Source organism: Caballeronia sp. AZ7_KS35, assembly GCF_023631045.1.
GTDB classification, from domain to species: Bacteria; Pseudomonadota; Gammaproteobacteria; order Burkholderiales; family Burkholderiaceae; genus Caballeronia; species Caballeronia zhejiangensis.
This window is the reverse complement of the sequence record NZ_JALQDV010000038.1, coordinates 1-57,671: the sequence shown is the minus strand read 5'-3', so window position 1 is coordinate 57,671 and position 57,671 is coordinate 1. Positions and strand designations below refer to the sequence as shown.

Annotated in this window: 49 protein-coding genes (1 of these 49 running past the window's edge); 27 read left to right on the top strand and 22 right to left on the bottom strand. The window is 65.0% G+C overall.

The window, feature by feature from the left end; genetic code table 11:
• On the top strand, positions 1-1,399 hold the 3' portion of the coding sequence (locus NCT05_RS22960; protein WP_250503237.1) for an amidase. It extends 143 nt beyond the left edge of the window; only the last 1,399 of its 1,542 coding nucleotides appear in the window; the start codon falls outside the window, past its left edge; the stop codon is at positions 1,397-1,399.
• Between the two features lie 63 nt (positions 1,400-1,462).
• On the opposite strand, the gene NCT05_RS22955 is transcribed toward NCT05_RS22960, so the two are convergent.
• Positions 1,463-2,335, bottom strand: coding sequence for a DMT family transporter (locus NCT05_RS22955; RefSeq protein WP_250503236.1), 873 nt, complete (start codon positions 2,333-2,335; stop codon positions 1,463-1,465).
• Between the two features lie 134 nt (positions 2,336-2,469).
• On the opposite strand from NCT05_RS22955, the gene NCT05_RS22950 reads away from it, so the two are divergent.
• Positions 2,470-3,321: a LysR substrate-binding domain-containing protein gene (locus tag NCT05_RS22950; RefSeq protein ID WP_250503235.1), complete on the top strand. Its 852-nt coding sequence runs from the start codon at positions 2,470-2,472 to the stop codon at positions 3,319-3,321.
• A 21-nt stretch (positions 3,322-3,342) separates the two neighbouring features.
• Here NCT05_RS22950 and oxlT read toward each other — a convergent pair whose 3' ends face one another.
• From oxlT to NCT05_RS22910, 8 genes are all read right to left on the bottom strand, one after another.
• On the bottom strand, positions 3,343-4,623 hold the full coding sequence (oxlT, locus tag NCT05_RS22945) for an oxalate/formate MFS antiporter (protein WP_175980912.1): 1,281 nt from the start codon (positions 4,621-4,623) through the stop codon (positions 3,343-3,345).
• A gap of 101 nt (positions 4,624-4,724) precedes the next feature.
• A complete protein-coding gene (locus NCT05_RS22940; protein WP_250503234.1) occupies positions 4,725-6,344 on the bottom strand; it encodes a gamma-glutamyltransferase family protein in 1,620 nt (539 codons plus the stop codon).
• 134 nt (positions 6,345-6,478) lie between these two features.
• The gene (locus NCT05_RS22935; RefSeq protein ID WP_250503233.1) at positions 6,479-7,237 is read right to left on the bottom strand and encodes a GntR family transcriptional regulator; all 759 of its coding nucleotides are present in this window, start codon (positions 7,235-7,237) and stop codon (positions 6,479-6,481) included.
• 127 nt (positions 7,238-7,364) lie between these two features.
• Entirely contained in the window at positions 7,365-7,820 is a 456-nt protein-coding gene (locus tag NCT05_RS22930; protein ID WP_008348110.1) for a RidA family protein, read from the bottom strand.
• Positions 7,821-7,925: 105 nt separating this feature from the next.
• Complete coding sequence (locus NCT05_RS22925; protein ID WP_034470935.1) at positions 7,926-9,056, bottom strand: SMP-30/gluconolactonase/LRE family protein; 1,131 nt, start codon at positions 9,054-9,056, stop codon at positions 7,926-7,928.
• 43 nt (positions 9,057-9,099) lie between these two features.
• A complete protein-coding gene (locus NCT05_RS22920; protein WP_034470938.1) occupies positions 9,100-10,272 on the bottom strand; it encodes a zinc-dependent alcohol dehydrogenase in 1,173 nt (390 codons plus the stop codon).
• Positions 10,273-10,283: 11 nt separating this feature from the next.
• On the bottom strand, positions 10,284-11,045 hold the full coding sequence (locus NCT05_RS22915; protein WP_250503232.1) for an SRPBCC family protein: 762 nt from the start codon (positions 11,043-11,045) through the stop codon (positions 10,284-10,286).
• 167 nt (positions 11,046-11,212) lie between these two features.
• Entirely contained in the window at positions 11,213-12,361 is a 1,149-nt protein-coding gene (locus NCT05_RS22910; RefSeq protein WP_239294579.1) for a glutathione-independent formaldehyde dehydrogenase, read from the bottom strand.
• A 734-nt stretch (positions 12,362-13,095) separates the two neighbouring features.
• On the opposite strand from NCT05_RS22910, the gene NCT05_RS22905 reads away from it, so the two are divergent.
• On the top strand, positions 13,096-14,265 hold the full coding sequence (locus NCT05_RS22905; RefSeq protein ID WP_175980901.1) for a zinc-dependent alcohol dehydrogenase: 1,170 nt from the start codon (positions 13,096-13,098) through the stop codon (positions 14,263-14,265).
• 119 nt (positions 14,266-14,384) lie between these two features.
• On the opposite strand, the gene NCT05_RS22900 is transcribed toward NCT05_RS22905, so the two are convergent.
• The 3 genes from NCT05_RS22900 to NCT05_RS22890 form a co-directional block, all read right to left on the bottom strand.
• Positions 14,385-16,289, bottom strand: coding sequence for a hybrid sensor histidine kinase/response regulator (locus tag NCT05_RS22900; protein ID WP_008348106.1), 1,905 nt, complete (start codon positions 16,287-16,289; stop codon positions 14,385-14,387).
• 375 nt (positions 16,290-16,664) lie between these two features.
• The gene (locus tag NCT05_RS22895) at positions 16,665-18,104 is read right to left on the bottom strand and encodes an aldehyde dehydrogenase family protein (RefSeq protein WP_250503231.1); all 1,440 of its coding nucleotides are present in this window, start codon (positions 18,102-18,104) and stop codon (positions 16,665-16,667) included.
• Positions 18,101-19,042: a LysR family transcriptional regulator gene (locus tag NCT05_RS22890; RefSeq protein ID WP_008348104.1), complete on the bottom strand. Its 942-nt coding sequence runs from the start codon at positions 19,040-19,042 to the stop codon at positions 18,101-18,103. The genes NCT05_RS22895 and NCT05_RS22890 overlap by 4 nt, the downstream gene beginning before the upstream one ends.
• Before the next feature lie 276 nt (positions 19,043-19,318).
• On the opposite strand from NCT05_RS22890, the gene NCT05_RS22885 reads away from it, so the two are divergent.
• From NCT05_RS22885 to NCT05_RS22845, 9 genes are all read left to right on the top strand, one after another.
• Entirely contained in the window at positions 19,319-20,812 is a 1,494-nt protein-coding gene (locus NCT05_RS22885; RefSeq protein ID WP_250503230.1) for a UbiD family decarboxylase, read from the top strand.
• Entirely contained in the window at positions 20,805-21,419 is a 615-nt protein-coding gene (locus NCT05_RS22880) for a UbiX family flavin prenyltransferase (protein ID WP_250503229.1), read from the top strand. Before NCT05_RS22885 ends, NCT05_RS22880 begins: the two co-directional genes overlap by 8 nt.
• A gap of 4 nt (positions 21,420-21,423) precedes the next feature.
• Positions 21,424-24,456 carry a xanthine dehydrogenase family protein molybdopterin-binding subunit gene (locus tag NCT05_RS22875; RefSeq protein ID WP_250503228.1) on the top strand — a complete coding sequence of 1,011 codons (3,033 nt, stop codon included), beginning with the start codon at positions 21,424-21,426 and terminating at the stop codon, positions 24,454-24,456.
• Positions 24,453-25,274 (top strand): FAD binding domain-containing protein, encoded by an 822-nt coding sequence (locus NCT05_RS22870; protein WP_250503227.1) that lies wholly within the window; start codon positions 24,453-24,455, stop codon positions 25,272-25,274. Before NCT05_RS22875 ends, NCT05_RS22870 begins: the two co-directional genes overlap by 4 nt.
• Before the next feature lie 5 nt (positions 25,275-25,279).
• The gene (locus NCT05_RS22865; protein ID WP_250503330.1) at positions 25,280-25,807 is read left to right on the top strand and encodes a (2Fe-2S)-binding protein; all 528 of its coding nucleotides are present in this window, start codon (positions 25,280-25,282) and stop codon (positions 25,805-25,807) included.
• Positions 25,800-27,362 (top strand): AMP-binding protein, encoded by a 1,563-nt coding sequence (locus tag NCT05_RS22860; protein ID WP_008348097.1) that lies wholly within the window; start codon positions 25,800-25,802, stop codon positions 27,360-27,362. Before NCT05_RS22865 ends, NCT05_RS22860 begins: the two co-directional genes overlap by 8 nt.
• Before the next feature lie 6 nt (positions 27,363-27,368).
• Positions 27,369-28,175, top strand: a complete 807-nt coding sequence (locus tag NCT05_RS22855; protein ID WP_008348095.1) for an enoyl-CoA hydratase/isomerase family protein — start codon at positions 27,369-27,371, stop codon at positions 28,173-28,175.
• A 33-nt stretch (positions 28,176-28,208) separates the two neighbouring features.
• A complete protein-coding gene (locus NCT05_RS22850; RefSeq protein ID WP_250503226.1) occupies positions 28,209-29,930 on the top strand; it encodes a GMC family oxidoreductase in 1,722 nt (573 codons plus the stop codon).
• An 85-nt stretch (positions 29,931-30,015) separates the two neighbouring features.
• Complete coding sequence (locus NCT05_RS22845; RefSeq protein WP_250503225.1) at positions 30,016-31,392, top strand: MFS transporter; 1,377 nt, start codon at positions 30,016-30,018, stop codon at positions 31,390-31,392.
• Positions 31,393-31,407: 15 nt separating this feature from the next.
• Here NCT05_RS22845 and NCT05_RS22840 read toward each other — a convergent pair whose 3' ends face one another.
• The 10 genes from NCT05_RS22840 to NCT05_RS22795 all read right to left on the bottom strand — a co-directional run bounded on the left by NCT05_RS22840 (position 31,408) and on the right by NCT05_RS22795 (position 40,756).
• Positions 31,408-32,316 carry a LysR family transcriptional regulator gene (locus tag NCT05_RS22840; protein ID WP_250503224.1) on the bottom strand — a complete coding sequence of 303 codons (909 nt, stop codon included), beginning with the start codon at positions 32,314-32,316 and terminating at the stop codon, positions 31,408-31,410.
• A 124-nt stretch (positions 32,317-32,440) separates the two neighbouring features.
• Positions 32,441-32,794, bottom strand: a complete 354-nt coding sequence (locus tag NCT05_RS22835; protein WP_008348087.1) for a RidA family protein — start codon at positions 32,792-32,794, stop codon at positions 32,441-32,443.
• A 37-nt stretch (positions 32,795-32,831) separates the two neighbouring features.
• Positions 32,832-33,995 carry an NAD(P)/FAD-dependent oxidoreductase gene (locus NCT05_RS22830; RefSeq protein WP_008348086.1) on the bottom strand — a complete coding sequence of 388 codons (1,164 nt, stop codon included), beginning with the start codon at positions 33,993-33,995 and terminating at the stop codon, positions 32,832-32,834.
• Positions 33,988-35,403, bottom strand: coding sequence for an NAD(P)/FAD-dependent oxidoreductase (locus tag NCT05_RS22825; protein ID WP_008348083.1), 1,416 nt, complete (start codon positions 35,401-35,403; stop codon positions 33,988-33,990). The genes NCT05_RS22830 and NCT05_RS22825 overlap by 8 nt, the downstream gene beginning before the upstream one ends.
• Positions 35,393-35,761, bottom strand: a complete 369-nt coding sequence (locus tag NCT05_RS22820; RefSeq protein WP_033536269.1) for a (2Fe-2S)-binding protein — start codon at positions 35,759-35,761, stop codon at positions 35,393-35,395. Before NCT05_RS22820 ends, NCT05_RS22825 begins: the two co-directional genes overlap by 11 nt.
• Before the next feature lie 11 nt (positions 35,762-35,772).
• The gene (locus tag NCT05_RS22815; protein ID WP_175980880.1) at positions 35,773-36,900 is read right to left on the bottom strand and encodes an NAD(P)/FAD-dependent oxidoreductase; all 1,128 of its coding nucleotides are present in this window, start codon (positions 36,898-36,900) and stop codon (positions 35,773-35,775) included.
• Entirely contained in the window at positions 36,897-37,694 is a 798-nt protein-coding gene (locus NCT05_RS22810; protein WP_250436532.1) for an ABC transporter permease, read from the bottom strand. The genes NCT05_RS22815 and NCT05_RS22810 overlap by 4 nt, the downstream gene beginning before the upstream one ends.
• A gap of 16 nt (positions 37,695-37,710) precedes the next feature.
• Positions 37,711-38,583: an ABC transporter permease gene (locus tag NCT05_RS22805; RefSeq protein ID WP_250503223.1), complete on the bottom strand. Its 873-nt coding sequence runs from the start codon at positions 38,581-38,583 to the stop codon at positions 37,711-37,713.
• The gene (locus NCT05_RS22800) at positions 38,570-39,649 is read right to left on the bottom strand and encodes an ABC transporter ATP-binding protein (RefSeq protein ID WP_175980874.1); all 1,080 of its coding nucleotides are present in this window, start codon (positions 39,647-39,649) and stop codon (positions 38,570-38,572) included. Before NCT05_RS22800 ends, NCT05_RS22805 begins: the two co-directional genes overlap by 14 nt.
• Positions 39,650-39,685: 36 nt before the next feature.
• Entirely contained in the window at positions 39,686-40,756 is a 1,071-nt protein-coding gene (locus tag NCT05_RS22795; protein WP_008348073.1) for an ABC transporter substrate-binding protein, read from the bottom strand.
• 176 nt (positions 40,757-40,932) lie between these two features.
• Here NCT05_RS22795 and NCT05_RS22790 point away from each other — a divergent pair, with 176 nt between their 5' ends.
• The 15 genes from NCT05_RS22790 (at position 40,933) to NCT05_RS22720 (ending at position 57,443) form a co-directional block, all read left to right on the top strand.
• Positions 40,933-41,832 (top strand): LysR substrate-binding domain-containing protein, encoded by a 900-nt coding sequence (locus tag NCT05_RS22790; RefSeq protein WP_250503222.1) that lies wholly within the window; start codon positions 40,933-40,935, stop codon positions 41,830-41,832.
• A gap of 174 nt (positions 41,833-42,006) precedes the next feature.
• Positions 42,007-42,564: a (2Fe-2S)-binding protein gene (locus NCT05_RS22785; RefSeq protein ID WP_250503221.1), complete on the top strand. Its 558-nt coding sequence runs from the start codon at positions 42,007-42,009 to the stop codon at positions 42,562-42,564.
• The gene (locus NCT05_RS22780; protein ID WP_175980869.1) at positions 42,561-43,571 is read left to right on the top strand and encodes an FAD binding domain-containing protein; all 1,011 of its coding nucleotides are present in this window, start codon (positions 42,561-42,563) and stop codon (positions 43,569-43,571) included. The genes NCT05_RS22785 and NCT05_RS22780 overlap by 4 nt, the downstream gene beginning before the upstream one ends.
• Positions 43,568-45,832: a xanthine dehydrogenase family protein molybdopterin-binding subunit gene (locus NCT05_RS22775; RefSeq protein WP_250503220.1), complete on the top strand. Its 2,265-nt coding sequence runs from the start codon at positions 43,568-43,570 to the stop codon at positions 45,830-45,832. The genes NCT05_RS22780 and NCT05_RS22775 overlap by 4 nt, the downstream gene beginning before the upstream one ends.
• Positions 45,833-46,000: 168 nt before the next feature.
• Positions 46,001-46,909: a PilZ domain-containing protein gene (locus NCT05_RS22770; protein WP_250503219.1), complete on the top strand. Its 909-nt coding sequence runs from the start codon at positions 46,001-46,003 to the stop codon at positions 46,907-46,909.
• A 209-nt stretch (positions 46,910-47,118) separates the two neighbouring features.
• On the top strand, positions 47,119-48,189 hold the full coding sequence (locus NCT05_RS22765) for an SDR family oxidoreductase (protein ID WP_250503218.1): 1,071 nt from the start codon (positions 47,119-47,121) through the stop codon (positions 48,187-48,189).
• A gap of 182 nt (positions 48,190-48,371) precedes the next feature.
• Entirely contained in the window at positions 48,372-49,322 is a 951-nt protein-coding gene (locus NCT05_RS22760) for a ketopantoate reductase family protein (protein ID WP_008348060.1), read from the top strand.
• Entirely contained in the window at positions 49,319-49,711 is a 393-nt protein-coding gene (locus tag NCT05_RS22755; protein ID WP_250503217.1) for a VOC family protein, read from the top strand. The genes NCT05_RS22760 and NCT05_RS22755 overlap by 4 nt, the downstream gene beginning before the upstream one ends.
• Before the next feature lie 2 nt (positions 49,712-49,713).
• A complete protein-coding gene (locus NCT05_RS22750) occupies positions 49,714-50,181 on the top strand; it encodes a MaoC family dehydratase (protein ID WP_033536206.1) in 468 nt (155 codons plus the stop codon).
• On the top strand, positions 50,181-51,401 hold the full coding sequence (locus tag NCT05_RS22745) for a CaiB/BaiF CoA transferase family protein (RefSeq protein WP_250503216.1): 1,221 nt from the start codon (positions 50,181-50,183) through the stop codon (positions 51,399-51,401). Before NCT05_RS22750 ends, NCT05_RS22745 begins: the two co-directional genes overlap by 1 nt.
• Positions 51,401-52,246: a shikimate dehydrogenase gene (gene aroE, locus NCT05_RS22740; protein WP_250503329.1), complete on the top strand. Its 846-nt coding sequence runs from the start codon at positions 51,401-51,403 to the stop codon at positions 52,244-52,246. The genes NCT05_RS22745 and aroE overlap by 1 nt, the downstream gene beginning before the upstream one ends.
• Positions 52,247-52,327: 81 nt before the next feature.
• Entirely contained in the window at positions 52,328-52,765 is a 438-nt protein-coding gene (gene aroQ / locus NCT05_RS22735) for a type II 3-dehydroquinate dehydratase (protein ID WP_250503215.1), read from the top strand.
• Positions 52,766-52,842: 77 nt separating this feature from the next.
• Positions 52,843-53,748: a LysR family transcriptional regulator gene (locus tag NCT05_RS22730; RefSeq protein ID WP_008348049.1), complete on the top strand. Its 906-nt coding sequence runs from the start codon at positions 52,843-52,845 to the stop codon at positions 53,746-53,748.
• Between the two features lie 100 nt (positions 53,749-53,848).
• Positions 53,849-56,584, top strand: a complete 2,736-nt coding sequence (locus NCT05_RS22725; RefSeq protein WP_250503214.1) for an ATP-dependent Clp protease ATP-binding subunit — start codon at positions 53,849-53,851, stop codon at positions 56,582-56,584.
• 136 nt (positions 56,585-56,720) lie between these two features.
• On the top strand, positions 56,721-57,443 hold the full coding sequence (locus NCT05_RS22720) for a GntR family transcriptional regulator (RefSeq protein ID WP_250503213.1): 723 nt from the start codon (positions 56,721-56,723) through the stop codon (positions 57,441-57,443).
• Positions 57,444-57,671 lie beyond the last annotated feature (228 nt).

Here is a 57,671-nt window from a genome sequence, read left to right as displayed (position 1 = left end):
TAACGCGCTGATCTTTCTGAATCCGGCGGCGCTCGACGATGCCCGCAGCATCGACGAACGGCGCGCGGCCGGTGAAGCATTGGGGCCGCTCGCGGGCGTGCCGGTCGTCATCAAGGACCCGATGGACATGGTCGGCTTCCCGACCACCGCGGGATGGTCGAAGCTGTACAGCAAGACGGGCGGCGTCGATCTGATGCCCGAGCGCGATGCGCCGGTCGTCGCGCGCATGCGTCGTGCGGGCGCGATTCTGCTCGGCAAGACGAACGTGCCGATCCTGAGCCACACCGGCTCGCACGCCAACGATAGCTGGGCGGGCCCCACGATCAATGTCCTAATGCGCGACCGCGTACCGGGCGGCAGCAGCGCGGGCACGGCGTCGGCGGTGGCATCGGGCATGGCGGTGCTGGGGCTCGCCGAGGAAACCGGCGGATCGATCCAGAATCCCGCATCGGCGCAGGATCTCGTGGGCATCAAACCGACCATCGGTCTGGTGCCGAATGCGGGCGTGGTGCCGTTGTCGGGCAACCGCGATGTCGTCGGGCCGATCGCGCGCAACGTGAGAGACGCCGCGCTGTGTCTCGACGTGCTCGCCGGCTACACGAGCGAAGACCCGAAGACGCTCGCGAGCGTGGGCCGGCAACCGGAAGGCGGCTATGCGGCCGCGCTGGACGGCAACGCGCTGCGGGGCAAACGCATCGGGCTCTACGGTCCCGGGTGGCGCAATCAGCCGCTTTCCGACGAAGCCGCCGCGTTGTACGAGCGCGCGAAGGGCGAACTGGTATCGCTCGGCGCGACGCTGATCGACGATCCGTTTCAAGGCTCGGGCTTCGCCGATTTGCGCAAGACGACGGCGCCGCTGGCCAATTTCGATGCGCGCGGTCTCGAATCCATTCCCTACGATGTCGAGAAGTATCTCGAACGGCTCGGCAAGGGCGCGGCGCTGAACACCTTCGCGGAGTTCGCGCAGGCCACGCAGGACGAAGACGCATTCGGTCCGGACGGCGTGTTGAACTTCATGCATAACCTGGCGGATTTCAAGGCCGCGCTGGCGAATCCGTCGCTGCCGCCGGAGATGCCCGAATTCGTCGCACTGAAGGCGCGCTATCTGCGTATCTTCGACAAGGTGTTCGACGAGCAACGACTCGATGCCCTCGTCTTCCCGCAGATGCGTTGCGAGCTTCCGCCGCTACACGGCAAGGACACCATTCAGGAAACGACCGTGGGCGAGATCAATATCGCGGGTCTGCCGGGCGTCGCGGTGCCGGCGGGTTATTACGCGTCGGGCTCGCCGTTCGGCCTCATCTTCGTGGGGCGCCAGTGGGACGAAGGCGCCTTGCTCGCGTTGGCCTATGCGTATGAGCAAGGCGCGGGCAAGCGGAAGGCGCCTGTGCTCGCCTGACGCGGGTTGCACGCGCGTGCGTCGAATGGCTCGCCTTTGCGGGCGGGCCGCACGAATCCCGCGCTAGCCGCCATCGGCGCTGCTGCGATTGACGACAAGAAGTATTCCCGCGCCGGATATCACCGTGCCGAGAGCCATCAGCCACGATAGCGGCTCGCGAAACATCGCCCATGCCCAGATCAGCGTGACGGGCGGGCTGAGGAACAGAACGCTCGTCACGCGAGCAGACGATGTCCGCCGCAGACACGCCCAGTAAAGACCGCATCCGCCGAGCGTCGCGAAGATGACGCTCCACGCGACGCTCGCCGCGAAACCGGCGGACAGCATCGGTGCAATGCGGCCTTGAGATGCTTGCAACGCGAGAAAGATCGGGCACGACACCAAGCTCTGCAGCCAGAGCATGCCGAGCGGACTCAGGGTGCCGCAGTGCGAAGAACGTTGCTGCCAGACGGTGCCCGCCGCGAGCGATAGCATCCCCGCGACCGGCAGTCCATAGGCCCATGCGGGCGCGCTGCCGAGAGAAAGGGCATCGCGACAGACGATCAGCGTCCCGGCAAGACCGAGCCCTAATCCGGCCCACACGACAGCCGGGCTGCGCTGGCGAAAGAGACACGTGGTAATCAGCACCACGCCGACAGGCAACAAGTCCGCGATGAGGGCCGCGAGACCGGCGGGCACGCCAAGCTGCACGCCACCCGCGACGCCCGCAAGATAGCCGGCCATCGCCAATGCGCCGATGCATGATTGCCGGATCAGAACAGACTTGGGCGCATGCCGCATCTCCCGCGCCACAAACGGAAACAAGCCGATGGACAGCGCGATGAACCGCCACAACGTCACCAGGTAGACCGGCGCATAGTCCGCCGAGAACCGCATTCCGATGAAGCCCGAACTCCAGGTGAGCACCATTGCCGCTTCGAGAAAAGGCAGCGGCATGGGGCTCCGTCCCGGCACGGGCTGGTCTGTGTATGTTCTCGCCATGCACCCACACTAGCGCGCCGCCGTGGATTCGAAAATCAAAATATACTGATCCGGTCGTTCAACAACGCTAAACCACCCGGGATCACACGATGAGCACAGTGCTAGACATCGAACTGCTGCGGACCTTTCACGCGATAGCGCGGCTGGGGCGCTTCCGGGCGGCGGCCGAGCACGTCAAGCGAAGTCCGGCGGCGGTGAGCCTTCACATTCAGCGTCTGGAAGCCGCTGCGGGCGGCAGATTGCTGGAGCGGGACAATCAGTCGGTCACGCTGACCGTGTTGGGCAAACGGTTGCTGGCGAGCACGGGCGAGTTGCTGGCGGCTCACGACCGGATAATCGACGAGATCAAGGGCAAACGGCTGGCGGGCCGCGTCGTGCTCGGCATCCCCGACGAATACGCTGCTCATGTGATTCATGACATCCTGCCGGACTTCGCGACGAGTTGGCCCGACGTGGTGCTCGAAGTGAAGACCGCGCCGAGCTTCAAGCTGCGGGATCAGATCGCGCGCGGCAAGCTCGACTTGGCGATCTTCGTTCAGCCCGCGCACCGAAGCAGATCGGCGAACGTACTGACGCTGACGACGCCCGTCTGGGTCGGCAGTCCGACGTTCGCGCTCGACGAGTCACGTCCGGTTCCATTGGCGCTGTACGCCGAGCCGTGTCCCTATCGTTTGGCGATGACAGACGCACTGGAAGCCGCGGGGCGCAAGTGGCGAGTCGTCCTCGACAGCGCATCGACGCAGGTCATCAAGGCGTGCGTCGAATCAGGGCTCGCGGTGACGCTGCTCGACCGGGCAAGAGTCACCGCGGACATGCGCGTGATCGACGGTCTTGCGCATGTAGCCGATCACGAGGTGGTGTTGATGCGCGGTGACACCGGACGCGCAACCGAGGCCATCGATCTGCTCGCAACGGCGCTGCGGCAGCAGTTCCGGCTTTAGCGCCGCGCGCGATTCGAGCATTCAAGCGCCGGCTCTTTGGAGAAACTTCGCCCGCATCGGCTTCAGCACGAACATCGCGAGCACGGCCGTCACGATGTCGAGCGTGATCCCGACGCTGAACACCGGCACCCAGCTTCCCGCGTGCTGATGCAAGAGCGCCGCGAGCGGACCGCCGAAGATCGAACCGATGCCCTGCGAGATATACAGCCAGCCATAGTTTTCGGTGGCGTGGCGCGTGCCGAAGGTATCCGTCAAGGTGGACGGGAAGAGCGAGAAGATTTCGCCCCAACCGAAGAAGACGACGCCCGAGAGCAGCACGAACAAGACGGCGTTGTCACGCGTCAGGAGCCACAGCGCCATCGCCACGCCTTCGAGCGCGAAGGCGAAGAACATCGTGTTTTCACGGCCGAATTTGTCGGAGACCCAGCCGAACAGCGGGCGCGTGAGTCCGTTGGTGAAGCGGTCGATGGTCAGCGCGAGCGGCAGCGCGGCCATGCCGAACACGACGACCTTCGTGATGCCGAAGTCCGCCGCGAAGGTCGCCATCTGCGATGTGACCATGAGGCCCGAGGTGGACATCATCGTCATCATGGCGAACATGAGCCAGAAGAGCGGCGACTTCATCATTTGCGAAGGACGCAGATTCGGCACGTTCGATACCGCCACCGCCGATGCCTTCGCCGGCGCTTCGTCACGCGGCACGCGCAAGCCTTGCGATGCGACGAAGCCCACGACCGCGAACGCGATGCCGTAGATCCACAGCGTCGCATCGAGACCGCGCGCCGCCAGCGATGCCGAGATCGGGAACGTCGTCACGATTGCGCCCATGCCGTAGCCCGCGGCCACCGCGCCCGCCGCGAAGCCGCGCCGGTCGGGGAACCAGCGCACCATCAGCCCGACCACGCCGACATACACGATGCCCGTGCCGAGCCCGCCCACGAGACCGTAGGTGAGATACAGCATCGATGTGCTCGCGGCCATCGACGAGAGCACCCAGCTCAGGCCCGACATGACGGTGCCGAGCGAAATCAGCAGGCGCGGACCGAAGCGGTCGATCAGCTTGCCCTGAAACGGCGAGAAGAACGTCTGCAGGATGATGAGCAGCGAGAACGTGACCTGCAACTCGGGCAGCGGCACGCCGAGCTTCGCCGACAGCGGTTTGGTCAGCAGCGTCCACACGTATTGCGGGCTGGAAATCGACATCATGCAGAGCAGGCCGAGACCGAGTTGCAGCCAGCGGTTGTGAGCGGCGATCGCGGGCGCGGCCGCATCGTCGTGCAGTGTCTGGATGCGTGTGTTCATAGGCGTTCCCCGGTTGATGTGCGGATAAAAAAGGATGAGTCGTGCCCTCCGGTTCGACGAGCGCGGAACCGGATCACTTCGAAGCAAGAGCGTGTTGAGCGTTACCAGCCGGCGGCTGAACCGTCGCTGCGTGGATCGTGACCGGCTTCGAATAATCCATCGGGATACCGAACGATTGCGCCGGCGTGCCCCATCGCTTCGTCGTAGGCGGCGAGCACTTCGACGTCGTGACCGAGCGCGCGCAATGCGTCGATGGTCTCGTCGGGAAAGCGCGCTTCCAGCTTGAGCGAGTCGGTCGACTGGCCCCACGTGCGGCCAAGCAGCCAGCGCGGCGCATCGATCGCGGCCTGCGGATTCCAGCCGAATCGCGCGATGCGCGAGAACACCGCACTCTGCGATTGCGGCTGGCCGTCGCCGCCCATGTTGCCGTAGACCATCGTGCGGCCATCGGCGAAACGGGCGAGCGCGGGATTGAGCGTGTGGAACGGACGGCGGCCCGGCATCAGCGGATTGAGCGACGACGGATCGAGCGAAAAGCTGCAACCCCGGTTCTGCCAGTTGATGCCCGACTGCGGCAGGACGATGCCGCTGCCGAACTCGTGATAAATGCTCTGGATGAAGCTGACGGCAACGCCATCGCCATCGATGACGCCCATCCAGACCGTATCGCCGGGACCGCGGCCACGGCCCCAGAGCGCGGCGCGCGACATCGACACTTGCCGGGCCATCGCATCGAGCGCGGCGGGATCGAGTTGCGTGACGGCATCGATGCGCATGTGGTCCGGATCGGTCACGTGTTCGTCGCGCACCTTGAAGGCGAGCTTCGTCGCTTCGACGCATGCATGGACGAACTCGGGGCCGAGCGGGTCCATGTCGTCGGTCAGCACGCGGTCCAGCACGCCGAGAATCAGCAGCGACACGAGACCTTGCGTCGGCGGCGGCATGTTGTAGACGGTGCCCAGCGTATGCGTGAGCGCGAGCGGCGTACGTTCGCGAGCCGTGTGCCGTTCGAGATCGGCGAGGGCGATGAGCGTTTCCAGCGACGACAGGTCGTGCGCGATGCTGCGCGCCAGATCGCCGCGATAGAAGTCGTCGAGACCGGCATCGGCGAGCTGTTGCAGCGTTGCGGCGAGACGCGCGTTGACGAAGCGCTCGCCGGTGCGCGGCACGCGGGCATCGGGCATGAAGGTTTGCGCGAAGCCCGGCACGTTTCCGAGTTCGCCGCACTTGCCCGCCATGCAGTCGGACTGACTGCGCGTGACGGGAATGCCCGCCTTCGCATAATGAATCGCGTCTTCCAGCAGACGCGCAACGGGTAGGCGTCCGCCGAGCGTGTTCTTCGAGAAGCGCTGCGCGAAGTCCCAACCGGAGACGGTGCCCGCGACGGTGTTGGCCGCGAGCGGGCCGCGTGCAGGAATGGCGTCGAGGCCCAGCGCGCGATACGTGCCGATGTCGGCGCGCATCGCTGCCGCACCGCACGCCTCGATGCCGATCGGCGCGTGACCCGGACGCGAGATCAGCCAGAAGCCGTCTCCGCCGATGCTGTTCATGTGCGGATAAACCACCGCGACGGTGGCGGCGGCCGCGATCATCGCTTCGACGGCGTTGCCGCCTTCTCGAAGGACGGCGAGCGCACTTTGCGATGGAAGCGCATGCGGCGCCACGGCCATGCCGCGCGAGCCGCGTGTGGGATTGAGTGCAGCAGAGACTTCCAGAGACATCGACGTTTCCTTGTATACAACGAAATCGTCAATGCGAGTTCCGTGCCAGGCGTCCGTGAAAACCCTATGGAGCCTTGCTGGCTATTCCTTGCAGCGTGGTTTGCCGCATGTTTGAAGGAAGTGCGGCGATGCCGTCAGATGGTGCGCCGCGGTCGCGCCGGTGCGTGCGCGACGCTCGAACGCCCCGCTTCGGTGCGGGCGGCGAGCAGGCGCTGCATCGTGAGGCCGCTCACGCTTGCCTGGCTGCCGCTGATATGACGCGACACCAGTTCGACGCTCGATGCGCTGTCGCCGCGACGAATGGCATCGAGAATGGCGGCATGCTCTTCATACGTCTCCGCGATGAGATCGCCCTTCACGAGATCGAGCCGGCGCACCACGCGGATACGGTCGGTGACGCGCTGCATCGTCGCGGTGAGTTCATCGTTGCCCGCGGCCGCTACCAGCGCGTGATGCAGCGATTCGTCCAGTTCGACGAGCTTTCGTCCATCGACGACCCGGCGCGCACGGCCAACGCGCCAGATGCGATCGAGCGCATCGAGCAGCAAGTGAAGATCGGCTTGCGGCGTTTCGCCATTGCAGAGCTTGCGCACGGCGAAGACCTCGATCATCTGACGCATCTCGTAGAGGTCGTCGAAACGCTTGTTGTCGATGGGCACCACTTCCCAGCCGCCGCGCACATAGCCTTGCATCAGGCCATCGCTTTGCAGGCGTTGCAGCGCTTCGCGTGCAGGCGTACGCGATACGCCGAAGCGTTCCGCAATGGCGCCTTCCGTCAGCCGGTCGCCGGGCAGGATCCGCATGTCGAAGATTTCCTCGCGCAGCGTGTAATAAACATGATCCGCGCGGGACAGCGCGGCGTCGTGCGCGTTGACAAGGCTTGCGTCGGCCATAACGGTGAGCGGGGTAGCGTGCATGGACGGGAAGCTTATCAAAGGGCTGCGCGTCGCCAGAATTGCCGGACGGCAAAAATCGCTTTGTGGATAAATGGCGCGTTCGCCAGCGAAGCTGCCACGCGATTTATCGCTTCAATTCGAAGATGCTGTCGATCTCGACCGGGATGCCCATCGGCAACGTATGCACGCCGAGCGCGCTTCGAGCGGGAAGCCTGTCTTGTCCGAACAATGTCAGCAAGAGGTCGCTGGCGCCGTTGGCCACTTGCGGATGTTGCGTGAACGACTGTTCGGCGCGCACGTAGACCGTCAGCCGGCTGCATCGCTCGATGTTGTCCAGACCGCAGGCTTGATCGACGCAAGCCAGGATCATCAGCATCGTCAGATGCGCCGCGTGGCGCGCCGTTTCGACAGACATGTCGCCGCCGACCATTCCGACGATTGGCTTGCCGTTTTCGAAAGGCCCGAGACCGGAAACATAGACCTGACTGCCCGCAATCGACACCGTTCGATAGGAGCCGAGCGGCGCGATGGGCGCCGGCAGTTCGATCCCCGCTTGTGCAAGGCGTTCGGATACGTTCATGTTCGGCTCACCGTGATGTGATCAAAACACTAGCGTAACCCGGTCAATATCCTCGGCTATCGCGATCGCGATTTGTATTTCCAGAAGAGCGGCCCGTCCTGCGCGTCACTGCTTCGCTCCGATCCCCTCGATGCGCCACAACTGCGTCTCGAGGCGGGGGCCTGTCTCGGGCTTGAACCAGCTCATGTCCTGGATGTGGGAACTCGTAACGTAGAGGGTCCCGTCGGGGCCCTCGGAGAACGTATCGGGCCAGCGCAGCCGCTTGTCCTGCACGAGGGTCGTGATGCGATCCCCGTCACGGACTCTGACTGCGTCCTGCTCGATCGCGCTCAGATAAAGCCGCCCGCGCTCATCGATCCAAAGACCGTCGGTCGGCTCCGTCTCGGCGACACGCTCCACGCGCGCTTCGAGGTCCTTCTCCGACAGACGCGGGTTCTGCAATGCGTTTGTCGCGATGCGATAGAGCGTGCGACCGGTCAGTGCTTTCCAGTAGAGCGTGCGCCCATCGCGCGAAAGCGCGAGGCTGTCGGCGGCGAATTCGACTCCGCGTCCGTCGGGTCGGCGTAGCGGCTGCCCGTCGATCCTGACGACCACGTCCTTTTCCGGCTGCGTGCTCGGATGGCCGCCGAGCACGCGCCTGGCCTTGCCGGTCTGCAGATCCACGACCACGAGCGCTCCCTTGGCCCCGGCATCGGTCAGATAGGCATAGTGACCATCCGGCGAAAACCGCACATCGTTCAGATAGCTTCCCTGAGGCGCGACGCTCTCGTCGAAGCGGATCACCTGCGCGACCTGGTTCGCCTTGAGGTCGATCTTGACGAGCTTGGGTCCGCCCGGCACGAGCGATGCCGTGGCTGGCGCGGCCGGATCGACGACCCAAAGATTGCCGTGTGCATCGGTCACGACGCTCTGGACGCACACGAAATGATCTCCGGCGGACATCTGGTTCTTCTTCTCGTTGCGCCATGCATTCCACTCGTCGTCCGGGTAGGGTTTGATCTGGCCGTCGCGCGTCACTTCTGCAACCGAGACCGGCGCATCTTCTGTCCAGCGCGGAAAATTGACGAAGATGCGCCCATCCTTCGAAACGGTCACGCCCGTAACCTGGTGCTCGAATTTTGCGACCTGTTGCAGTTGTGGCGTATCGGATGTAGGCCCCGCGTGCTGCTGTGCGATGGATGCATTGGCGAGAAGCGTCATCGCCACGATGGCGGACGCGGCTGCGATTCGGATCATGGTCGTTTCCTTTGCATGGCGGCACTCGGGATGCGCGGCGAATTCAAGGCGCGAACACGGCGCGGACGCAGCCGTCGGTCTTGTGCTTGAACATGTCGTAGCCGCGTGGCCCGTCCTCCAGCGAGAAGCGGTGAGTGGCGAGGTAAGCAGGGTTCAGCTCGCCTTTCTGCGCGTGCGAGAGCAGCCGATCCATATAGGCTTGCCCGTGCTGCTGCGCGCTGCGCACCGTCATGCCCTTGTTCATGATGGCGCCCATCGGGAACTTGTCGATCAGCCCGTAGACGCCGAGCACCGACAGCGTGCCGCCTTTGCGGCAGGCCATCACGGCCTCGCGCAGCGCCTGGCCGCGGTCCGTCTCCAGGCGCAGCGCCTGTTTGACGCGGTCATACGCGTATTGCGGCCCGGTGCCGTGCGCTTCCATTCCTACCGCGTCGATGCACGCGTCGGGGCCGCGCCCGCCGGTCATCTCCATGAGCGTTTCGAGGACGCTGTCGACCGCCGTATAGTCGATCGTCTCGGAGCCGGCGTGCTCGCGCGCCATCTGCAAGCGCTCGGGAAAGCGGTCGATCGCGATGACGCGCTCCGCGCCCATCAGACGCGCGCTTTGCTGCGCCATCAGCCCTACGCCGCCGCAGCCCCAGACCGCGACCGTGTCGCCCGGCTGGATGTTGCAGAAGTCGGCGCCCATGTAGCCGGTCGGCGCCGCATCGGAGAGGAACAGCGCCGTATCGTCCGCGACGCCGTCAGGGACTTTGAAGCAGTCGTTGTCGGCAAACGGTACGCGCACGTATTGCGCGTGCGCGCCCGCATAGCCGCCGAACGCGTGCGTGTAGCCGTAGATGCCTGCGGTCGTATGTCCGCCCAGAAGCGGTGCCTGTAGCTCGGGCTTGGGATGCGTGTTGTCGCACAACGAGTAGAGGGAGTGCTGGCAATACCAGCATTGCCCGCAAACGATGAATGAAGGAACCACGACGCGGTCGCCCTTTGCGAGGCGCTTCACCTCGGGGCCGATCTCCTCGATCACGCCCATGAACTCGTGGCCGATGACATCGCCCGACTTCATCGTCGGGATGTAGCCGTCGATGAAGTGAAGATCCGAGCCGCAAGTCGTCGACAGACTGACGCGCAGGATCGCGTCGCGGGGATTGATGATCTCCGGGTCTTTCACAGTCCCGACGCGCAGGTCGTTTACCCCGTTCCAGTACAGTGCTCGCATGCTCACTCTCCTTAACGCGTGGTTGCGCGAGCAGCGGGCTGCCGCTCAGTGGTGGGAATCTCGCCGGTCTCGACGAGGCTCTTGAAGCGCCGCAGCGCGTTGTCCGCGACCAGATTCAGCGGCGTGGTCCCGAGAAGTTGCAGCAGGCCTTCACCGAGCGCGCCGCCGGGCGGGTCGAACCGGACGTGCAGCGTCGCCACGGTGCCGCGGTCGTTCGGGGCGGGGTCGAAGCGGACGGATCCCTCGTTCGGAATGGCGGCGCCAGGCAGCGAGCGCCAGCCGACGCCTCCGCCGGGGCCGTCGACGATCTCCGATTCCCATTGGTAGGCGCGACCGAGCGGCGTCCTTATTTCCCAGCGCATGCGGCCGTCGCCCGCCGGGTGCAACGTCGCGAAGCCTGCCATGAGTTGCGGGAGCGTCCCGGGCGCAAGCCAGAGCCGACGAAGCTCGTCCGCAGTCTTGCCGATGGTGATTGCGCGCTCCACCTCCGGCGTCGCGCCGGCGATCCCACTTCGCCCCTTGTTGTCTGTCCGTCCGCGATGGAGCGGGACACCGTACCCGGCACTCGCCGCTGCCATGCCCGCGCAGGCAGTGAGCGCGAGAGCCACGGCGCCTTTCTTTCGTCCGGCGAGTCCGGACACGATCAAGGCCGCGCTGAGCGCGACGGGGATCCAGCCAATGCCTCGCATGGCTTCTCCGGCCGACACGCCCGAAGAATGGCCGCCGCGCCTCAGTGATTCGCGCGGCCGGATAGCAAGAATGTTGCTTGCCATAACAAATGCTCCAAAGGTTACTGATCGCCGTGGTGCCCGCTACGCGGTTCGTACCGTGCAGCGGGATCGACGAGACATGTTGGCGACGCTCGAGCCCATTGCACGCGTGGCAATGATTGAGCGATGAGCCCGAGCGCTCATGCAACCACGATCGCTGCGTCGCTTCGCTAACCTCCCGGATGCAAGACCACCTTGGTCCAGCCGTGGTCGCGCACGTCGAAGTGCTGATAGGCGTCAGGCGCCTGGTCGAGTTTCAACTCATGCGACACGATGAACGATGGCTTCGCGCGGCCCGCGTGTATCAGATCACGCAACTGCCGGTTGTATGCCTTGACGTTGCACTGGCCCGTGGCGATGTGCTGCCCCTTGAACCAGCACTTGCCCCAGTCGAACGCGATCTGACCTTTCTTCGCCAGTTCGTCCTGCGCGCCCGGATCCTCGGGAATGAACACGCCCACCACGCCGATCCCGCCGGTGAACTTGACCGACGACACGAGGTTGTTCATCGTGAGATTGGGGTTCTCGTGGCGTTGCGGAGCCGGATCGTGGCACTGGTAGCCAACGCATTCGCATCCCACGTCCGCGCCCATGCCTTGGGTGAGATCCATGACCCGCTGCACCGGATCTTCCTTCGAATAATCGATCGCGATCGCGCCGATGGACTCCGCGAGCTTGAGCCGGTCGGGATGGCAATCGACCACCATGACGCTGCGGGCGCCCTTGATCATCGCCGAGTGCGCGGCCATCAGACCGACGGGGCCGGAGCCGTAGATCACCACGGCGTCGCCGGGCCTCATGCCGGCGAGTTCGGTCGCGTGCCAGCCGGTCGGGAAGATGTCGGCGCACATCACGTAGTCGGTCTGCTTCTGCTGGGCGTCAGGCGGCAGCTTCAAGGACATGAAGTCGGCCCAAGGCACCCGGAGATATTCGGCCTGTCCGCCCGGCCACGGACCCATGTCCGCAAAGCCGAATGCGCCGCCGGCGATTCCCGGCTGGTTCGCGCTCAGGCAAAACGCCGTGAGGCCGCGCTCGCAGTTCATGCAGTGGCCACAACTTACATTGAATGGCAGGCACACCCAGTCGCCGGGCTTGATCCGCTCCACGGCAGGCCCGACCTCCTGAACGACGCCCAGATTTTCATGACCGAAGATGCGGCCTTGCTCGAAGTCGGTTCGGCCCTCGTACATATGCAGATCGGAACCGCAGATGTTGGTACTGGTGATTCTGACGATGGCGTCGGTCGGACGCTCGATCTTGGGATCCGGAACATTCTCGACCGTAACTTCACGAGGACCGCGATACACAACGGCTTTCATATGTTTCTCCCGAGAGTTCAACTGCGAAGAGCCTGAGCCGCGAAACCTTCGGCGGCTGTCGGCGTCGACAAACCCGCAGACCCACCTGCGGTACGTCCCTCTCTCATGCAGACCGGCACTTTGCAGACAGCGTCTGCTATTGCTGGTTGAAGCCGGACAATCTATCGCCATCCTAAATAGTGAGTGCCATGCGCTTCCGGATTCTTGGTGACGGTGCGCGATGTAAGGGCAGCTATCGGCGTGCCCGATTCGGGTCGACAGAGGCGACTCGCGGATGAGCATCGAGATCCAGTGCGATTGATACGGCTATCTAATCGATGCGTGGGGGTGACGTGTAATCGCGTAGTCGCGGAGAACTTGCACCGGGCTGCAGATCTTGCAAGAGCGGCCTGGTTCGAGAGCCGGAAGGGTCGCTATTCGGTCAGTTGACTCGCGGGCTTAACCCGCATCGCCGGTCGATTATCGAAACAGTTGTCCATGACAAAAAAGCTCGGCGCGCCCGCAGATCGGACACGGCAGCGCATAAGGACACTCATTGACATGGACACCGATGCAGGACCAGCGACTCCCGATTCCCGGCCGGCGTCGATGGCCCGATGGACAACCAGCGATGCGGGCAAGACAGCATGCGTTGAACGGAACGTCGAATGCTGTTTGCGTGGCGGTTGCCGCGTTGCTGTGAAGCGAAGAGGATGCCGCGCGATACAACCGCTCACTCACAATGGAGGCTAGCGATGAGAGCGCTCATCTGGGAAGGCAAGAAGGACATCCGGTGCGAGTCGGTTCCGGACCCGGTCATAGAACATCCCCGCGATGCGATCATTAAGGTAACGACATGTGCCATCTGCGGCTCGGACTTGCATCTGTTCGATGGGTTCATGCCCGGCATGGAATCCGGCGACATCATGGGCCACGAATTCATGGGCGAGGTGGTGGAAGTCGGCAACGCGAATAGCACGCTGAAGATCGGCGATCGGGTCGTCGTTCCCTTCACGATCATCTGCGGCGAATGCGAACAGTGCAAGCGCGGCAACTTTTCCGTCTGTGAGCGGAGCAATCGGAACCAGGACGTCGCGAACAAGGTGTTCGGCCACACGACTGCGGGCTTGTTCGGCTATACGCATCTCACAGGCGGCTATCCGGGCGGTCAGGCCGAATACGTGCGCGTACCGTATGCGGACAGAACGCACGTGAAGATTCCCGACGGCCTCACCGACGAGCAGGTGCTCTTCCTCGGCGACATCTTTCCGACCGGCTGGCAGGCGGCGGCTCAGTGCGACATCGAGCCGACAGACACCGTTGCGATCTGGGGGGCAGGGCCCGTCGGCCAGATGACGATTCGCAGCGCCGTTCTGCTCGGCGCGAAGCAGGTGATTGCAATCGACCGGGTGCCCGAGCGTCTCGCCATGGCGCGTGCGGGCGGGGCCACGGTCATCAACTTCGAAGAAGAGAGCGTCCTCGAGCGCTTGGCCGATCTCACACAAGGCAAGGGCCCCGAGAAGTGCATCGACGCGGTCGGCATGGAGTCGCATGCGACGCGCTCATTCGATTCCCTGTACGACCGGGCGAAGCAGGCCGTGATGTTGGAAACGGACCGGCCGCACGTATTGCGGGAGATGATCTACGTCTGCCGTCCGGCGGGCACGCTGTCGGTTCCAGGCGTGTACGGCGGTCTCATCGACAAGATTCCGTTCGGCGCTTCCATGAACAAGGGGCTGACATGGCGCATGGGTCAAACACATGTGAACCGCTGGACGGACGACCTGTTGCGACGCATTCAGGAAGGGCAGATTGATCCGTCGTTCGTCATCACGCACACGGTGCCGCTCGATCAAGGACCCGAGATGTACAAGACATTCCGCGACAAGGAAGATGGCTGCATCAAGGTCGTGCTGAAGCCTTAGTCGGGAAGACGGCGGCTTGCCTGAATCCGCTGGTGCGGAGGTTCCGCCGTGACCGTTGAAACGGTCGCACGATCATGGACGGAAGCACCGCGAATGTCACTGCCGCGAGCCGCCTTCTTCTATGGCGCGGCGACCGCACTGTCGACGGCTTGAGTCAGTTGCGCGATATCGACCGGCTTCGTGAAGTGAAAATCGAATCCGGCGTCTGTTGTGCGCGCCCGGTCCTGTTGCTGACCCCAGCCGGTGACGGCAATGAGCGTCACGTCGTGCGTCGAGGGCGTTGCCCGTATGCGGCGCGCGACGTCGAGCCCGCTCATGCCCGGCAAGCCGAGGTCGAGCAAGATCACGTTCGGGTTGTATTCGCCGAGGAGTTCGATCGCCTCTTCGCCGGAATAGACTGTTCGTACATCGTGTCCCTGCATCTCCAGAAACGCCGTCATTGCGTCCGCTGCATCGACGTTGTCGTCGACGACCAGGATCCGGCGCTTCGGGGCCGACGCGTGAACGGCAAGCGCAGCGCGTGTTGGCGCCGGCATAGGCAACACGCGCGACGTCGCGGGCAGATGAATGGCAAAGCAGCTCCCCCGATCCTTTCCGCCACTCGACGCGGTGAGTCGGCCTCCATGCAGCTCGATGAGCGATTTGGACAGCGCGAGTCCGATGCCAAGACCGCCCTGCCGATGCTGATCTCGATTGACCTGCGAAAACATCGCGAAGATCGCCGACAGTTTGTCCGGCTCGATGCCGATACCGTTGTCCGTGACCGACAGGACGATCTCGGCGTCGTCAGCCGTCGCCGCGAGTTCGATGCGCCCGCCCGGTGGCGTGTACTTCGCCGCGTTCATCAGCAGGTTGGCCAGCACTTGCGCGAGCCGGAGCCGGTCCGCCTCGATATGCAATGGTCTGACGGGCGGCTTGATGACGAGCTCGTGCCCCTTGCCTGCGAGGATCGGTCTCGCGATTTCGACCGCTTCGTCGACGACTTCGCGCATCGCCACGGCCTCTTTGCGCAGCTTGAGCGCGCCGCGCGTGATGCGCGACACGTCCAGCAAGTCGTCGAGCAGAAGCGCCATCGCGGCCGACTGCCGGCGCAGCACGCTGATGCACCAGATCCTGCGCTCTTCCGTCAAGTTCGGCTGTTCGAGTATCTCCGCGACGTGTCGGATCGGCGCCAACGGATTACGCAATTCATGTGCGAGCGTCGCGAGAAACTCGTCCTTGCGGCGATCAGCCTCCGAAAGGGCCTGTTCGGCCCGCACGCGTGGCGTCACGTCTCCGAACCACGCCACGACCGAACCGTCCAGAGACGCCGCGACGACGTGAAACCACTGCTCGCCGTTTTCACCCGATACGCGTATGTCGAAGGCCTCTCTTCCCGGGCGCTGGGCGAGCGGTGTGAGCCGCTCGAGCAGCATGTTCGCCTCCCACCCGGCCGGACGCACATATGCCGTGGAACTGCCGATCACGACTGCGGCGTTCTGATTGAAAAGCTGGGCGGCCGCCTTGTTCAGATAGTCCCATCGAAACTCGGCGATGCGGCCCTCGCGAACGACCGGGGTCAGGATGACGAACGGGACGCCTGCGCTGTCCAGGGCCACGTCGAACCGGTGTCGCGCCTGGCGCTCGACCTGCAGAAGGCGATCCGTGGCCTCCTGCGTAGCGGCTTCGGCGCTTCCTGCACGCCGCGCCACCTTGGCGAGTTGCTGCCCGGCCGCCACCAGAAATGCCCCGACCAACGCGTATGCCACCAGCACGATGCGGTCGTCGTGTTGCAGAACGGCCAGACTGCCGACGGGCGGCATCCAGAGCGCGCCGAAGGCCATGCCGCTCACGAGAAGCAGCGATCCCGACCACGCGCCGAACAGCACCGTGATCAACGGAAGCGTCGCGCTGAAGAAGAGGAATGTCAGCCGTCCGTGGGCAACCATCGTCAGCGCCTGCTGAGCTGTCACGATAACGGCGGTAGCTGCAATACCGAAGACCAGACGCTGTTTCGGTGGATATTGGGCGATGCGTACGATCATGGTCGTGACTCGATTGGGCTGGTTGTTATCCTGTCCACTGTGCAGTCTTTGTTCCTATCTTCTCGCGACTTGCGGAGCGTTGGAATCCGCTGCCGGCGGAACTCGGTGCCCCTCGCTCGGTCAGCGAGTCGCGTCCGAGTCGCCAACAAAAAAGCGCCGACTCCATTCCGGGGGCGGCGCTTGAAAGTCCGTCAAAGAAGCGAGATTCCGACGAACCTGAGAGACCTGAATTCTAGGCAGAAAGGTCCACCGGTTCTAATAGCATCGCGTGATGGCTCGGATAAAACTTTCTTATATCGGTATTACACAGGATGACTCTTGCCTTTCTTTTTGGTGCCTTGGCTCGGCACGACGAAGCCGGCCCGCCACCCGCCATCACCGCAGCGGCGCGATCCCGTCCGCGACGCCGGCTGGCATGCAGATATGCTTGAGCTCGGTGAAATCCGCAAGGGCATCATAGCCATGAAGCCGTCCCAGCCCGCTTTGACGATAGCCGCCGGTTTCCGCCTCGGCGAATAGCTTGTTGTGATCGTTGATCCACACCGTCCCGTTGCGCAGCGCCCGCGCCATGCGAAACGCGCGCGGACCATCGTTCGTCCACACGCTCGCGGAGAGGCCGAAAACCGTATCGTTGGCTTTCAGAATCGCTTCCTGCTCGTTCTCGAACACCTCCAGCGTGACCAACGGACCGAATATCTCGTCCTGACAGAAGAACGCCTTGGGGTCGGCATGCTCGACGAGCGTCGGCGACAGAAACGCATGTCCCGATGGAGCACCGCGCAGCAGCACGCGATCGGCAGTCGCGCACGCACGTTCGATCGTGTGCTCGACGGAATCGCGCGTGGCGGCGTCGATGAGCGCGCCGATATCCGTCGCCGGATCGATGCCCGGCCCCACCTTCAGCGACGCGAGCGCCGACGCGAGCTTCTCGCGCATGTCCGCCGCCCGCGACGCATGAACCAGCACGCGGCGCGCCGCGGTGCATTGCTGACCCGAGATGATCGTCGCGGCCCGCGCGAGACGCGGCGCGATGGCGTCGATATCCGCATCGCCGAACACGACGCAGCACGACTTGCCGCCGAGTTCGAGCGACAGCTTCTTGATGCTGTCCGCCGCCGCGACCATGATCTTCTTGCCCGTCGCGGTCGATCCCGTAAAGCTGAGGACATCGACGCCGTGTGAATCCGCGAGCCACTCGCTCGCCGCATATCCGCGCTCGTTGACGAGATTCACGGCGCCCTTGGGCAACGCGGTGAGCTCGAAGCAGCGCATCATCGCGGCCGTCACGAGCGAAGTCTGGGCGGCGGGCTTGACGATCGCCGTGCAACCGGCCGCCAGCGCGGGCGCGAGCGAGCGCACGAGCAACACGGCGGGCGCGTTCCACGGCACGATGATCGCGACGACGCCGGCCGCTTCGCGCAGCATCGTCGATATCGTGCCGGGCTCAGGCTCCAGCACATGCCCGGCGATATGGCGCGCGAGGCCCGCGTAATAGCGCACCTCCGAGATGGCGCCCGCGATCTCGCCACGCGACTGCGCGATCGTCTTGCCGTTCTCGCGCGTGAGCAGCGTCGCGAGCGACTCGCGCTCGTGGTCCAGCGCCGCGGCCCACGCCAGCAGCACGTCCTGACGCAAACGCGCGTCCTGCGCCCACGTCGTGCGATCGAACACATGTCGCGCGGCGGCGATGGCTGCGTCGGCTTCGTGCGCGCCGCCGTCGGCATATTGGCCGATGGCTTCCCCCGTCGCGGGGTCGATGCTGTCGAGCGTCGGCGTGCCGGTCCATTCGCCGGCGATCCAGTGTCGTGCGTTCATGCGGAGCTTTCCTTGATTAAGGGGGAGGGTTCGTCACCCGAAAAGTTCGACGCCCGATGCAACTCGTCGCCGATGATCGCGATGAGCGCTTCGGCCGCCGCGCTCAACGGGCGGCGCGGATGGCTCACGCAGAGAATGTGTCGCACGATGCGCGGCGCAAGAATCGGACATGCGCGCAACGTGCCGTGCCGCGCGGCCCGCTCGACGACGATGCGCGGCAGGATCGTCGCGAAGCGCGTATTTTCGACGAGCTTGAGAATGGTCGACAGCACGTCGATCTCGAAGCGCGGCGCAAGCAGGATGTCTTCGTGCTGCGCGGCGCTGTCGAGCACGCCGCGCAGACCGTGGCGCTTGGTCGGCAGCACGAGTTCCAGTTCCGGCAGTTGCGCGAGTTCGATCGCGTGCGGCAGATCCGGTCCATGCGTCGCACTGGTGGCGAGCACCATCTCTTCGTCGAGCAGCGGGCGCGAGTCGAGCGAAAGACGCGCGCGCGGCTTGTTGATGATGGCGGCATCGAGCTGGCCGCCCGCGACCCAGTCGATGAAGGTGGCGCTGTAGCCATCGGCGACGGTGACTTCGACATCCGGGTAACGCGCGTGAAAGCGCGACAGCGAATCCGCGAGCACGCTCTCCGTCACCGATGCGATCAACCCTATGCCGACATGTCCCGTGACCACTTCGTCGCGCTGCACGAGTTGCTGCCGCGCGTGGGCCAGGTCCCGCATGATCGGCAAGAACAGGCGGTACATCAGCCGTCCCGCGGCGGTCGGCGCCATGCCGTGCGCGCCGCGCTCGAAAAGCTGCTGATGCAATTCGTCCTCGAGCTTCGCGATCTGCATGCTGAGCGCGGGCTGCACGATGTTGAGACGCTTGGCCGCGCGCGTGACCGAGCCGTCCTCGAACAGCGCGATGAAGTACTGGATTTGCTTGAGGTCCATGTTCCGTGGGGTATCAGCGATGCTAATAGGCGACCGCACCGTTATCAGACTGCTTCGATGGACCGCGCCGGGCGTTTGTTCAGGCTTGCTGCTCAAGCGCCCATTCGCGCGTGCTCCATTGATACGTGAGCGCAACAACCGTGTCATCCGGGCTAGCACCGATATAAGCACGAATGATTCGGCGCATCAATAAACAGTATTAGCCGTTATGGGGTGATCTCGCTACGCTTCATCCAATGCGCTGGCTTTGGCAGGCGCGCCCAGATGGAGACGCTGATGAACACACGCGATGCCGCAACGAACGGCAATCCCGCATTCTCGTGGGCCCCGGATCGCACCGATACCGGCTCCCTTTCGCTGCGCGACTGGCTCGCGCATCTTGCGCGGACCGGCCGCGTCGCGACGATCGACAAGCCCGTTGCGCTCGAACATGAACTCGCTGCCATCGCCAAGCGCCTCGACGGCACGCAGGCGGCGTTCTTCACGCAGCCGGGCGGTCACGCGGTGCCTGTCGTCAGCGGCTTCATGGCGAAGCGTGCATGGATCGCGGAAGCGATGGGCGTCGACGAAACCGAACTGCTCGCCCGCTTCTCGGCTGCTGCTGCTGCGCCGCTTCCATCGAAACGCGTCGAACGTGAAAACGCGCCGTGCCAGCAAGTCGTGCATACGAACGGCATCGACCTGCACGCGCTGTTGCCGATTCCGACGCATAGCGAACACGACAACGGCCCGTACATCACCGCGGGTCTCGTGATTGCACGCAATCCGCGGACCGGCGTGCAGAACGTTTCGATCAACCGCATTCAGGTGCATGGCCGCGACCGCATGGCGATCCTGCTGCTGCCGCGCCACCTCTATGCCTTTCAGCGCGCGGCGGAAGAAGCCGGCGATGCGCTGGATGTCGCCGTAGCCATCGGCGTCGATCCGCTCACGATGCTCGCTTCGCAAGCGATCACGCCGATCGATCACGACGAGCTGGAGATCGCGGGTGCGCTGCATGGCGCGCCGCTGCCCGTCGTCGCGTGCGTGACGAACGGCGTGCATGTGCCGGCGTTCGCGGAGATCGTCATCGAAGGGCGCATTCTGCCGGACGTGCGCGAGCCGGAAGGCCCGTTCGGCGAATTCCCGAAGTACTACAGTGCAAAGGAAGCGCGCGAAGTCATCGAAGTGACGGCGGTGACGCATCGGCTCGATCCGGTCTTTCATACGATCGTGCCCGCCGAGATGGAGCATCTGCTGCTCGGTGCGATTCCGCGCGAAGCGACGTTGCTCGCGCACCTTCAACGCAGCCATCCCAACGTGAAGGACGTGCATCTTTCGGTGGGCGGCGTGTGCCGTTATCACCTGTGGGTGCAGTTCGACAAGAAGCGCGAGGGCGAAGCCAAGAACGTGATCCTCTGCGCGTTCGGCGCGCATTACGACATCAAGCAAGCGGTCGTCGTCGATCCCGATGTGAACGTGCACGATCCCGCCGAAATCGAATGGGCCATCGCGACGCGTTTTCAGGCGGACCGCGATCTCGTCGTGATCGCGGGCGCGCAGGGTTCGCCGCTCGATCCGTCGACGACTGTCGGCCAGCCCGCCGATGCGCCCGCGCATCTGCAAGGCATGAGCACGAAGATGGGCCTCGATGCGACGCGCCCCGTCGTCTATGCCGAGCACGTCTTTACGCGCGTGCGCATTCCCGGACAGGACGCAGTCGATCTGGACGCGCTCGTCGCCGCCGACAACAGCGCACTGGACGCCTACCTGGCGCGCAATCATGGCTGAGCAGAAGAAGCGCATCGTCGTCGGCATTTCCGGCGCGAGCGGCGCGGTGATCGGCGTGCGCCTGCTCGCTGCGTTGCGGCGGCTCGGCACGCACGAGACGCATCTGATCGTGTCGGCATCGGGCGCGGTGACGGCGGCGCAGGAACTCGGGCTGACGCGCGGCGACATCGACCAGCTCGCCGACCTCGTCCACAACGTGCGCGATATCGGCGCGTCGGTCGCAAGCGGATCGTATGTCAGCGACGGCATGGTGATTGCACCGTGTTCGATGAAGACGCTCGCGGCCGTCGCCAACGGCTTCGCCGACAACCTGCTCACGCGCGCCGCCGACGTGATGCTCAAGGAACGCCGCCGCCTCGTGCTCGTCGCGCGCGAAACGCCGCTCAATCTCGCGCATCTGCGCAACATGACGCTCGCCACCGAAATGGGCGCGATCGTGATGCCGCCGGTGCCCGCGTTCTACGCGCATCCGAAGAGCATCGACGATGTGGTCGATCACACGGTCGGGCGCATTCTCGATCTCTTCGGCATCGAGCATCAGGAGATCGCGCGACGCTGGAGCGGCCTCGCCGATGCATTCGGCCGCCGCGCGCAAGATGAGGAATGATGCGATGAATCAGCGCGATACCGCCTTCGCAGATATCAATGCACGCGTCGCCGACGACGCCGTTGCCACGCCGCAGCGCCACGTCGGCCGCGCCATGCAGCGCCTCGAAGATCCGGCGATTCTCACGGGCCGCGGCCGTTACGGCGATGACATCGCCGTGAAACCAGGCACGCTGCACGCCGCGGTCCTGCGCTCGCCGCACGCTCATGCCGACATCGTTTCTATCGACACGGACGCCTCGTTGAAGCTGCACGGCGTGCATGCGGTGCTCACGCGCGACGATCTGCGTGCGTGGTCGCGTCCGTTCGTCGTCGGCGTGAAATCGCCGATGGAACAGTGGGCGCTCGCCATGGACCGCGTGCGCTATGTGGGCGAGCCGGTCGCGGTCGCCATCGCGGATTCGCGTGCCCTCGCGGAAGACGCGCTCGATCTCATCAAGGTCGAATACGCGACGCTCGATCCGGTCACGTCGATCGAGCAGTCGGTGCGGGACGACGCGCCGTTGCTGCACGAGCGCGTCGGCAGCAACGTCGTCAGCGACCGGCATTTCCGCTACGGCGAGCCGGAAGCGGCGTTCGAGAACGCGCCGCATCGCGTGAAGCTCGTCGCGCAGTATCCGCGCAACACCTGCGCGCCGATCGAGTGCGGCGTCGTGATCGCCGAATATCTGTCCGGCGACGAAGGCTACGACGTCACGTCGAACTTCATGGGGCCGTTCTCGCTGCACGCCGTCATGGCGATGGCGCTGAACGTGCCAGCGAACCGTCTGCGTCACAAGGCTCCGCGCGACTCTGGCGGCAGCTTCGGCGTGAAGCAGGCCGTGTTTCCGTATGTCGTGCTGATGTGCCTCGCGTCGCGCAAGGCGGGCGCGCCGGTGAAATGGGTCGAGGACCGGCTGGAGCACCTGAGCGCGGCGACCTCCGCGACGGCGCGCCTCTCGACCATCGAGGCGGCGGTGCAAAGCGATGGCCGCATCGTCGCGCTGTCCTACGACCAGCTCGAAGACGTCGGCGGTTACGTGCGCGCGCCGGAGCCCGCGACGTTCTACCGGATGCACGGCTGTCTGACGGGCGCGTATGCGATCCCGAATCTGCTCGTGCGCAATCGGGTCGTGCTCACGAACAAGACGCCGACCGGCCTCGTGCGCGGCTTCGGCGGACCGCAGGTGTACTTCGCGCTGGAGCGGCTGATTCAGCGCATTGCCATCGAACTGAAGCTCGACGTGCTCGACGTGTATCGCCGCAACTTCGTTCCCGCCGATGCGTTTCCGTATCGCGCGGCGGCCGGCGCGCTGCTCGATTCAGGCAACTATCAGGAAGCGCTGCGCCGCTCGATCGACGAAGGCGGCTACGCCGAACTCGTCGCACGCCGCGATGCCGCGCGCAGGGAAGGGCGGCTCTTCGGCATCGGCTTCGCGGCGATCGTGGAGCCGTCGGTATCGAACATGGGCTACATCACGACCGTCATGCCCGCCGACGCGCGCCGCAAGGCCGGGCCGAAGAACGGCGCGATCGCGAGCGCCACAGTCAGCGTCGATCTGCTGGGCGGCGTCGTCGTGACGATCGCATCGACGCCCGCGGGGCAGGGGCACATGACGGTGTGCGCGCAAGTCGTCGCCGATGTGCTCGGGCTGGACCCGAAGGACATCGTCGTCAACGTCGAATTCGATACGCACAAGGACGCGTGGTCCGTCGCGGCGGGCAACTATTCGAGCCGCTTCGCGGGCGCGGTGGCGGGCACGGTGCATCTGGCCGCCACGCGCGTGCGCGAGAAGCTGTCGCGCGTGCTCGCGAAGCAGTTCGGCTGCTCGCCCGACGAGATCCGCTTCGAAGGCGCGCGCATCTTTCCTGTGCACGCCGAGGATCGCGCGCTGCCGTTCGCGCGCGCCGCGAGCAATGCGCCGCACTGGGCGCCCGCGCTCCTGCCCGAAGGCGAGGAGCCGGGCCTGCGCGAGACGGTGTTCTGGTCGCCGCCGCACATGGACGCGCCCGACGAGGCCGACCGCATCAACACGTCGGCGGCGTATGGCTTCGCGTTCGACATGTGCGGCGTCGAAGTGGACCGGGCGACCGGGCGCGTGCGGATCGACCGTTATGTCACCGTGCACGATGCCGGCACGATCCTCAATCCCGCGCTCGCCGATGGCCAGATTCGCGGCGCCTTCGCGCAGGGCGTCGGCGCGGCGCTGATGGAGGAGTTCCGCTACGGCGCGGACGGCAGCTTCCAGTCCGGCACGCTCGCCGACTATCTGATGCCGACGACCTGCGAAGTGCCCGATCCGGTGATCGTGCATCTGGAGACGCCGTCGCCGTTCACGCCGCTCGGCGCGAAAGGGCTCGGCGAAGGCAACAACATGAGCACGCCGCCGTGCATCGCGAACGCGGTGGCCGATGCGCTCGGCGTCGAAGACATTCGCTTGCCGCTCACGCCGTCCAGGGTCATGGCGATGATCGGCATCGACGATCCGGAGCCGTCGCGCCCCGAATATCGCGAAGCGCCGGCGGCGAAGCCCGCGACGCCGGGCGGCGGACGCGCACTGACGGCGCAGGGAAGCGTCGATCTGCCCGCGACGCCGGAAGCCGTGTTCGCCGTGCTGCTCGATCCGAAGGCGCTCGCTAACGTGATTCCGGGCTGTCATGCGCTCGAAGAAGCCGCGCCGAACCAGTATCGCGCGGACGTGACCGTGGGCGTCGGCCTCATCAAGGCACGTTTCGAGGCGCGCATCGGCTTGTCGGAGATCGACGCGCCGCATCGTCTGCGGCTGGCGGGCGCGGGCACGTCGCCGCTCGGCAGCGCGCGCGGCAGCGGTCTCGTCGAACTGAAGCCGCAAGGCAGCGGCACGCGGCTCACGTACGACTACGAAGCGCAGGTGTCGGGCAAGGTCGCCGCGGTCGGCGGCCGCATGCTCGAAGGCGCGACGAAGGTCGTGCTGAATCAATTGTTCGAATCGCTCGGGCGGCAGGCGGCGGGCAAGCCGGTGCAGACGCGCGGATCGTGGCTCGCGAGATTCCTCGCACGTTTCAGGAGGCGCGCATGAAGCCCGTAGCGTTCGATTATCTGCGCGCGCCGACCACGCAGGACGCGCTCGACGCCCTTGCGCAATACGGCGAGGACGCGCGCGTGCTGGCGGGCGGACAGTCGCTGATGGCCGTGCTCAACATGCGGCTCGCGCAGCCGAAGATGCTCGTCGATATATCCCGCACCGCCGAACTCAGTGCCGTGCGCATCGACGAGAAAGCGGGGCGGCTCGTCGTGAGTGCGGCCGCGACGCAAGGCAGCGTCGAATGGCGCGCGACGCTCGCAGAAGAAGTGCCGCTGCTCGCGATGGCCTTTCCGCATATCTCGCATTTTCAGATCCGCAATCGCGGAACGGTGTGCGGATCGATCGCACATGCGGACCCGAGCGCGGAACTGCCGCTCGTGCTCTCGGCGCTCGGCGGCGACGTGATGCTGCGCTCGAAGAAGAAGCGGCGCACGCTCGCCGCGCAGGATTTCTTTCAGGGCATGTTGATGACCGCGCGCGAGCCGGACGAACTCGTCGAAGCGGTGCGCTTTCCGCTGCGAAAAGCTAGCGAGCGCTACGCGTTCAGCGAATTCTCCGCGCGTCACGGCGATTTCGCGATCGTCGCGTGCGCGGCGGTCGTATCGGACGATGCGATTCGCATCGCGGTGGGCGGCGTCGCCGACAGGCCCGTGGTCGAAAGCTGGCCGCGTCTCGCAGGCGACGACCTGCGCGGCGCACTGAACGATTTGAGCTGGAAACTGAACGCGCAGGACGACGCGCATATCAGCGCGAAATATCGCCGGAATCTGGTCCGGCAACTCGGATGGCGTGTGATCGAGGAGGCGAAGTGAGCGACATGTCGGCAAACATCATGCGGCGGGACGAACGGCAGCGCATCGCGCTGACGCTCAACGGCCGCGAGCGCAGCGGCCATTGCGAGCCGCGCGAACTGCTGTCGGATTTCATCCGGCACGAACTGGGCGCGACCGGCACGCACGTCGGCTGCGAACACGGCGTCTGCGGCGCATGCACCGTGCACGTCGATGGCGTTGCGGCGCGCGCGTGCCTGATGCTCGCGGTGCAGGCGGACGGACGGCGTATCGATACCGTCGAAGGTCTCGCGCCCGAGCAGACGCTCGGCGACCTGCAGCAGGCGTTCCAGCGGCATCACGCCTTGCAGTGCGGCTTCTGCACGGCGGGCATCCTCATGTCGTGCGCGGATTATCTGCAACGCGTGCCGAATCCGACCGAGGAGCAAGTGCGCGAAATGCTGTCGGGGCATATCTGCCGCTGTACGGGCTACACGCCGATCGTGGCGGCGGTGCTCGACGTGGCGGCGCGCCGGCGGACGCAAACGGACACGAGCGAGGTCGAACATGCTTGATCTCGGCCGCACCTTTCTGCAAAGCGTCGAGCGCAGTCCGAACGCGCTCGCGCTCGTCGATGGCGAACTGCAACTGACCTATGCACAGTGGCATCGCGTGATCCTGAATGTCGCCGATGGCCTGCGCGCGCTCGGTCTCGAACGCGGCGACCGGCTGCTCGTCGTGCTGCAGAACCGCTGGGAAATGGCGACGCTGCATTGGGCGGGACAATTCGCCGGCATCGTGATCGTGCCGCTCAACTGGCGCGCGAAGCCGGACGAACTCGACTATTGCGTGACCGATGCCGGCGTGAAGGCGATCGTCTACGAGCCCGTTTGCGCCGATGCCGTCATCCAGAGTCCGGCTGCGCAGAACGTGCCGCGCATCGGCCTCGACGATGCGCCCGGCCGCAACCTGGGCTTCGATGCGCTCGTTGCCGACCGCAGCGAAGCGCGCCACGACGCGACGACGCGCGCCACCGCCGACGACATCTCGCTGATCCTCTACACGTCCGGCACCACCGGCAAGGCCAAGGGCGTGCCGCGGCGTCATCGTCACGAACGCGCGGGCGCGCTCGCGCATGTCGCGCAGAACCTGTATCGGCGGGGCGAGAGAACGCTCGGCGTGATGCCGCTCTATCACACGATGGGCGTGCGCTCGCTGCTCGCGATGGCGCTCGTCGACGGCCTGTTCGTCTGCGTGCGCCGCTGGAACGCGAAGCTCGCGCTCGAATCCATCGCCGCGCACGGGCTCACGTGCCTCTACCTCGTGCCGACGCTCTATCACGACCTGCTCGCCGACAAGACGTTCGCGGCCACGGACACGTCGTCGGTCAGGAAGCTCGGTTTCGCGGGCGCGCCGATGAACGACGGCCTGCTCAAGCGCCTGTCCGCCGCCTTCGAGCCGGAACTCTTCGTCAATCACTATGGCTCGTCCGAGGTCTATACGTTCAGCATCGATCAGGACGCGACGAAGAAGCCCGGCAGCGCGGGGCGCGCGGGCATCAACACGCGGCTGCGCGTCGTGAAGCTGGATGCCGTATCGCCCGATCAGATCGCCGCTGCCGGCGAGGAAGGCCAGATCATCGCGGACCTGCTCGGCGACGAGGCTTTCGAAGGCTACTGGAATCGCCCGGACGCGAATGCGAAGTCGCTGCGCGAAGGCTGGTACTTCACCGGCGACACCGGCTACTTCGATGCCGACGGCGACCTGTACGTCACCGGCCGCGTCGACGACATGATCATCAGCGGCGGAGAAAACATCTCGCCGGTGGATATCGAATCGGTGCTGTCGCTGCATCCGGCCGTCGACGAAGTCGCGGTCGCGGGCGTCAAGGACGAGCGATGGGGCCAGCGCGTCGTCGCGTTCATCAAGCGCCGCGAGTTCGTCGATGCAGAAGCGCTCGACGGCTGGTGCCGTCAGTCCGATCTCGTCAACTTCAAGCGGCCGCGCGAATACGTGTTCGTCGACGACATACCGAAGTCTCCGGTCGGCAAGATCCTGCGCCGCAAGCTGCAGGCCGGCGAATACGCGAGCGAGACCCACGCAACCTCTACAGAGACCACCAAGGAGTAACCGAACATGAGCGATTTGAACCATCGCGGCCAGACGCTGCTGCAAGACCTGGACGGCTTTTCAGTCGAGATCGACGCCGCCCGCGAGCGCGCCGACATCATCCTGCATCGCCCGCCGTTCAACGTCATTTCGATGCACGCCCGCGACCAGTTGCGCGCTGCATTCGAGGCGCTCGACGAGGACGACCGCGTGCGCGTGATCGTCGTGCGCGCCAGGGGCGAGCACTTCTCGAGCGGCGGCGACATCAAGGGCTTTCTCGAGGCATCGCCGGAACATGTGTCGAAGCTCGCGTGGAATATCGCGGCGCCCGCGCGCTGCTCGAAGCCGGTCATCGCGGCCAATCGCGGATTCTGCTTCGGCGTGGGCTTCGAGTTGTCGCTCGCGTGCGATTTCCGCATCGTCACCGATACGACGTTCTATGCGCTGCCGGAGCAGAAGCTCGGGCAGATTCCCGGCTCGGGCGGCTCGGCGCGCTTGCAGTCGATGGTCGGCATCGGCCGCACGAAGGACATCGTGATGCGCTCGCGCCGCATTCCCGGCAAGCAGGCGTACGAATGGGGCATCGCGGTGGACTGCGTGGCCGACGCGGAACTCGAATCAGCGACGGATGCGCTCGTCGACGAACTGCGCGCGTTCTCGCCGCTGGCACAGCGCACGGCGAAGAAGCTGCTGAACGACTCGGAAGACGCGCCGCTTTCGATCGCGATCGAACTCGAAGGCCATTGCTATAGCCGCCTGCGCTCGTCGGACGATTTCCGCGAAGGCGTCGAAGCGTTCCACGGCAAGCGCAAGCCGGTGTTTCGCGGGTCCTGATCCCGCGCTTTGCACAATAAAAGGAGACAGGCGATGGAGCGCTTCGATGTCGTGATCGTGGGCGGCGGCTCGGCGGGATGCGTGCTGGCGCATCGGCTGTCGGCGGTGCCGTCGCTGCGCGTCGCGCTGATCGAGGCGGGCGCGGATACGCCGCCCGGCGCCGTGCCCGAGGCCATTCTCGACAGCTATCCGATGCCGGTCTTCTGCGGCGATACCTACATCTGGCCCGACCTGAAAGCGAAGGCCACGAAGGATGCCGCGCCGCGCGTGTACGAGCAGGGCCGCGTGATGGGCGGCGGCTCGAGCATCAACGTGCAGTCGGCCAATCGCGGCCTGCCGCGCGATTACGACGAATGGGCCGCGAACGGCGCCGATGGCTGGGCGTGGCGCGACGTGCTGCCGTACTTTCGCAAGCTCGAACGCGACGTCGACTTTCCCGGCGGCGAGATGCACGGCAGCGACGGCCCGGTGCCGATCCGCCGCATCATGCCCGACGACTGGCCGGCGTTCTGCCACGCGTTCGCAAAGGGTCTGCGCGAGAACGGGGTCGCGCAGTTGCAGGACCAGAATGGCGAGTTCGGCGACGGGTTCTTTCCCGGCGCGTTCTCCAATATCGACGATCGGCGCGTGTCCACGGCCATCGCCTATCTCGACGAGGCCACGCGCAGGCGTCCGAATCTCGCGGTCTACGCGAAGCTGCGCGTGGAACGCATCGTGATGGACGGCGCGACGGCGCGCGGTGTCGTCGCGATTGCGGAGAACGGCGAGCGCGTTCAGTTCGATGCGGACGAAGTCGTGCTGAGCGCGGGCGCGCTGCAGTCGCCGGCGATGCTGATGCGCGCGGGCATCGGCGATGCGCGCGAGCTCGCGGCGCTCGGCATCGCGTGCGAAGTGGACTTGCCGGGCGTCGGACGCAATCTGCAGGATCATCCGTCGCTGACGTTCTGTCATTTTCTCGAGCCGCGCTTTCGCATGCCGCTCGCACGACGCCGCGCCAGCATGATGGCCGCGCGTCTGAGTTCCGGCGTCGCGGGCTGCGATGCCTCGGACCTGTATCTGTCGAGCGCGACGCGTGCGGCGTGGCATGCGCTCGGCAACCGGCTCGGACTCTTCTTTCTGTGGTGCAACCGGCCGTATTCGCGTGGCCGCGTGCAGCTCGCATCGCCCGATGCGGCCGCCGCGCCGCGCGTCGATCTCAATCTGCTCGACGACGAACGCGATGTGCAGCGCCTCGCCGCGGGCGTGCGGATGCTGGCGAGCGTGGTCCACGCATCGGGACTCGGGCGCAGTTCGCGCGACTTCTTTCCGGCGGCGTTTTCTGCGCGCGTGAAGGCGCTGAGCCGGGTCGGCGAGGGCAATGCGCGCCTCACGTCCGTTCTCGGCGTGCTGCTCGATGCGCCCGCGCCGGTGCGCCGTTTCCTCATCGAACGCTTCTTCACGCGCGGACTGAAGATGGACGCGCTGCTCGCCGACGACCGCGCGCTCGCCGCGTTCATCCGCGCGAACGTGTTCGGCGTGTGGCACGCGAGCGGCACATGCCGCATGGGCGGCGCGGAGGATCGCGATGCCGTCACGGATACCGAAGGGCGCGTGCACGGCGCGCGCGGCTTGCGCGTCGTGGATGCATCGCTGATGCCGAGGCTGCCATCGGCCAATACGAACATACCGACCATCATGATCGCCGAGAAGATCGCCGACGCGATGGTCGCGCAGCGAAGCGCGAGCATGGCCCCGCCGCTCGCCGCCGCGTACTGACACTGCTCGAGCAATTTCGTTTTTCAATCGTAACAAGAGCACGCATCCATAAAAGCGTGCCTGCGGTAATCCAAAGGAGATACACATGTCCGTAGCAGCGCAAGACGGAGCCGCCGTGCTTCCGGCAAATCAGCGGCAGATCATGGGTGCAGTGATGGCGTCCTGCATCGGCTGGGCCCTCGATCTGTTCGACTTGTTCGTGTTGTTGTATGTGGCGCCGGTTGTCGGGCGTCTGTTCTTCCCGTCCGAACACGCGATGCTCTCGCTCGCGGCGGTCTACGCTTCATTCGCGGTGACGCTGCTGATGCGTCCGCTCGGCTCCGCGCTCTTCGGCTCGTATGCGGATCGTCGCGGCCGCAAGGGCGCCATGATCTTCGCGGTCGTCGGCGTCGGGTTGTCCACTGCGGCTTTCGGCGCGCTGCCGACGGTCGCGCAGGCCGGCATCGTCGCGCCGATCCTCTTCCTGCTGCTGCGTCTCGTGCAGGGCGTGTTCGTCGGCGGCGTGGTGGCGTCGACGCATACGATCGGCACCGAATCGGTCGCGCCGAAATATCGCGGCGCGGTGTCGGGGCTGATCGGTGGCGGCGGCGCGGGACTCGGCGCGCTTCTGGCATCGCTCACCTTTCTCGCGATGTCCGCGCTCTTTCCCGGCGATGCCTTCGACGTGTGGGGCTGGCGCTGCATGTTCTTCACCGGGATCGTGAGTTCGGTGCTCGGTCTCTTCGTCTTCAACAGTCTCGAAGAGTCGCCGCTGTGGAAGAAGCTCGCCGCCGAAAAAGCCGCGAAGGCCGCGGCGAATACCGAGCGCGCAAAGGCCGAAGTCGTGCGCTCGCCGATCCGCACGCTGTTCTCGCGCGAGTACCGCGGCGTGTTGTTCGTGAATCTCCTGCTGACCATCGGCGGCGGCAGCGGCTACTACCTCACGTCGGGCTATCTGCCGACGTTCCTCAAGGTCGTGAGCCACGCGCCGAACGGGGCGGCCGCCGCGATCCTGATGATCTGCAGCGTGGCGGTGGTGATCGCATCGGTTTTGGCGGGGCATCTCAGCACGTTCATCGGGCGCAAGGGCGCGTTCATCTGGATCGGCATCATCCGGCTCGTCGCCTTGCCCGGCCTCTTTCTGCTGTTGCCGACGGCAGAAAGCATCACGATGATCGGCGTCTATGCGGTGTTGTTGTCCGCGCTCGGCAGCGCCGGTTACGCGCCCATACTGATCTTCCTGAACGAGCGCTTTCCGACCGCGATTCGCGCGACCGGAACGGGCCTCTCGTGGAACATCGGTTTCGCGATCGGCGGGATGATGCCGACCTTCGTCTCGCTCGTCGCGAAGGATGCGAGCCAGTTGCCGTCGACGCTCGCGATTTTCGTCGGCGCGATCAGCGTGATCTTTCTCGTCGGCGCGTTCGTGGTGCCGGAGACGCTCGGCAAGCTCGAGAACGGCGACGCGGGCAGTCCTTCGTGACCTTCACGGCGCGCGTCATTCCGGCGCGCGCGTCGTCACGCGTCCGATCTCCTCGGCGATGATCGCGATCAATGCCTCGGCGGCCGGCCCGATCGGCCGCTTCGGATGCGTCACCTGAATGATGTGGCGCACGATGGGCGGCGCCGAGATCGTGCGTATGCGCAAGCGGCCTTCGTCCGCTTGCGCCTGCACCACGACGCGCGGCAGGATCGTCGCGACGCTGCTCTGCTCGACGAACTGCACGATGGTACTCAGCAGATCGATCTCGAACTTCGGCTGGATGACGACATCGGCCGCCATCAGGGCGGCATCGAGCGCGCCGCGCAGACCGTTGCGCCGCGTAGGCAACACGAGCTCGATGTCCGGCTGCCCGGTCAGATCCATCGTGCCGGGAAGCTCGGGGCCGTGCAGCGCGCTCGTCACCAGCACCATTTCTTCGACGAGCAACGGCTTGACGTCCAGCATCAGGCGTCCGCGCGGCTTGTTGATGATGGCCGCATCGAGCCGGCCCGATTCGACGGCGTCGATCAGTTGCGCGCTGAAGCCATCGGCGACGGATACTTCGACTTGCGGGAAAAGCGCATCGAAGCGGGCGAGCGATTCGGGCAATACGCTCTGCGCTTCCGACGAGACCATCCCAAGCGACACGCGGCCCGTCACGATGACATCGCGACGGCTCAGGTGCTCCCTTGCGTGGTCGATGTCGCGCAGGATCGGCGTGTAGAGGCGGTACATCAATCGTGCGGCTTCGGTGGGCGCCATGCCGTGCGGCCCGCGCTCGAAGAGCTTCTGCCGGATCTCGGATTCGAGTTTGGCGACCTGCATGCTGAGCGCCGGCTGCGCAATGTTCAGCCGCTTTGCGGCACGCGTGACGGTGCCTTCCTCGAAAAGCGCGATGAAGTACTGAATCTGCTTCAGTTCCATGAGACGGGTGTGCGGGACGGTCCGTGAACATAGTACCGCGCGCCGTCTTTCAGGGGGCGGCGTCGCGTCGCCAACCGGAGAATCGAGTCGCCGGTTGCCTGCAACGAGACCGCCCCGGCCGCCGTCAGCTCATCGCGATGACGGCGATCTCCACCAGCAACGCAGGCGACGCGAGCTTCGCTTCCACGGTCGCACGCGTCGGCGCGCAGCCTTCGGGAACCCACGCATCCCACACTTCGTTCATGCCCGCGAAATCACGCGCGATATCCGACAGCCACACTTGCGCCGACACGAGACGGGTCTTGTCGATGCCCGCCTTGTCCAGGAAGCCATCGATCTTTTCGAGCACCTTTGCCGTCTGCAGCTTGATATCGGGCGTCTGATCCGCGGACGTCTGCCCGCCGATGAACACGAGTCCCGCCGCCTTCACGACGCGGCTCATGCGCTGATTGGTGTCGATGCGAACGATATCGCTCATTACTTGTTCTCCTTACGAAAGGGTTGGGGAATACGGATCAGTGCGTGACGAGCGGCAACGCATCGGCGGCGGCCGACGTGGCGCGCGCATGGAAACGGTCGATGGCGAATGCATCGAGCGACAGCGACGGCTCGCCGTCGAGCATGAGTTCGGAGACGAGCTTGCCGCAGCCCGGCCCGAGCTGAAAGCCGCTGCCGCAATAGCCGAACGAGTAGTACAAATTCGACGCCGTGCGGCTTGCCGAAATCACCGGCAGTTCGTCTTCGGTAAATGCTTCGACGCCCGCCCACGCGCGATTCACGCCGAGATGACGCAGATGCGGAAAAAGATCCGTGACCGTCTGCGCGCTTTTCACGAGGCGCATGAAATCGACTTCGCCGTGACGGTTCGCCAGTTCCGCGATGCCGATCAGCTTGCCGCCGATCACGACCGTGCCGTTGTCGAATTGCTTGAAGGACAGCGGACGGCCCGTCGCGCCGAGCGTCGCGCGGCAGAAGGGCGCGACCCGGTGCGTGACCATCAGCATCAGGCCTTCGGGATGCACGGGCACCGGCTCGCCCGCCTGCTTCGACAACTCGCCGGACCACGCGCCCGACGCGATGAGCATCTTCTGCGCGCCGAACGTGCCGCGCGGCGTCTGCGCGAACCATCGCTCGCCGCGCTGTTCGATGCGTCTCACCGGCGTGCCTTCCAGAAAGCGCACGCCCAGACGTTGCGCCGCGAGCCTGAAGGCAGTCGTCGTGCGGTACGGCAACGCGTAGCCATCGCGCTCGACCCAGATGCCGCCGGTCACGTGCCTCGCGAGCGCCGGTTCCAGTTCGAGCACGGTTTCGCGATCGATGATCTTCTCGTGCGTAAAGCCATGCGACGCCAAAAGCGCGACGCGTTCGCGGCAGGTTTCGAGCTCGGCTTCCGTTTCCGCGATCTTCAGTTGCCCCGACGGCACGAAGCCGCCATCCTCGCCCAGCAGATCGGTCATGCCGTGCCATATTTCGCGCGACATCAGCGCGAGCGGAATTTCGGGCAGCGGACGCCCGAGCGTGCGCACGCCGCCCGCGTTGACGCCCGACGAATGACGCGCCACGTAATCCGCTTCGAGCACGATGACTTTCACGCCGCGCTTCGCCAGATGCAACGCGCTGCTGGTGCCGTGCAGACCGCCGCCGACGACGATCACATCGGCTTCGCTGATTTCATTCACCGGCGAGTTCTCCGAGCGTGAGCGGTTTGATCGGCGGGCGAATGCGGTAATAGCCGACCTCGGCAGGCGACACGCGCCGCGCATCCGCGATGACTTCCGTCACCGTCAGCCCGCACATGCGGCCTTGGCACGGTCCCATGCCGCAGCGCCCGAACGACTTCGCCTGGTTCGGCCCGACGCAGCCCAGCTCGACGAACTTGCGCAACTCGCCCGCGGTGACTTCCTCGCATCGGCAGACGATGGTTTCGTTCTTCGGAATGCGGTTCACATCGCGCGGACGATACAGCGAATCGAGGAACGGACGGATGCGCAGAGCGCCCGCGAGATCGCGCCTGAGCGCCATCGCTTCGAGATCGCGCTTGCGGGTATCGATCGCGCCGAGTTGCGCCGCCACCGCGACGCCCGCGAGCGCGCCCTGCAAGGCCGCCGCCTGCGCGCCGCCGATCCCCGCGCCGTCACCCGCGACGAAGATGCCGGGCACGTCGAGCTCGCCCCATGCGTCGGTCTTCGGCGTGAAGCAGAGTTGCGCGTTATCCCAGCGATGCGTCGCGCGCAACGCCTGCGTGAACTGCGTATTCGGCACGACGCCCTGATGCAGCAGAATCACGTCCGCTTCGATGCGGTGCGCCGCGCCCTGCGTCGTGAAGCCGAGCGCGCTCGCATGCTCCACGCCGTCGGCGCCGGTGCGCGATTCGACGCGCAGGTCGTCGGCGGCCTCGAACATCGGCACGCCCGCTTCGCGCAGCGTGCGCATCAGCTGCAGTCCTTTGCTGAGATACGGCCACGCGCGCAAGGCCGACAGCATGTGACGCTTCGCGCGCCAGCGGTCCTCGTGGCGCGTCGTGTCGACGAGCGCGCGAATCGGCACGCCCGCGCGGATGTACTGCCAGCCGAGCAGATACAGAAGCGGTCCGCATCCCGCGAGAATCGGCGGCGCGGCAGGCACTTCGCCCGCGCTCTTGAGCAGGATTTGCGCGGCGCCCGCCGTCAGCACGCCGGGCAGCGTCCAGCCGGGAATCGGGAAAGGCCGCTCCATCGCGCCGCTCGCGAGAATCACGCGCTGGGCGTCGAAGCTGCCGATCCTGCCGTCCTTCAGATAGTTGATGCCGCGCTCGCGCGTGACCTGCCACACGGTCGCGCCCGTCAGATGCCGCGCGCCCGATGCCGCGAACGCCTGGGCGATCGCGCCGCCCGCCGCGTAATCGGGACCGAGAATCTCCTTGCGGCGCGCGTCCGCCCGGCCGATGCCGCGATAGATCTGTCCGCCGGCGGCGTCCTGTTCGTCGATCAACACGGTCTTGAGGCCCGCGCGCGCGGCACGCGTCGCGGCGCTCATGCCCGCGGGACCGGCGCCGATCACGACGACATCGACAGCTTCGGCATGCGACGAAACGAGTTCAGCGGCCATGTGCGTTCTCCAGCGATGCGTCGGCGGTATCGGTGCCGATCGAAGGGGGCAGATCGCGCGCGCCTTCCTGCGACCGGATGCGCATGCCGGCTTTCACTTCGACCATGCAGCTCTGGCGGCTCGGCACGCCGTCGATCTCGACGAGGCATTCGAAGCACGCACCCATCATGCAGTAAGGCGCGCGCGGTGCGCCCGAAACCGGCGTCGCGCGAAACCGCGACACGCCCGCCGCGAGCAAAGCCGCCGCGACGGAGCGTCCGCCTTGCACGGTCAGCGCCCGGTCGTTGAAGAAGATGTCGATGCTCGCGCCGTCCGCGCCCGGCAGCGGCTTGAAAAGCGTAGGTGTCGATGAAGTCATGTCGTGCGTGCTCAATGTGCGGAGATGAGTTCTTTGGCGTGCTCGAAGCGGCGCGCGGAGAAGGTGGGCAGTTCGTCGGGAACCGGTGCGCCGAGAATCCACGGGGCGATGCGCATGGCGTGCGCGGCGGCGAGCGTCACGCCGCTGTGGCAGGTCACGACGAACGCGCCGGGATGCCGCTCCGACTGGTCATAGACGGGAAAGCCGTCGGGGCTGTAGACGCGCAACGCGGCCCACATGCGGACGAGGCGCACATGCTCCAGCAGCGGGAAGGCGCGCACCGCACGCCGGGCGATATCGGCGAGGACGGGCGTGGTCGTGAAATCGTCGAAGCCCACTTCTTCCATCGAATCGCCGAATTGCAGGCTGCCTTCGTCGGTCTGACGCACGTTGAGCGTCGGATAGTGCAGGAACGGCGCGACGCGCTCGCTTACCAGCACTTGTCCGCGATTGGGCGCGACCGGCGCATTCAGCCCGACGAACGGCGCGAGCGTGCGATTGCCGAGACCCGCCGCCAGCACCACGCGTCCCGCGCGATACGTGCCGCGCTTGCCCTGCACGACGAAGCCGTTCGCTTCGGGCACGATGCGCTCGGCGCGCTCGCCGGAAACGAGGCGCACGCCGCGCGTCTGCATCGACGTATGAAGGCCGCGCAGCAGTTTCAGCGGATTCACATGGCCGTCCATCGGCGTATAGCTCGCGCCGATCACCTTCGGCCCGACTTGCGGAATGCGCTCGCGCACTTCGGCGCCGGTGAGGATCTGATACGGGTAATCGCCGAGTTCGGCTTGCAGCGTCGAAAGGCGCTTTTCGCGGTCGGCGAGTTCGGCGTCGTTGAAGCAGAAGTGGAAGCCGCCGGGCTGGCGCAGCGCCACATCGACGCCCGATTCGGCGTGGAGCGACTCCGCGAGCGCAGGCCAGCGCACCGCCGACGAACGCGACCAGCGCGCATACGGCGACAGGCCGTAGCCCTTGCCCTGAATCCACACGAGGCCGAAGTTGCCGCGCGAGGCACGCAAGCCGCCGTCGTCTTCATCGAGCACGGTCACGCGCGCGCCTTCGCGGGCGAGACCATAGGCGACGGCGGATCCGACGAGGCCGCCGCCGAGAACGAGTACGTCGGGACTAGCAGAAGTCATCGGGCTTCTCCGATCAGAATACGGTCGAGTCCGACCATGCGGTCGAGCAGAATCATCAGGAGCACCGTGCCGACGATCAGCACCGCCGAGACGCTCGCGACCAGCGGATCGATCGTCTGCGCGATCTGGTTGTACATGGCGACCGGCAGCGTCGTGGTGCCGGGCGTGGCGACGAAAATCGTCATCGTCAGTTCGTCGAAGCTCTGGATGAAGGACAGCACCCAGCCGCCCGCGACGCCGGTGCGGATCATCGGCAACACGACGCGGCGAAACGCGGTGAAGCGGCTCGCGCCACAGGACAGCGCCGCGCGTTCGGCATCGCGGTCCAGGCCGACCGCCGACGAGAGCGCGAGCCGCAGCGCATACGGCAGCACGATCACCACATGCGCGCACACGAGCGACCAGAACGATCCCGACAGATTCAGCATCGACAGGAAGCGCAGGAACGCGATGCCGAGCACGACGGCGGGAATCATCATCGGCGAGAGGAAGAAGCTCGTGAGCGCGGCGCGGCCGGGAAAGCGGTAACGCGCGATCGCCAGCGCGGCCGGCACGGCGAGCAGTACGCCGATGGTCGCCGCCGCGAACGCGAGCTTGATCGACAGCCAGAACGCCGACACGATGTCGCCGTTCTCGATGATCGCGTGGAACCAGCGCAACGATGCGCCGTCGAAGGGCATCGAAATGAAGCCCTTGTCGGTGAACGAGACGAGCATCACCACGACGAGCGGCGCGAGAATGAAAGTCAGGAAAAGCGCGTTGAATACGAGCGCGAGCGGGCCGTTCTGCTTCATGTGCGTGTCCTCGCGGTCAGTCGAAAATGTGCTTGAAGCGGCGCTCGGCGAGACGGCTGCATCCCATTACGATGGCCACGTTCGCGATCAGCAGCAACACGGCGATGCTCGCGCCGAGCGGCCAGTTCAGCGTGCCGAGAAACTCGTCATAGGCGGCGGTCGCGACCACCTTGAGCCGCCGTCCGCCAATGAGCGCGGGCGTGGCGAACGCCGACGCCGACAGCGCGAAGACGATGATCGATCCCGACAGCACGCCCGGCATGATCTGCGGCAGCACCACGCGGCGAAACACCTTGAGCGGCGATCCGCCGAGCGAGCGGCCCGCCCATTCCACTTGCGGGTCGAGCTTCTGCATGTTGGCCCAGACGGACATCACCATGAACGGCACCAGCACGTGCGTCAGCGCGATGATCATGCCGGTCATCGTGAAGACGAGGCGGATGGGTTCCTCGGTGATATGCAGGGCTTGCAGCACGTTATTGAGCACGCCGTTGTTGCCGAGCAGAATCTGCCAGCCGAGCGTGCGCACGACGACCGAGATCAGCAGCGGCCCGAGCACGATCAGCAGACACAGCGATTGCCACGGCTTCTTCATGCGCGCGAGGATGATCGTCTCCGGCACGCCGAGCACGATCGACAGGAGCGTCACGCCCGTTGCGAGGCCCGCCGTGCGCAGAAAGATCGTGCCGTAGTACGGGTCGCTCACGACTTCCCAATAGTTCGACAGCGTGAACGCGCTGGTGATGCCGGCCGTATCGCTGAAAACGCGGAAGGAGAGGACGAGCGTGAGGATCAAGGGCACCAGCAGCAGGCCGGTGAACAGCAGCAGCGCGGGGCCGGACAAGAGCCACGGCGCAGCGCCGGGGTGAGCGTCGTCAAGCGTGGCCATGCAGCGTCTCCTTGCCGTCTTGCGTGAGCACGCGCAGGTCGTCGTCGGTCCAGTCGAGACCCACTTCGTCGCCTTCTTGCGGCGGCGGCGCGCCGTGGTTCGGCTGCGCGATGCGCAACTTGCCGAGCGCCGTCTCCACTTCGAGCAGCCATTGATTGCCGATGAACACACGCGTCGCGATACGTCCTCTGATGCGCGCATCGCCGTTGGCGAGATGCACTTTCTCCGGGCGAATATAGACATTCACCGCGCCATCGACGTGACGGCCTTCGTGCGGCACATGCAGTTCCGTCCCGGCGACGTTCACGACCGCGCAACGCGGATTGCGCTGCAGCACTTCGCCCGCGAACGCATTCGTGCGGCCGAGAAAGGTCGAAGCGAAGGGCGTCGCCGGACGCTCGTACGCATCGTAGGGCGTGGAGAGTTGCGCGATCTTGCCGCCATGCATCACCGCGATGCGGTCGCTCATGGTCATCGCTTCGACCTGATCGTGCGTGACGAGGATCGTCGTGATGCCGAGACGCTTCTGAATCGCGCGCAATTCGATGTGCATTTCCTCGCGCAGCTTCGCGTCCAGATTGGACATCGGTTCGTCGAGCAGCAACAGTTCCGGCTGCATGGCGATGGCGCGCGCAATCGCCACGCGCTGCCGCTGCCCGCCCGACAGTTCCTTCGGATATCGATGCCCGAGGCCCTTGAGCCGCACCAGAGCGAGCGCCTCCTCGATGCGCTCTTCGCGCTCGCGGCGCTTCACCTTGCGCATCTCCAGCCCGAAGCCGACGTTGCCCGCCACCGTCATGTGAGGAAACAGCGCGTAGCTTTGAAACACCACGCCGATGCCGCGCTTCTCCGGGCGCTCGTTGGTGATGTCGCGGCCATCGAGCAGGATGCGGCCGCTCGTCGGCGTGACGAAGCCCGCGACCATCTGCAGTGTCGTGGTCTTGCCGCAGCCGGACGGACCGAGCAGCGAGAGAAATTCGCCGCGTTCGACGGACAGATCGACATGTTCGATCGCCGTGAAATCGCCGTAGCGTTTGGAGATGCCCTGAAGCGTCAGGAATGCCATGCGCGTGACTCCTTCGACAGATGCGGATGCGCGGCTTTAGCGCTCGACCGAACGGTTCCAGCGTTCCGTCCATTCCGTGCGATGCTGGTTGATCGTCGCCCAGTCGACGGCGGTGAGCTTCGACACCTGCTCGGGACCGTAAGGCACGCGCGCGGCGACCTCCGGCGCGAGCTTCACGGTCTTGTTGACCGGCCCGAGACCGATGTTCTGCGCTTGCAGCAGTTGCACTTCGGGCGTCAGCAAGTATTGAACGAATTCCTGCGACAGCTTGGGCTGCGCGTTTTCCGCGAGCACGCACGCCGCCACTTGCAGCGCGACCGCGCCTTCCTTCGGATAGACGAACTTGAGCGGAAACCCGGTGTTCTGCAACGCGACCGCGCGACCGCTGCCGTAGGGCGCGAGAATCACGTCGCCGGATTGCATCTGGCCATCCATTTCGCCGGGCGTCGGGGCCCACGAGAGCACGTTGGGCGCGACTTGCTTGGTCATCGCCGTGAAGCCGGGGTCGATGTTCTTCTCGCCGCCGCCCGAGAGACGCGCGAGCATCACGAGGGTATGCAGGCCGTAAGTGTTGGTGATCGGCGGAACGCCGAGCTTGCCCTTGATGCGCGCATCGGTGAGCACTTTCCACGAGTCCGGCGGCGGCAGGCCGGCCTTCTTGAACGCTTCTTCGTTATAGCCGATGCCCGTCGCCACCATGCCGACGCCGATCGCCGTCGGGCCGAGTTTCGCGAGCGGATACACGTCGTTCATGATGGGCGCGTCGTCGAGCTTCGCGCACAGGTTCATCTGCATGGCCTGATACATCGGGCCGTCGTCCATCACCGCGACATTGATCTGCTGATGGCCCTTTTGCGCCTGCAACTTCGCGAGCGTGTCGCTCGAATTGCCCGCCACATAGACGACCTTCACGTTGTGCGCCTTCTCGAACGCCGGAATGATTTTCTGCCGATACAACTGTTCGTTCGAACCGCCGACATTGGCGACGTACAGCGTCGTGTCGGCCTGCGCGAGCATCGGCGCGGCAACGGCCGCCGAGAACGCGAGAGCGGCGATGACGCGACGTGCGGGAAGGGCGGACGGACGGCGATGCAACGCTTTTTTCATGACGAGGATCTCCATTGCGGGGGCGTGGGCGGGTGGGATTTGGAAGACATCTGGCCCATCGACGGATCGAGTGTCGCGCTGTCAATTCATATCGTCCAATACAAATAAAATACCTACCTATACATGGTTGATATACATTTCATCGTGTCATGGTGACTACTTAAGGGAAAGCGCGCATGAACCTGAAGCACATCGAGGCGTTTCGCGCGGTCATGGTTTCCGGGTCGATGACGGCCGCGGCCAAGGCACTCTTCACATCGCAGCCGAACGTCAGCCGGCTCATTTCGCAACTCGAACGCGACACCGGTTTGCAGCTTTTCCAGCGCAGCGGCGTGCGTCTGATTCCGACCAGCGAAGGCACCGCGTTCTTTCGTGAAGTGGAGCGCGCGTTCGTCGGCTTGCAGGGTCTCGCGAATGCGGCGGCGCAGATCCGCAATCTCGGCAGCGGGCGGTTGCGCATCGCGGCGATGCCATCGGCCGGCATGACGCTCGTGCCCCATGCGATCAAGCGATTTCATGCGCTGTTTCCCGACGTGACGGTCTCGCTGCATGTCAATACGTCGGGGACGGTGAATCACTGGACGGCATCGCGCTTTTGCGATCTCGGGGTCGCGGTGTATGTGAGCGAAGCGTCCGATTGCCAGGTCGAGCAGTTATCGAACGTGGCCGCCGTGTGTGTGATGCCGGCGAATCATCGGCTCGCGGCGAAGCGCAACATTCGGCCGAAGGATCTCGAAGGCGAATCGTTCATCTCGCTCTGTCACGGCGATGGCACGCGCGCCGTGATGGATGAAGTCTTTCAGCGCGCGGGAGTGCAGCGCGTGCTGGCCATCGAGGCGCAATACACGGCCATGTGCTGCGAGATGGTTCGGCACGGCATGGGCGTGACGCTCGCGCATCCGATCGTGGCGCGAGACTTCGTCGGACCGGACATCGTCATCCGGCCGTTTCAGCCGGTCACGCGCTTTCCGACGTATCTGCTGTTTCCGCCGCATCGGCCGCGTGAGCGGCTTGCATCCGCGTTCGTGGAGGTCCTGCGCGAGCTGCACGACGAACTGCTCGATGGGATCGTCTAGCCGTCGAACGGTGCTCATCGGCTCGGCGTATTCACCGCAATCCTTTCACGAAGTACGCGGTCGCCTTTCGCAAGAATCTCGATACGGGTCTTGCACTGTCCGGCCACGCCGTGACGGCGTTTGGCTCCGCGGCACGCGGCATGCTGGCAATCAGCATTCCAGACAGGAGATTCCATGAACACCACACCGACTGCGACGGCCCTGGACGTGGGCGCGCCGCATGCGCAGCGCGTCGCCTGTACGCTCTCGATCAACGGCGGGACGCAGACCTTCGACATCGAGCCGTGGACGACGCTGCTCGATCTTCTGCGCGAGCGGTGCCAGCTCACCGGCACGAAAAAGGGCTGCGACCACGGGCAGTGTGGCGCTTGCACCGCGCTCGTCGATGGCCAGCGCATCAATACGTGTCTCGCGATCGCCGTTTCATACGACGGCGCGGAAATCACGACAATCGAAGGGCTCGCGAGCGGCGACACGCTGCATCCGATGCAGCAGGCGTTCATCGACTGTGACGCGTTCCAGTGCGGCTACTGTACGCCGGGCCAGATCTGCTCGGCGGTCGGCATGCTCGCGGAAGGACATGCACACGACGCCGCGGAAGTGCGCGAGGCGATGAGCGGAAACATCTGTCGATGCGGCGCGTATCCGAACATCGTGCAGGCGATTCTGCAAGTATCGAGCGCGAACGGCGTCGATGAGACCGCCGTCGAGAACGGGGAGACGCACTCATGAACCGGTTCTCCTACACGCGCGCGAACGATGTATCCGCGGCGCTCGAAGCGCACCGCGCACCGTCGGCGCCGTTTCTCGCGGGCGGCACCAATCTCGTCGATCTCATCAAGGAAGGCGTCGCGCGTCCCGAGCGGCTCGTCGATATCCGCCGCCTGCCGATAGCGGCGATTCAGCCAAGCGCGGACGGTGGCATCGAAATCGGCGCGCTCGCCACGAACAGCGCCGTGGCCTACGACGAACGCATCCAGTCGCGCTACCCGCTGCTGTCGAAGGCGATTCTGTCCGGCGCTTCGGCGCAGATTCGCAATGTCGCGACGGTCGGCGGCAATCTCCTGCAGCGCACGCGTTGTCACTATTTCTACGACACCGCCACGCCATGCAACAAGCGCCGGCCCGGCAGCGGCTGCGGCGCGATGAATGGCGTCAACCGCATTCATGCCATTCTCGGCGCGAGCGAGCATTGCATCGCCGTTCATCCGTCCGATATGTGCGTGGCGCTCGCCGCGCTCGACGCCTCCGTGCGCGTGACAGGCGGCGAAGGCGAGCGCGTCGTGCCGTTCGACGCGTTTCACCGGCTTCCCGGCGATGCGCCGCATATCGATACGAACCTGCGCGACGACGAGATCATCGTCGCTGTCACGTTGCCCGCCGAGGGCTTCGCCGATCGCTACGCCTACGTCAAGGTACGCGACCGCGCGTCGTTCGCGTTCGCGCTGGTGTCGGTCGCGCTCGCGCTCAAGCTCGACGGCACGCGCATCGAAGCGGTCCGCTGCGCGCTCGGCGGCGTGGCGCACAAGCCGTGGCGCAATCGCGATGCCGAAGCCGCGTTGCGGGGCAAGACGCTCGACGCTACGACGGTGCGCGATTTCGCGAGCGCGATGATGCGCGACGCGCGCGGCCTGCCCGGCAACGCATTCAAGATCGAACTGACCGCGCGCGCCATCGAGCGCGCTTTCGAGCAGGCATCGGGGATCAGCCTCGCCGCCAGAGAGGACGACGCATCATGAACTTTCCGAACGAACTGGAACGCATCGCCGAACGGGGCGCGCATGTCAGCGGCAAGCCCGTCAGCCGGGTCGACGGCAGGAAGAAGGTGACGGGCGAGGCCCGCTACGCAGCCGAATTTTTTTCCGATGCAATGACCTACGGCTTCGTGCTCCCGAGCCGCATCGCGAGCGGGCGCATCGTGTCGATCGAGTCGCGGCGCGCGCTGGAATTGCCGGGCGTGCTGATGGTGCTCACGCACGAGAACCGGCCCGAACTGCCGCTGCGCGACGCGGCGTGGCAGGACCAGTCCGCGCCGGGCGGCATGCCGTTTCGGCCGCTCTGGGACGACCGCATCTGGTACAGCGGCCAGCCGGTCGCGCTCGTCGTCGCGGAAAGCCATGAACTGGCGCGTCATGCCGCTTCGCTGATCGAAGTCACCTACGAGCGAAGCAGCCACTGCACGGATCTGCGCGAGGTGGAAGCCGAGAGCTATCCGCCATCGACCGAAAAGGGCGGCTTCGAGCCTCCGCCGCCGCCTCGCGGCGATGCCGACGGCGCGCTTGCCGCAGCCGCCGTGAAAATCGACAGCCGCTATTCGACGCCGGCCGAGTATCACAACCCGATCGAATTGCACGGCTGCACGGTGATTCCCGAAGCCTCCGGCAAGTTCGTCGTGTACGAGAAGACGCAGGGCGTGCTCAACACGAAGCAGTATCTGACGAAGCTCTTCGGCTTCGACGACGACGCGCTCGAAGTCGTCTCGCCGTTCGTCGGCGGCGCGTTCGGCTCGGCGCTGCGTCCGCAATATCATCTGCCGCTTGCCGTCATGGCCGCGCGCGATCTGAAGCGGCCCGTGCGCCTCGTGCTGACGCGGCAGCAGATGTTCACCTTCGCGCATCGGCCGATGAGCCTGCAACGCGTCGCGCTCGCCGCGAATCGCGACGGCAAACTGCAGGCGGTCATCCACGAGGCGGTGTCGGAAACGTCGCAATACGAGGACTATTGCGATGTCATGGTGAACTGGGCCGGACAGCTCTACGCCTGCGACAACGTGCGGATGGACTACAAGGTGAGCAAGCTCGACGTGCCGACGCCCGCCGACATGCGCGCGCCGGGCGCAGCGCAGGGGCTCTTTCCGCTCGAAATGGCGATGGACGAGCTCGCCGAGGCGCTCGACATGGACCCGCTGAAGTTGCGCCTCATCAACTACGCGGAGCGCGACGGGAACAAGAACCTGCCGTTCTCCAGCAAGGCGCTGCGTCAGTGCTTCGAAGAAGGCGCCGCGCGCTTCGGCTGGGACAGGCGCCCGCTCGCGCCGCGTTCGATGCGCGAGGGTAACGAGCTCGTCGGCTGGGGCATGGCGACGGGCATCTGGGACGCGATGCAGAACGAGGCTTCCGCGCTCGCGCAAATCGGGGCGGACGGACGTGTCGTCGTGGCGAGCGCCACGGCGGACATCGGCACCGGCACCTACACGGTGATGACGCAACTCGCCGCCGATGCGCTCGGCGTGCCGCTCGAGCACGTCGATTTTCGCTTGGGCGACAGCCGTCTGCCGAAGGCGCCGCTCGAAGGCGGATCGTGGACAGTGTCATCGGTCGGCAGCGCGGTGCACGCGGCCTGTACGCGTTTGCGCGGGAAGCTGACGGCGCTCGCGGCCGAACACGGCGGCGATGCGTTCGCTCGCGCGCAGCCCGACACGATGCAACTCGATGGCGAATACGTCGTTTGCGGCGAGGGCAAGGCGCAACGCGTGTCGCTGTGGGAACTGATGACGCGCGCCGGCCTCGACACGATCGACGCGCAGGTAACGGTCACGCCGCACGACAGGCAGCAGTCGTATTCCATTGCCACGCACTCGGCGGTATTCGTCGAAGCGCGCGTCGATGCCGCGCTCGGCACGGTGCGCGTGACGCGCGTGGTCAGCGCGGTGGCGGCAGGACGCATCGTCAATCCGAAGACGGCGGCGAGTCAGATATCGGGCGGCGTGGTTTGGGGCATCAGCATGGCGTTGCACGAGCACGGGCAGTTCGACCACGAGCTCGGCCGGCAGATGAACCACAACCTGTCCGAATACCACGTACCGGTGAACGCGGACATCCACGACATACATGTGCTCTTCGTCGACGAGCATGACGACATCGTGAATCCGCTCGGCGCGAAGGGCGTGGGGGAGATCGGCGTGGTCGGCGTCGCGGCGGCGGTGGCCAACGCGATCTGGCATGCGACGGGCAAACGCGTACGGGATTTGCCGATCACGCTGGAGACAGTCTTCGCATGATTGGCAGGCCGGCCATCCTCGCATGGCAGAAACCGCCGCGAAGCCGCTTTCTGCAGACAATTGTGCGACGGCGCACGTCAGGCCGGTGCGCCGAGCGTTAAGTTAGCGCTTCCAAAACTGATGCGTCCCAGCGCCGCGGTGGTCCGCGATGTCTTCGGGGCAACGGACATGGCCCTCGTCAAGATCACCGCCCGCGAACTGCAAATTGGTACGCCGCTTCCGTTCGCCGTGTATTCCGCAGCCGGCAAGCTCCTTCTGGCGCGCGGATATCGGGTTCAGTCGGAGAGCCAGCGCGACCGGATTCTGGCGGCCGGGGGCTTGCGCAGCGAGGATGCGGTGACGAGTGCATCGAACGAAAGCGCACCCCGGCCAGCCGGAATACTCATCTCGACTGCCAGACATGAAGAGGAATCGGGCGAGGCCATCCTCGACGAGCCCATAGCGAACACTGGAATGCTGCCGAAGACGCTGGACAGCATCCAGGTGACGGTCGACGGAAGCGGAACGCTGCGTTGTCAGACCGACTTCGTTGGTTCCATTACCGGCCGCGCGCTGCTCGTGACCGCTACGGACGGACACGAGTTGTTCGAAACCGGCGCCGAGGTCGCTTGCAGTGCGCTCAGAGGGCGTCACATCCATCAGTTTCGCAGCACCGTGATCGGACGAAGCGAGACGCCGGTACGCGTCATCTATCTCGCATGGCCCGAGTCCGTGAAGACTCAGGTCGTGCGCAACCATGTGCGCGTTTCGACGGAGATGCCGGGACGGCTCATTAGAAACGACTGTATCGCCGCCGGGTTCGACATTTCGGTCACGAACGTGAGTCTGGGCGGAGTCGCCTTCCGTGCCTCCGACGCCCTCGTCAACGTCGCCGAGCACTTCCGGTTAGGACTGCGCCTGCGCGCCGGAGGTAAGTCTCACGCGGTCGTGTTCAACTGCATCGCGCGCAATGTCAGGCGCGTCGACGGCGGCGTCCTGATAGGCGCCGAGTTCAGCAGCCAACAGGCGGATACCATGGCGCTTCTGAGGCATCACATGTTCGAAGCCGCAACGGGCAGTGCCGCGCAGTTGCGCTGAACACGACGCGAATCGCGGAGCGCCGCCGACATCGACGTATCGCGCCGCCTGGGTCATCGATGAATGATGCGCGTCGCCCGAAACGGCCGACGAGCCTTGCCGCTCGTTCGCATCGGCATGAAACCAATCCAGGGCTTTTCGGTCGACCCTATGTCGATCGATAACGCGCGTCACTGCGCACGTACCTGGAAAGGCGAACCATTCACATCATGGACAAAAGAGCACTCATCATTGGAGCCACCGGCATCGTCGGCGGCAATCTGGCCGACCATTTGCTCGCATCCGGCGACTGGCACATCACCGGACTCTCGCGCGGACGTTCCGCCTTGTGTGACGGTGTCGAATCGATTACGGCGGATCTCACATCGGCCGAATCGGTGCAGCGCGCGTTGAGCGGGAAGCAATTCACGCATGTGTTTTTCACGGCATGGTCGCGACAGGCGACGGAGCAGGAAAATATCCGCGTCAACGGCGCGATGGTTCGTCATGTACTCGAGGCGCTCGGACCTTCCGGCACGCTGAAGCACGCTGCGCTCGTCACAGGGCTCAAGCACTATCTGGGGCCGTTCGAAGCCTATGCGAAGGGCAGCGTGCCGCTGACGCCGTTTCGCGAGGAGCAGGGGCGGCAGGACGTCGATAATTTCTACTACGAGCAGGAGGATCGACTGTTCGACGCCGCCAGGCAGTTCGGTTTCGGCTGGAGCGTTCATCGTCCGCATACGGTCATCGGCTTCGCGGTCGGTAATGCGATGAACATGGGCGTGACACTCGCGGTGTACGCGACGCTCTGCAAGGCGAGCGGCGCGCCGTTCATATTTCCCGGGTCCGCAGCCCAATGGAACGGCCTTACCGACATGACGGATGCCCGCCTGCTGGCGCGTCATCTGGAATGGGCGGCGACGTCACCGAACGCCCGCGACGAAGCATTCAACGTGGTCAACGGCGACGTGTTCCGTTGGAAGTGGATGTGGTCGCTCGTCGCGAATTACTTCGGAATCGAGCCGGTGGAATTCGACGGCACGATGCGTCCGCTCGAAGATCGCATGCAGGATGCGGGCGAGGCGTGGCGTGAAATCGCCGCGCGCCACCATCTTGCCGAAGCCGATATCGGCAAGCTCGCGTCCTGGTGGCACACGGACGCCGATCTGGGGCGGCCCATGGAGGTGCTCACCGATATGAGCAAGAGCCGCAAGGCAGGCTTTCTCGACTATCAAAGCACGCCCGACTCTTTCATTGCGCTATTCGATCGTTTGAAGACGCTTCGCATCATTCCCAGCTGAAGCGTCCGATATGCCGGACGTCTCGTCGTCCGGTACAAAACCGCACCGAGCGTCCTGGTACTTTCCCTTACCGAATAGCTCAGTCCACATCTGAATTGCCATAGGCAATATCGCTATTGCATTCATTGCATTGCCAGAGTGTGCGCGGAATCGTATCTTCGTCTCCATTCGAGGAGACATATATGAAGATCGCATTTCTGGGCGCGGGCGCGCTGGGCTGCGCCATCGGCGCCGCGTTGACCGAAGGGGGTCACGAGACGTGGCTCGTCGACAAGTTCGCGGCGCACGTAGAGGCCATGTCCCGCGACGGCCTGCAAGTCGACGACGAACGCGGCACGCGCCGCGTCAAGGTGCGCGCGACGATGAACCCCGCCGACGTCGGGCCGGTGGACGTCGTGATCGTACTGGTCAAATCCTTCCACACCGATTCGGCGATGCGCGGCGCGCTCGACCTTATCGGCCCCGAGACGCTCGTGCTGTCCCTTCAGAACGGCCTCGGTCACGAAGACGTGCTGAGCGATATCGTCGGACGCGAGCGCGTCCTTGCGGGCAAGACCTACGTCGGTGGCGTGTTGCGCGCACCGGGACACATCCAGTCCGGCGTGACCGGAAAGATCACCATCATCGGCGAACTCGACGGCCGCGTGACGCCTCGCGCCCAAGCCGTGGCGGAAGCGTTCGACAGCGCGGGGCTCACGACCACGGTCAGCGACAACATCCTCGGCACGATGTGGGACAAGCTGCTGATCAACGTCGCGACCGGTGCCATCACAGGCATCACGCGTTTGACGTATGGGCAGCTTTACAGCGAACCGGTGCTGAAGGCGACCTCGCTTGCCGCCATCGAGGAAGCGATGGCCGCGGCGAAGGCGGCCGGCATCGAACTTTCCATCACGCGTGCGGAAGACGCCTGGAACATGGCCGCCGAAGGACTGCCGGCCGCGTTCAAGACCTCCATGCTGCAAAGCCTGGAGAAGTCGTCCGTCACCGAAATCGACTTCATCAACGGCGCGGTCGTGCGATGGGGCGAACGGCTCGGCGTGCCGACGCCGGTGAATTCGACGCTCGTGGCGTGCATAAAAGGCATCGAGCGTGGCATGACCGACCGCCAGAATGAGGAGCGCGCGGCATGAGCGCAACCGAAGCCTATCTCGAACACGTCGCGATCTGGGTGAAGGATATCCACTGGCACATTCGCTTCTTCGAAGAAGTGCTCGGCATGACCATGCGCGAAGTGGACGGCCCGCGCGGCGAGCCGCGTCAGTACTGGACACTCGGCGGACTCCAGTTCATCAGCGATCCGACTTACGACGGTCCCGACGGCCGGCTCGCGCATCTGGGCGTGATGTGCGAGGACCTCGAAGCCGCGCTCGCCGCCGCGCAGCCGTTCGGCGTCACGGAGATGACGCAGGGCCGCAACTGGCTGCGTCTGCCCGACGGGCTCGCCGTCGAACTCATTCAGGCAAGACCCGCCACATGCGTCGCGCAGGCGCTGTCGATCAATCCACGCGCGGAGGCGTGAGCATGAGCACCATCAACATCACCGAGAAATACTGGGACGATGCGCAGGAAGGCGACGCGTGCGTCAGCCCGACCTACACCGTCACGAAGGAACGCATTCTCGCTTACGCCGATCTCACGGGCGACCATACGCCGGTGCATGTCGACGAGGACTATGCCAACGCGAGCCACTTCGGGTCGATCGTCGCGCATGGCCTGTTCGGGCTGTCGATCGCCGATGGCCTCAAGACACAGAGCGACTATCGCTTCCTGCCGGGCATGTCGCTCGGCTGGACGTGGGACTTCGTGCTGCCGATCAAGGTCAACGACGTGCTGCATGTGAAGTTTCGCGTGACGTCCATGCGCGCGAGCAAGAGCCGTCCGGGCTGGGGCATCGTCGTGTTGCCGTCCGAACTGATCAACCAGAACGGCGAAGTCGTTCAACGCGGCGAGCATCGTCTGATGGTCCCGCGCCGTCCGGGAGCCTACTGATGCAAGCCCGTCCCCTCGAAGGCTTTCGCGTCGTCGACTACAGCCACTTTCTCGCCGGTCCCTATGTCGGACGCTGTCTCGCCGCGCTCGGCGCCGAAGTCATCAAAGTCGAGCGTCCCGGCAGCGGCGATGCAGGCCGCCAGCACGCGACGATCCTCGACGACCAGCAAAGCGCCTACTTCCTCCAGTTGAACATGGGCAAGCGCGGCGTGAGCGTCGACATGAAAGATCCGCGGGGCAAGGCGTTCATGCAGCGCCTGTGCGATTCGGCGGATGTGTTCTTCGAGAACTATCGCCCCGGTGCGCTGGATAAGCTCGGCCTCGGCTATGCCGCGCTCTCCGAGCGCAATCCGGGTCTCGTCTATTGCTCGATCTCGGCGTATGGTCACACGGGTCCGGACGCGCATCGCGCAGGCTTTGGGCTGATCGCGGAAGCGAAGAGCGGCATCATGCAGATGATCGGCAACCCGGGCGAGCCGCCGCCGCTCATGCGGATTTCGCTCGGCGACATGTACACCGGCATTCATGCGGTGGCCGCGATCAACGCTGCCTTGCTCGGCCGCGTGAAGAGCGGACGCGGCCAGCATATCGACATGGCGCTGTACGATACGCTGTTCTCGATGCACGAATATGCCGTCCAGTGCTACACGATGCAGGGCGTGGTCCCCGAGCAGACCGGTCATGACATGCCGACATCGACTTTATACGGCGTGTTCCGCGCAAACGATGGCGACCTGGTCATCGCCGCGCAGGTCGACGAATCGTGGAAGCGCTTCGCCGCGGCCGTCGAGCAAAATGGCGGCCCCGCGGGCTTCGCGACCGATGCGCGCCTGCACAGCCTGAACGGGCGCAATGCGAACCGCGAGGCCATTCTCGCGGTCGTGAAGCCGTGGGTCGCTGCACGCAACGTCGCCGATGTGCTCGCGCTGCTGGACAGCGTCGATGTGCCCTGCGCGAAGGTGCAACGCATCGACGAGGTCGTGGCCGATCCGCAGATCGTCGCGCGCGGCATGGTGATCGAACAGGAGCATCCGCGTCTGGGCACGCTGCGTCTGCCGAACCTGCCGTTTCGCTTCTCGGACTGCGATACGTCGATTCGCGAGGTCGGCCCCGATCTCGGGCAACACAACGAGGAAGTCGCGCGGTCGCTGGGCTTCAGCGCGGCCGAGATCGATGCGATGCAGACCGACGGCGTGCTGTTCTCGAAGCCGGGGGCATGATGAGCGATCGATACGCGGTCATCGGCAATCCGATCGGGCACACGAAGTCGCCGTTCATCCACGGCTTCTTCGCGCAAGAGACCGGCCAGGACATGAGCTATGAGGCCATCGAAGGGCCTGTGGAACCTGCCAGCGGCTTCTCCGATAGCGTCAAGCGCTTCATTGCAGCGGGCGGCCGCGGCATGAACGTGACCGCGCCGTTCAAACTCGCTGCATTCGCCATGTCCGATGAGCGCAGCGAACGAGCGGAGCTCTCGGGCGCGGTCAACGCGATGAAGTTCGAGGGCGGCCGAATCATCGCCGAAAACTTCGATGGCGTCGGACTCGGGCGCGACATCGAAGTCAACCTGCATCAGCCGATGGTCGGCAAGCGCGTGCTGATCCTCGGCGCGGGCGGCGCTGCGCGCGGCGCGCTGCTGCCGTTCGTCGCGGCACGGCCTGCCGAGCTCGTCGTCGCCAACCGGCATGTGGACAAGGCGCGTGCGCTTGTCGAACAGGTCGCCCGATCGAACACTGCTGGCGGATCGCTCACCGCGTGCGGGTATGCGGACCTGGCGGCACTGGGGCGCTTCGACCTCGTCATCAACGCGACATCCGCGAGCCTGACCGGGCAACTGCCGCCGGTGCCAGCGAGTGTCTTCAGCGCCGGCGGAAGCGCCTATGAACTCGCTTACGGGAAGGGGCTCACGCCTTTCTTGCGGCTGGCGCGCGATGCAGGGGTGGAAAGTATCGCTGACGGCGTGGGCATGCTGGTCGAGCAGGCTGCGGAGGCGTTCGCGTGGTGGCGGGGCGTGCGTCCAGAAACGCGCGCGCTCATCGAGCGGCTGACCGTTCCGCTCGATTGATCCGGCGAAAAGAGGCGCAGCGGTCGAGAAGACATCGGTGGAATGAACATTAACGGTCTGCAATTAGACTCGGACGAAAGAATGAAAACGTTTCTTATGCTGCATGGTGTCAACCACAACATGTTCGGCAAGCGAGATCCCGTTCAGTACGGCACGGCCACGCTCGCCGACATCGATGAGAAATTGCAGGCGCTCGCGAATCAACTCGGCGTAACGGTCGAAAGCTATCAGAGCAACAGCGAGGGCGACATGTGCGAACGCATCCATCAGGCGTTTGCCGACAAGGTCGATGGCGTGCTCGTCAATGCGGGCGCATGGACGCATTACAGTTACGGCATCCGCGATGCACTCGCCATTCTGACCGTGCCCGTCGTGGAGATTCATATGTCGAACATCCATGCACGCGAGGCTTTCCGTCATCATTCGGTGTTCGCGGAAATCGTCAAGGGGCAGATATGCGGGTTCGGTATCGAAAGCTATTCCCTTGGTCTGCGCGCGGCGGTGTCCGCGGCAGCGTGACAAACAAAGTCAGGTCCGGTGTGCGTCATCTCTGATGCAATGGTCACAAGAGCGACATTGCGTTCTACAATGGATGCATGACCACGCCCGATCTGCCCGACCTCAAGCTGCTTCAGCTCTTCGATCTTCTCTATGACGTTCGCAGCGTCACGCGTGCAGCGGAGCAGCTTGGACAGGCCCAACCGACCGTTAGCATCTGGCTCGCGCGCTTGCGCGAACATCTGCAGGATCCCCTTTTCATTCGCACGCCAGGCGGCATGACACCCACGCCTCAGGCGGATGCGCTGATCGGTCCGTGCAGGGAAATCCTCGAGTCGCTTCGCAGATTCTCGTCGTGGGAGATTTCTTTCGATCCGGTCACGGCGAAGCGACGGTTTCGCATCTGCATGACCGACGCGAGTCATATCACCTTGCTTCCGCGGATGCTGGCCTATGTGCGCGCCAAGGCACCGGGCATCCGTCTGGAGGCGGCGCGGATCGACGGCAACACCGAGCGCGCGCTCGAATCTGGCGAGGCCGATCTGGCGATCGGTCATGTTCCGTGGCTCGGCGGCGGAATGTATCAGCAACAGCTCTATATGCAGGATTGGGTGTGTCTCGCCAACCCGGACCATCCGCGCGTCCGCGCGAAGCTGACACTGAAGCAATACCGCAGCGAAGGGCACGTCATCATCGCCGCAGGCACGGGTGCGCAGTTACTCGAACAGGCATTATTGCGCGATGGAATCGAACGTGATGTCGTGCTGGAGCTTCCGGGAATGCTTGGGCTTGGATCGATTGTCAAATCAACCGACCTGATCGCGACGCTGCCGCGAAACATTGGAGAAACCTTGGCAAAAGTGAATGGCCTTGCGGTTCACTCTTGCCCGTTCCCGGTAGAGAAGTTCGCGGTGCGGCAGCATTGGCATGCGAAGTACCACGACGAAGCGGGAAACCGCTGGCTTCGCTCTGTCGTCGCTGAGCTGTTCCTCGCGAAAAACTAGACGGGCGAATAGCAATCGTCGTTCCGCCGGGCGCAGGAACAACGGTTGCAGCAAATTCCTCTCCGGGGCGGCGTGCCCTGCCACGACCTAGGAGACGAATATGGCTCACTTGTGCGACGTATGCGGCGCACGGCCCGCGACCGTGCGCCTCGCAGTGCTGCGCAACGGCCGCCGTCACGTCATCGACGTGTGCGATTTTCACTATGCGCAGCTCACGCGGCACCAGCGCGCGCTCTCGCCGCTCGAATCGCTGTTCATGGGCGGCGCGCCCGGCGAGGCGTCCGCGCCCGAAAGTGCCGCACAGCAAGAACCGCGCGATGCCGGTGTGCGGCGCAACGAAAACGAAGGCGCGAACATCGACCGATACTTCAGCGACGGCGCGAAAGAGATGCTGATGCGCGCCGCCGAGCGCGCAGTGCAATCCGGCTGCTCGCAGGTCGACACGGAACATCTGCTCTACGAGCTTGCAAACAACGCCGTCATCGAGTCGATTCTCAAGAGCATCGGCATCGATGCGGCCGAAGTCCGCGGCTTCATCGACGCCAACGCGCAACGCCGCGAGCGCGCGAGCCCGCCGCCGGACGGCATGATCGCCGTGTCGCCTCGTCTGAAGAGCGCGCTCGACCGCGCTTTTCTCGCATCGCGTCAGCTGCGGCATAGCTACGTCGCGCCGGAGCATTTGCTGATCGGCCTTGCCGATGTACCCGACAGCTTCGCGGGCCAATTGCTCGGCAAGCTCGGTGTCGATCAGCAGGCGCTCAGGCAGCAGACCGCGCAGACGGTCGGCGCGGGCGGACCGCCGCGCGGCGACGGGCCGCCGTCACGCACGCCGCATCTCGACAAGCTCAGCCGCGATCTCACCGCGCTCGCACGTGAAGGGCATCTCGACCCCGTGATCGGACGCGCGCGCGAAATCGAAACCATGGTCGAAGTGCTCGCGCGCCGGCGCAAGAACAATCCGGTGCTGATCGGCGAGCCGGGTGTGGGCAAGACCGCGGTCGTCGAAGGGCTCGCGCAGCGCATGGTCAACGGCGATGTGCCCGAGTCGCTCCGCGACAAGCGCCTCGTCGAGCTGAACATCAACTCGCTGGTTGCGGGCGCGAAGTATCGCGGCGAGTTCGAGGAGCGCGTGAAGCAGGTCGTCGATGAAATCACCGCGAATCGCGAGAAGCTGCTGCTGTTCGTGGATGAAGTGCATACCATCGTCGGCGCGGGGCAGGGCGGCGGCGAAGGCGGACTGGATATCGCCAACGTGTTCAAGCCGGCGATGGCGCGCGGCGAGCTGAACATGATCGGGGCGACCACGCTTGCCGAGTATCAGAAGCACATCGAAAAGGACGCGGCGCTCGAGCGGCGCTTTCAGCCGGTGCTGGTCGCGGAGCCGACCGTCGCGCAGACCATCAATATCCTGCGTGGACTGCGCGACCGGCTCGAAGCGCACCACAAGGTCACGATCCAGGACGATGCGATCGTCGGCGCGGCGGAACTGTCGGATCGCTATATCACCGGGCGCTTTCTGCCTGACAAGGCGATCGATCTCGTCGATCAGGCCGCGGCGCGCGTGAATCTGTCGGCCACATCGCGCCCCGCCGATATCCTCGAACTGGAGTCCGAGCTCGCGCAATTGCGACGCGAACAGGACTATGCGGCATCGCGCAAGCAGTTCGACCGCGCGCATGCTTTGGACAGCGAGATCGCGCAGAAGGAAAAGCAACTCGGCGATGCCACGGATAGCTGGAAGCAGCGCGTCGGCACGAACACGTCGACGGTGACGGTCGCGCACGTCGCCGAGATCGTCGCGACGATCACCGGCATTCCCGTGACTCAACTGACCGAGGAGGAGCGTGCCCGTCTGCTGCAGATGGAAGAGCGCCTGCACAAGCGGGTGATCGGGCAGCAAGAAGCGGTCGTTGCGGTGTCGGACGCGGTGCGGCGCGCACGTACCGGCTTGCAGGGCCGCAACCGGCCGATCGCCGTGTTCCTGTTCCTCGGGCCGACGGGTGTGGGCAAGACGGAGCTTGCGAAAGCGCTGGCGGAAGTCGTCTTCGGCGATGAAGACGCCATGCTGCGCGTCGACATGAGCGAGTACATGGAGCGTCACGCGGTGTCGCGGCTCATCGGCTCGCCGCCGGGTTATGTCGGCTATGACGAAGGCGGGCAATTGACGGAGCGCGTGCGGCGTCGGCCTTATAGCGTGATCCTGCTCGACGAGATCGAAAAGGCGCATCCCGATGTGTACAACGTGCTTCTGCAAGTCTTCGACGACGGGCGCCTGACCGACGGCAAAGGCCGCGTGGTCGATTTCAGCAACACGCTGATCATCGCGACGAGCAATCTCGGCTCTGACGTGATCGCCGGTCAGAAGCGCGCGACGCTCGGATTCACGACCAACGCGAGCGATGCGGACGCATCGGTTCAGAATGGCGTGATGAGCGTGCTGCGCCAGCATTTCAGGCCCGAGTTCCTAAACCGGATCGACGACATCATTCTGTTTTCCTCGCTCGGCCGCGATGAGGTGCGCCAGATCGTTCGGCTGATGCTCGATCAGGTGCAGCGCCTCGCGCACAGCCAGGACGTCGTGCTGGAGTTCGACGAATCCGTCGTCGATCATCTCGCGGACGTCGGCTACCGTCCCGAGTTCGGTGCGCGCGAACTGCGTCGGCAGATCAGGCAGTCGATCGAAAACCAGTTGGCGAAGGAAATGCTCAAGGGCGACGTTACCGAGGGCGCACAAGTGAAGTGCCACTACGACGCGGAGAACAAGCGGCTCGCGTTCGATGTGAAGCGCGCGGGACTGGCGAATCAGGCGGGCGAGGGCACGCCGCCCACACCTTGACCGCGAGCATCACTACGCCAAACCTCGCGTCTTTCAAGCCGACGGGCGACGGTCGCGTCATGATCCGGCAGGGTTATCCCCGATCCATTCGGAGAGAAAACATGTAATCATATATATGAATTCGATGGAGACGATCATGCAGGCCGATGGCCGCTTACCCCGTTATCAGCGCCTGCGGGATGAAATGGTTGCCCTGATCGCGGCTCGTGAATGGCGCCCGGGCGAAGCGATCCCGACCGAGCAGGCGCTTTCTCAAAGCTACGGCCTTGCTGTCGGCACAGTGCGAAAGGCCGTCGATCTGCTCGTCGCGGAAGGCATGCTCGAGCGCTTTCAGGGAAGAGGGACCTTCGTACGGCGCGCGAACTTCGACGGCTCCCTGTTTCGCTTCTTCCGCTTTCAAACACGGCAAGGCGAACGGCGCATTCCGGAGAGTCGCATACTGCGCCGGGACGTGGTCGATGCGCCATCGGCGGTAGCCGCGAGACTGCAGATATCGAGCACGGCGCGCGTGATCCAGATGTCGCGCGTGCGGCTGATCGACGGCGTTCCGATGCTCGCCGAAGAGATCTGGTTGCCCTACGCACGTTTTGCGGCGTTTGCGAAGATGGACGTGGGCGAGATCGGCGACCTCCTTTACCCGGTCTACGAGACGCAGTGCAATCAGATCGTGGCATCCGCCACGGAAACCCTTACCGTCGAAGCCATCGGCTCGCGACACGCGAAGCTTTTGAACATCGAGCCGGGGACGCCTGCCGTGGTCATCGAGCGTCTCGCCTGCGGCTACGATCGGCAGCCGCTCGAGTGGCGCCGTTCGCGCGGACCCGCCAGCGAATTCATCTATCAGGCGGAGATCCGCTAGCCAAAGAACCGCGATTGGGAGACGGCATGCGCAACCGGTTCAGGGCCGTTCGCCTGAAGCCGACGCGACCATGCTTCCCTTTCCGAGCACGATCGATTGACGAGCACGCTCGGCAAACCATTCCAAACCTAAGATTCATTCCATGACCAGTCTAGTACGACATCCCCTAAATAGCTTGATTAAATAATTGTCTTGGCTATCATTTCGAAATGAGCCAAGGTCGTCATG

What these genes read in the sequence shown, in the direction of transcription:
- NCT05_RS22915 (WP_250503232.1), bottom strand. Translation starts at nt 11,045, where the DNA reads ATGGCAAGCAACATTCTTGCTATCCGGCCGCGCGAATCACTGAGGCGC.
- NCT05_RS22880 (WP_250503229.1), top strand. Translation starts at nt 20,805, where the DNA reads ATGGCTGAGCAGAAGAAGCGCATCGTCGTCGGCATTTCCGGCGCGAGC.
- NCT05_RS22720 (WP_250503213.1), top strand. Translation starts at nt 56,721, where the DNA reads ATGCAGGCCGATGGCCGCTTACCCCGTTATCAGCGCCTGCGGGATGAA.
- NCT05_RS22875 (WP_250503228.1), top strand. Translation starts at nt 21,424, where the DNA reads ATGAATCAGCGCGATACCGCCTTCGCAGATATCAATGCACGCGTCGCC.
- NCT05_RS22840 (WP_250503224.1), bottom strand. Translation starts at nt 32,316, where the DNA reads ATGGAACTGAAGCAGATTCAGTACTTCATCGCGCTTTTCGAGGAAGGC.
- NCT05_RS22730 (WP_008348049.1), top strand. Translation starts at nt 52,843, where the DNA reads ATGACCACGCCCGATCTGCCCGACCTCAAGCTGCTTCAGCTCTTCGAT.
- NCT05_RS22760 (WP_008348060.1), top strand. Translation starts at nt 48,372, where the DNA reads ATGAAGATCGCATTTCTGGGCGCGGGCGCGCTGGGCTGCGCCATCGGC.
- NCT05_RS22795 (WP_008348073.1), bottom strand. Translation starts at nt 40,756, where the DNA reads ATGAAAAAAGCGTTGCATCGCCGTCCGTCCGCCCTTCCCGCACGTCGC.
- NCT05_RS22855 (WP_008348095.1), top strand. Translation starts at nt 27,369, where the DNA reads ATGAGCGATTTGAACCATCGCGGCCAGACGCTGCTGCAAGACCTGGAC.
- oxlT (WP_175980912.1), bottom strand. Translation starts at nt 4,623, where the DNA reads ATGAACACACGCATCCAGACACTGCACGACGATGCGGCCGCGCCCGCG.
- NCT05_RS22770 (WP_250503219.1), top strand. Translation starts at nt 46,001, where the DNA reads ATGGCCCTCGTCAAGATCACCGCCCGCGAACTGCAAATTGGTACGCCG.
- NCT05_RS22750 (WP_033536206.1), top strand. Translation starts at nt 49,714, where the DNA reads ATGAGCACCATCAACATCACCGAGAAATACTGGGACGATGCGCAGGAA.
- NCT05_RS22755 (WP_250503217.1), top strand. Translation starts at nt 49,319, where the DNA reads ATGAGCGCAACCGAAGCCTATCTCGAACACGTCGCGATCTGGGTGAAG.
- NCT05_RS22905 (WP_175980901.1), top strand. Translation starts at nt 13,096, where the DNA reads ATGAGAGCGCTCATCTGGGAAGGCAAGAAGGACATCCGGTGCGAGTCG.
- NCT05_RS22895 (WP_250503231.1), bottom strand. Translation starts at nt 18,104, where the DNA reads ATGAACGCACGACACTGGATCGCCGGCGAATGGACCGGCACGCCGACG.
- NCT05_RS22785 (WP_250503221.1), top strand. Translation starts at nt 42,007, where the DNA reads ATGAACACCACACCGACTGCGACGGCCCTGGACGTGGGCGCGCCGCAT.
- NCT05_RS22780 (WP_175980869.1), top strand. Translation starts at nt 42,561, where the DNA reads ATGAACCGGTTCTCCTACACGCGCGCGAACGATGTATCCGCGGCGCTC.
- NCT05_RS22815 (WP_175980880.1), bottom strand. Translation starts at nt 36,900, where the DNA reads ATGACTTCTGCTAGTCCCGACGTACTCGTTCTCGGCGGCGGCCTCGTC.
- NCT05_RS22810 (WP_250436532.1), bottom strand. Translation starts at nt 37,694, where the DNA reads ATGAAGCAGAACGGCCCGCTCGCGCTCGTATTCAACGCGCTTTTCCTG.
- NCT05_RS22925 (WP_034470935.1), bottom strand. Translation starts at nt 9,056, where the DNA reads ATGATCCGAATCGCAGCCGCGTCCGCCATCGTGGCGATGACGCTTCTC.
- NCT05_RS22950 (WP_250503235.1), top strand. Translation starts at nt 2,470, where the DNA reads ATGAGCACAGTGCTAGACATCGAACTGCTGCGGACCTTTCACGCGATA.
- NCT05_RS22910 (WP_239294579.1), bottom strand. Translation starts at nt 12,361, where the DNA reads ATGAAAGCCGTTGTGTATCGCGGTCCTCGTGAAGTTACGGTCGAGAAT.
- NCT05_RS22890 (WP_008348104.1), bottom strand. Translation starts at nt 19,042, where the DNA reads ATGGACCTCAAGCAAATCCAGTACTTCATCGCGCTGTTCGAGGACGGC.
- NCT05_RS22920 (WP_034470938.1), bottom strand. Translation starts at nt 10,272, where the DNA reads ATGCGAGCACTGTACTGGAACGGGGTAAACGACCTGCGCGTCGGGACT.
- NCT05_RS22900 (WP_008348106.1), bottom strand. Translation starts at nt 16,289, where the DNA reads ATGATCGTACGCATCGCCCAATATCCACCGAAACAGCGTCTGGTCTTC.
- NCT05_RS22725 (WP_250503214.1), top strand. Translation starts at nt 53,849, where the DNA reads ATGGCTCACTTGTGCGACGTATGCGGCGCACGGCCCGCGACCGTGCGC.
- NCT05_RS22765 (WP_250503218.1), top strand. Translation starts at nt 47,119, where the DNA reads ATGGACAAAAGAGCACTCATCATTGGAGCCACCGGCATCGTCGGCGGC.
- NCT05_RS22745 (WP_250503216.1), top strand. Translation starts at nt 50,181, where the DNA reads ATGCAAGCCCGTCCCCTCGAAGGCTTTCGCGTCGTCGACTACAGCCAC.
- aroQ (WP_250503215.1), top strand. Translation starts at nt 52,328, where the DNA reads ATGAAAACGTTTCTTATGCTGCATGGTGTCAACCACAACATGTTCGGC.
- NCT05_RS22865 (WP_250503330.1), top strand. Translation starts at nt 25,280, where the DNA reads ATGTCGGCAAACATCATGCGGCGGGACGAACGGCAGCGCATCGCGCTG.
- NCT05_RS22845 (WP_250503225.1), top strand. Translation starts at nt 30,016, where the DNA reads ATGTCCGTAGCAGCGCAAGACGGAGCCGCCGTGCTTCCGGCAAATCAG.
- NCT05_RS22820 (WP_033536269.1), bottom strand. Translation starts at nt 35,761, where the DNA reads ATGACTTCATCGACACCTACGCTTTTCAAGCCGCTGCCGGGCGCGGAC.
- NCT05_RS22835 (WP_008348087.1), bottom strand. Translation starts at nt 32,794, where the DNA reads ATGAGCGATATCGTTCGCATCGACACCAATCAGCGCATGAGCCGCGTC.
- aroE (WP_250503329.1), top strand. Translation starts at nt 51,401, where the DNA reads ATGAGCGATCGATACGCGGTCATCGGCAATCCGATCGGGCACACGAAG.
- NCT05_RS22775 (WP_250503220.1), top strand. Translation starts at nt 43,568, where the DNA reads ATGAACTTTCCGAACGAACTGGAACGCATCGCCGAACGGGGCGCGCAT.
- NCT05_RS22930 (WP_008348110.1), bottom strand. Translation starts at nt 7,820, where the DNA reads ATGAACGTATCCGAACGCCTTGCACAAGCGGGGATCGAACTGCCGGCG.
- NCT05_RS22940 (WP_250503234.1), bottom strand. Translation starts at nt 6,344, where the DNA reads ATGTCTCTGGAAGTCTCTGCTGCACTCAATCCCACACGCGGCTCGCGC.
- NCT05_RS22800 (WP_175980874.1), bottom strand. Translation starts at nt 39,649, where the DNA reads ATGGCATTCCTGACGCTTCAGGGCATCTCCAAACGCTACGGCGATTTC.
- NCT05_RS22935 (WP_250503233.1), bottom strand. Translation starts at nt 7,237, where the DNA reads ATGGCCGACGCAAGCCTTGTCAACGCGCACGACGCCGCGCTGTCCCGC.
- NCT05_RS22870 (WP_250503227.1), top strand. Translation starts at nt 24,453, where the DNA reads ATGAAGCCCGTAGCGTTCGATTATCTGCGCGCGCCGACCACGCAGGAC.
- NCT05_RS22850 (WP_250503226.1), top strand. Translation starts at nt 28,209, where the DNA reads ATGGAGCGCTTCGATGTCGTGATCGTGGGCGGCGGCTCGGCGGGATGC.
- NCT05_RS22885 (WP_250503230.1), top strand. Translation starts at nt 19,319, where the DNA reads ATGAACACACGCGATGCCGCAACGAACGGCAATCCCGCATTCTCGTGG.
- NCT05_RS22955 (WP_250503236.1), bottom strand. Translation starts at nt 2,335, where the DNA reads ATGCCGCTGCCTTTTCTCGAAGCGGCAATGGTGCTCACCTGGAGTTCG.
- NCT05_RS22805 (WP_250503223.1), bottom strand. Translation starts at nt 38,583, where the DNA reads ATGGCCACGCTTGACGACGCTCACCCCGGCGCTGCGCCGTGGCTCTTG.
- NCT05_RS22860 (WP_008348097.1), top strand. Translation starts at nt 25,800, where the DNA reads ATGCTTGATCTCGGCCGCACCTTTCTGCAAAGCGTCGAGCGCAGTCCG.
- NCT05_RS22790 (WP_250503222.1), top strand. Translation starts at nt 40,933, where the DNA reads ATGAACCTGAAGCACATCGAGGCGTTTCGCGCGGTCATGGTTTCCGGG.
- NCT05_RS22825 (WP_008348083.1), bottom strand. Translation starts at nt 35,403, where the DNA reads ATGGCCGCTGAACTCGTTTCGTCGCATGCCGAAGCTGTCGATGTCGTC.